Origin of the sequence: Paraburkholderia sp. WS6 (assembly GCF_030464835.1) — a bacterium.
GTDB lineage: Bacteria > Pseudomonadota > Gammaproteobacteria > Burkholderiales > Burkholderiaceae > Paraburkholderia > Paraburkholderia madseniana.
In genome coordinates, this window is record NZ_JALQCK010000027.1 from 1 (window position 1) to 57014 (window position 57014).

Genomic DNA, 57014 nt, shown 5'->3' on the forward strand with positions numbered 1-57014 from the left:
CAAAGAGAAGTAGGTGCCGCCCCGCACAGGGGCAACGCTAATAGACCACTAACAATGCAAGGAAAGGCACGAAAGCCAGAACAAGGAAAGGCACGAAAGCCAGAACAAGGAAAGGCCAAAGCCCTAAGAACACTGACAAAAAGCGCCGCGCGGACAAAAAACGCAAAAAACCAAAACCACTATCCACCACGAGGCGCCCGAGCCGCCTCATCAAACCGCCGATTAGCCTCAACAACCTCCGCCCTGAACTGCTGCAAAGCACTGACCTCCAAATCCGGCGGCATCAAAGCCGCCCATAAAACATCGATTAACTGACCCGCGGTAGCGTCAATATCGATATGCCGATTAGCCAGCGTAGCGTCCCACAGCACATGTTCCATCGGCCCAAACACCATCGACCGCAACAACCTCAACGGCATGTCAGCCCGAATCTGCCCAGTCTCCTGGCCCTGCGCCAACACCCGCATCAACGGCGCCGTATACCGCCGCTGCAATTCCGTCAGCGCCTCACTCAACTCATGATGCCGGGCCCGGCCCTCGGACAACACCAAAGCACACAGGTCGGTGCCATTGACCAGCATCAACCGCAAATGCGTCCGCACAATAAAAGCAAACTGCTGCCGCACGCTGCCATCCCGCGGCAGCCCCGACTCGATCGCTTCAATGATCTCGTCGTACCAGTCGCCAATCACCCGCGCGCATAACTCGCGCTTGCCGCGAAAATAACTGAACACCGTCGCCTCGGAAATCCCCAGGCGCTGCGCAATCTCCGCCGTCGTCGCGCGCTCGTAGCCCTTCTCGGAGAACACGTCGCGCCCCGCCTGCAAGATCTCCCTCACGCGCTGCTGAGACTTGCGCCCGGCCGGCTGGCGGCGCGAGGCAGGTAACTCAGCCTTCATGGCAACCGTCATATGAGTCCAGTTCAGATTTGTGAGGCCAATCGCCTCGGTGACACCCATCCCATCACTGTATAGCGGCTCCAGACGCATGCCAACCAGTTTCTGAGTGATACTCAAAAATACCACTTGACGCTTACGTAAATCTGGCGTGAAATGCGCCTTGAACGTTTCGCGCCTCGTGCGGGGTGGTAAAGGCGGCCCATAAGGCCGCCGCCGTCCGCTGAGCCGCACTCAGACGGGCCGGCACCCACCCAGGCTAAGCCGGTCCGCCAACGAACTCTGGAGACACTGCAATGAGCAACCTGCCCGGTTTGCAATTCCCGCTCGGCGAAGAAATCGAAATGCTGCGCGACAGCATCGCCGGATTCGCCGCCAAAGAAATCGCCCCGCGCGCCGCGGAAATCGATCGCACGGATCAGTTCCCCATGGACCTGTGGCGCAAATTCGGCGACCTGGGCGTGCTCGGCATGACGGTCTCGGAGGAGTACGGCGGCGCGAATATGGGCTACACGGCGCACATGGTCGCGATGGAAGAAATCTCGCGCGCGTCGGCATCGGTCGGTCTCTCATACGGGGCGCACTCGAATCTGTGCGTCAACCAGATTCATCGCAACGGCACGGCAGTGCAGAAGGAAAAATATCTGCCCAAGCTGGTCTCCGGCGAACACATCGGCGCGCTCGCCATGAGCGAACCGAACGCGGGTTCGGACGTCGTCAGCATGAAGCTGCGCGCGGACAAGAAGGGCGACCACTATGTGCTGAACGGCACGAAAATGTGGATCACCAATGGCCCGGATTGCGACACGCTGGTCGTCTATGCCAAAACCGATCCCGAAGCGAATTCGCGGGGCATTACCGCGTTTATCGTCGAGAAGGGCATGAAGGGTTTCTCGGTCGCGCAAAAACTCGACAAGCTCGGCATGCGCGGTTCGCATACCGGCGAACTGGTGTTCCAGGACGTCGAAGTGCCGGAAGAAAATATCCTTGGCCAGTTGAACGGCGGTGTGAAGGTGCTGATGAGCGGCCTCGATTACGAACGCGCCGTGCTTGCCGGTGGCCCGACCGGCATCATGGTCGCAGTCATGGACGCGGTCGTGCCGTATATCCACGACCGCAAGCAGTTCGGCCAGCCGATCGGCGAATTCCAGCTAATTCAAGGCAAGGTCGCCGATCTGTACACCACGCTGCAAGCGTGCCGCGCGTATCTCTACGCTGTGGGCCGTCAACTCGATACGCTCGGCAAGGAACACGTGCGCCAGGTGCGTAAGGACTGTGCGGGCGTGATTCTCTACACCGCTGAAAAAGCGACTTGGATGGCCGGCGAGGCGATCCAGATTCTCGGCGGCAATGGCTATATCAACGAGTATCCGGTCGGCCGTCTGTGGCGCGATGCGAAGCTCTATGAAATCGGCGCGGGCACGAGCGAAATCCGCCGCATGCTGATCGGCCGCGAACTGTTTGCCGAAACGGCTTGAGCCGCACTTTGCATGGGATCGGAGTAAGAGCTTTGCATCCAACTCCGATCGACATAGGAGAATCCACGCAATGCCGATCATCGAATCAAAGCTGAATCCGCGCTCGGACGACTTCCGCACCAATGCGGCGGCGCTCGAAGCGCTGGTCGCCGATCTTCGCGCGAAGGTCGAGAAACTCGCGCTGGGCGGCGGGCAAGCGGCGCGCGACAAACACACGGGCCGCGGCAAACTGCTGCCACGTGAGCGCATCGAGAAACTGCTCGATCCGGGCACGCCGTTTCTCGAGTTCTCGCAACTCGCGGCCTACGGCATGTATCACAACGATGCGCCGGGCGCTGGCGTCATCACGGGCATTGGCCGCATCGCGGGGCAGGAGTGCGTGATCGTCTGCAATGACGCGACGGTCAAGGGCGGCACGTACTATCCCGTCACCGTGAAAAAGCACGTGCGGGCGCAGGAAATCGCTGCTGAAAATCATTTGCCGTGTGTCTACCTGGTCGACTCGGGCGGGGCGAATCTGCCGAATCAGGACGACGTGTTTCCCGATCGCGATCACTTCGGCCGCATCTTCTTCAATCAGGCGAATCTGTCCGCGGCAGGCATCCCGCAGATCGCCGTCGTGATGGGTTCGTGCACGGCAGGCGGCGCCTACGTGCCGGCCATGAGCGACGAATCGATCATCGTCAAGAATCAGGGGACGATTTTTCTCGGCGGCCCGCCGCTCGTCAAAGCCGCAACCGGTGAAGTGGTGAGCGCGGAAGACCTCGGTGGCGGCGATGTGCATACGCGTCTGTCGGGCGTGGTCGATCATCTCGCGCAGAACGACGCACATGCACTGGGTATTGCGCGCAGCATCGTCGGTAATCTGAATCGCACGAAGCAGGTGCCGGTGGCATTGCAGGAGCCGAAGCCGCCGCGCTACGACGTGAAGAGCATGTACGGCGTGATTCCCGTCGATACGCGCAAGCCGTTCGATATCCGCGAGGTGATCGCGCGCATTGTCGACGATTCCGCTTTCGACGAATTCAAGGCCCGCTACGGCACCACGCTCGTGTGTGGCTTCGCGCATATCTGGGGGCACCCGGTCGGCATCATCGCGAACAACGGCATTCTGTTTTCGGAGTCGGCGCTCAAGGGCGCGCACTTCATCGAACTGTGCTGCCAGCGCAAGATTCCGCTCGTGTTCCTGCAGAACATCACGGGCTTCATGGTGGGCCGCAAGTACGAAAACGAAGGCATCGCGCGTAACGGCGCGAAGATGGTGACGGCCGTGGCCACGGCGAAGGTGCCGAAGTTCACGGTGATCATCGGCGGTTCGTTCGGGGCAGGCAACTATGGCATGTGCGGCCGCGCGTATTCGCCGCGCTTCCTGTGGATGTGGCCGAACGCGCGCATTTCGGTGATGGGCGGCGAGCAGGCGGCGTCGGTGCTGGCCACGGTCAAGCGCGATGGCATCGAAGGCAAGGGCGGTTCGTGGAGCGCCGAAGAAGAAGAGGCGTTCAAGCAACCTATCCGAGACCAATACGAGCATCAGGGTCACCCGTACTACGCAAGCGCTCGTCTGTGGGACGACGGCGTGATCGATCCGGCGCAAACGCGCGATGTGCTTGGCCTCGGCCTCTCGGCGACGATGAACGCACCGATCGAAGACACGCGTTTCGGCGTGTTCAGAATGTGACAGAGCGCAAAGCGCAGGAGCTGCAACGATGCAATACGAAACGCTGAATGTCGCTTTCGCCGGGCAGATCGCCACGGTCACGCTGAATCGGCCGGACGTGCGCAATGCGTTCAACGAAACGATGATCGCCGAAATCACCTCGGTCTTCACGGCCTTGAACGTGCGCGACGACGTGCGCGCAGTAGTGCTCGCCGCGAACGGCAAGGCATTCTGCGCAGGCGCCGACCTGAACTGGATGAAGAAGATGGCCGGCTACTCGGACGACGAGAACCGTGCCGACGCGATGCTGCTGGCGAACATGCTGTCGTCGATCTATCGCTGCAGCAAACCGGTGGTTGCACGGGTGAACGGCGACGCCTACGCGGGCGGCATGGGTCTGATCTCGGCGTGCGATATCGTCGTTGCGGTAGAGAGCGCGCGTTTTTGCCTGTCGGAAGCGCGTCTCGGCCTGATCCCGGCGACCATCGCGCCGTACGTGATCCGTGCGTTGGGGGAGCAGGCGTCGCGCCGCTACTTCACGACCGCTGAGCAGTTCGATTGCGCGACGGCATTCCGCCTCGGCCTGGTTAGCGAAGCAGTCAGTGCGGAACAACTCGACGCTACCGTGCAGCAGATCGCCGAGACGCTTTGCGCAAACGGTCCGCAAGCGGTGCGTGCCTGCAAGCAGCTAGTGCAGGACATCGCTGGCCATGAGTTGAACGAGGCCATGATCGAAGACACGGCGGCGCGCATCGCCCGCACGCGAGCCGGTGCGGAAGGCCGTGAAGGCGTCGCGTCGTTCCTCGAAAAGCGCACGCCGTCCTGGCGCGATTGACATGCCGTTGAAACGTAACTGAAGCGTAACTGAAGCGCACCTGAAGCGCACCTGAAGCGCGGGCAAGCCTCCACTCCAGGGCGCTGTCCGGCCTTCGCCAGAACAACACAGCCCCGAACGGGACACTTCACCGAGACACCTCATGTTCAACAAGATCCTGATTGCCAACCGCGGCGAGATTGCCTGCCGGGTCGCCGCGACCTGCAAGCGGCTCGGTATCGCGAGCGTGGCCGTGTATTCCGATGCGGACGCCAACGCGAAACACGTGGCCGCATGTGACGAGGCGGTACATATCGGCGGTTCGACCGCGGCGGAAAGCTATCTGCGGGTCGAGCGCATCATCGAAGCCGCGCGTGCGACCGGCGCACAGGCGGTGCATCCGGGCTACGGCTTCCTGTCGGAAAACGAAGACTTCGCGCACGCCTGCGAAGCGGCCGGCATCGTATTCATCGGACCGCCGGTCGAAGCGATCGCCGCCATGGGCTCGAAGGCGGCCGCGAAGGCGCTGATGCATGCGGCGGCCGTGCCGCTCGTGCCGGGTTATCACGGCGACGATCAGGATCCTGAGTTGCTGCATCGCGAAGCCGATGCGATCGGTTATCCGGTCTTGCTGAAAGCGAGCGCGGGTGGCGGCGGCAAAGGCATGCGCGTGGTCGAGCGCACTGAAGATTTCGCGGCGGCACTGGCGTCGTGCAAACGCGAAGCGGCCAGCAGTTTCGGCAACGACCGCGTGCTGATCGAAAAGTATCTGACGCGGCCGCGTCACGTGGAAGTACAGGTATTCGCGGACCGTCACGGCGGCGCGGTGTATCTGTTCGACCGCGATTGCTCGGTGCAACGCCGTCACCAGAAGGTGCTGGAAGAAGCGCCGGCACCGGGTTTGTCCGCGGAAGTCAAACGCGAGATGGGCGAAGCGGCCGTGGCCGCCGCGCGTGCGGTGAATTACGTGGGCGCGGGCACGGTCGAGTTCATCATGACCAGCACGGGCGACTTCTACTTCATGGAGATGAACACGCGCCTGCAGGTCGAGCATCCGGTCACGGAAATGGTGACGGGCCAGGATCTGGTGGAATGGCAACTGCGCGTCGCCGCCGACGAACCGCTGCCGCTTTCGCAAGAGCAACTGAAAATCGACGGCCACGCGATCGAAGCGCGTATTTACGCCGAGCATCCGGCCCGTGGCTTCCTGCCGTCGACGGGTACGCTCAAGCATTTGCGCATGCCCGAAGGCGTCGAATTCACCATCGGCGCGGCCGGCCTAGGCGAACCGGGTCGCAAGGCGCCGGTGCGTATCGACAGCGGCGTGCGCGAAGGCGACGCCATCACGCCGTTCTACGATCCGATGATTGCCAAGCTGATCGTCCACGGCGCGACGCGTGAAGAGGCGCTCGCGCGGATGAATCGTGCGCTGCGTGCCTGCGAAGTGGTCGGCCCGCACACCAACGTCGAGTTCCTGCAACGCATTGTCACGAGCGAACCGTTTGCGACTGGCGATCTCGATACGGGTTTGATCGAGCGTCATCACGATGCCTTGTTCGCGCCCGTGAAAAAGCCCTTCAAGGAAGCGCTGGCGCTCGCTTGCGCCGCATTGTTGACGCGTGAAGGCGGCACGGCGCACGGCGCGTCGCCGTGGGATGCACTATCGCACTGGCGTCTGAACAGTGGCTATACGCAGACGCTCGGCTGGCGTGACGTCGAAAACGAAAGCGTTTTCACGGCCACGTTCGCCCGCGACGGCGCCACGCAAACGCTCGAACACGACGGTGTGCGCGAAGGCTTCACCTGGTCGGAAGGCACCGGCCAGCACGAATACCGCGCGACGATCGGCGATGCGCGGGTCACCGGGCGTGTTTTCATCGACGGCGACACGTTCCACGTGTTCTGCCTCGGCGAGGCGCTGGCGTTCGAGTGGCAGAACCTGCTCGCCCATGCCGCGGATGCTGAAGGTGGCGAAGGCCGCTTGACCGCACCGATGCCGGGCAAGGTGATCGCGCTGCTGGTCGAACCGGGCACGGTGGTGGAGAAGGGCACGCCGCTGATCGTGATGGAGGCGATGAAGATGGAGCACACGATCGGCGCGCCGGCGGCAGGTACGGTAAAGGAATTCCTGTATGCGGTTGGCGATCAGGTTGCCGACGGGGCGCAGCTTCTGGTGCTGGATGTGGGCTAACGGCCGTGCTTAAGCGAGGCGCGCGTAGCCGGCGGCGCGCGCTTCGTTTTCGAGTTGCTCGATCCGTGCGTAGTCGGTGAGCGGCAACGCGGAAAAACCCTTCAAACGCAGGCGTTTGGCACGCTCGGGCTGGGCACGGTGCGCTTCGTTGAGTACCTCGCGCAGCGTCTCGATCGTCGCGGACGGCACGTTGTTGGACGCAATCAAAGGCAGACCCGGCGATGCTGCCGTCAAGCCGATTTGCCGAACCTTTTGCGCCAATTCCGGCAATTCATCGCAGACAAAGGCGAACGTCACGCAGTCGATTGCGGCGACGTCTGCGCGATTGTCGACCACCGCCCGCAACGATCCGAGATGCGAGCCGGTGCGCAGGACCGCGCTGAAAAACGCGCCGTCGCGCGCAAGCGGCGCCACCGCGTGGCGAAACACATTCATGCCGCTATTCGAATCGTCCTGATTGTAGGCGGCACGCGCGCCACGGCAAGCCGCAAGTGAATCGAACTGCGCATCCGCCCGCGTCACCAGGACGCTCGAATAATCCGCCCCTGCGCAGCCCGGCGCATCGAATTGCGGCGTGGCGATGACCTGAACCTGCTCGATCAATCCATGCATCAATGGATAACCGCAGGTTTGCGAGAGCAGTACGTTAGGGCGCCGCCAGAAACCATGGAGTTCCTCGTCGGGCTCGACGATGCGGCAGTCCGGGCTCACCATGCGCAAGACGTCGTCTAACCACTCGCGCCACACAGTGGCAAGCGCGGGCGTCACGTTGTACATCGGCAGGGCGGCGATCCAGGTCATGGACGCGATTCTGGCATACCTAATGTCTGACCATTCGAAATTCGTCGAGCCCGAGGCGCACGGGCTCGGTCTGTTTGAACGGCCACTTGCACTCCACCACCTTCAATATTTCCAGTTGGGCGTCTTCGAACGCGACGAGCAAATCCGTGCGCCGCTTGCTCGCGGCCCCGCAATAGGTCATCAACGCCTCGGCGCTGACCTCGAAGACCTGCACTCGATCGTCATAACAGACGCGGAAGGCGACGGTTGCGCATTCCGTGACGCACGGCCTGAATCCTTCATCGACATATACCGACATGACAACCTCCCGCCGCACGCCCGAGTCATCAGGATGACTGGCCGTAAGCTTTCGGTATGTGGGAAAACCGGCATTTGCTGTAAAAATGCCGGGCACCCGCTTGATCTTACCGATCGGAAACAGTAGGCACCTGCGTGGCCGCATGCGTAGTCCGATTTTGCCTCATGACGGCGGGCCCGTCATTCAGAGTTCCAGCGACAGTCCGTCTTTCGCGGCGACGTCGTCGGCAACCGGCCGCCCCATGCAGATGAGGGCGTGGCCTGCGTCGATGGGGGCGTCCGTGGGTTCTTCGTAGGCGACTCGCCCGTTTAACACGCGCGTGGAGCAGGTGCCGCATATCCCGGACCGGCAGCTCGAAGGCGCGGCGATCCCGCATGCTTCGGCGAGGTCGAGAAGCGTGCCGTTCTCCGGTAGCCATTGGACCGTGCGCTGCGATCGCGCGAACGTGACGGGTATGGCCGCCCCATCGCTTGCCGGCACGTGTGCGGGGCGCGAGCTTTGAGCGTTTTCCGCCACCGCCGGTGGGGTTGCCTGCGTACGTTTGATCGTTGCCGGTCCAAACGCCTCAAAGCGGATTCTGTTATCAGCGACGTTAAGCGCGCGCAATCCTTCATACAGTTCACGCATGAACGACTCGGGACCGCACAGATAGAAGTCGTAGTCGTCGAAGGGCAGTGCGCGCTTGATTTCAGCCAGGGTCACGCGACCGGGCAGGGTGCCGGAAGGCGCGTGGGTGGCTGGATCGGTGGCGCTGTCGAACAGGTGCATCGAGACCGCCGGATGGCGCGACGCGAGGTCCTGCAGGTGCGCACTGAACGGTCGATCGACGTCGCGTCGCGCGCCATGGAAGAAATGCAGCGGCCTGGGCGGACTAAGCGGCTCGCGCGCGGCAATGGCGTGATGCAGCATCGTGATCATCGGCGTGATGCCGATACCCGCCGAAATGAACACGGCGGGGCGCAGGCTGGCTGAATCGTAGGTGAATGCGCCACGCGGTGCCATCGCTTCGATCTGCATGCCGGCGGCGAAGCGGTCATGCAGCCAGGCTGAGCCGACCCCGTCGCGTTTCACGGTGATCCGGTACTGCCGCCGGTTGCTCCCGTCGGACAGCGTATAGGTGCGCGTCAGCGGTTTGTCCAAGCCGTCGATCGGCACGCGGATCGGCAAGTATTGCCCGGGCTCGTACGCCGGCAACGGTGAGCCGTCCGTCGATTCAAAATAGAACGAGCGGATCATGGGCGTTTCTTCGTGCACGGCGGAGATCCTGAGCTTCTTCCACGGCGATTCGAGCGTTGAAGCAGGCAGGAAATCGAGCGGTGAGGCCGACAGGGGATCGGGCAGCGAAGCAGGCAGTGGAGCGGGCACCGAAGCGGCCAGTGAAGCCGGCGTCACGAACTGCGGCGCATAGCCGACTTCCGACCAATGAAACGGTAACGCTTGGCGGCTGCGCCGCACTTCGGTAATACGAAAGCGCACCAGCCGCTCGGCCAATGGAAACTCAACCAGTTCCGGACCGTCCCAGACGATCTCGGCGAGGGCCGCGACGTACAGCATGTCACCGCTCGCAAAGTCTACGAACAACAAGCCGGCGCGCGGATCATGAAGCAGATTCCCCAGTGTGTTGAACAAGCGGTTGCCGCTGAAATCGGGCGTTGTCAGGGTGGTCGCGTCGTCAATACGCACGAAGCCCGGCATGCCGCCGCGATGCGAAACATCGGCGCCGCGAGCCGGGCCCGCATCCTCGCTGACGTTCGCGCTCGCGATAAAAAAAGTATCCGCGTTGGCCAGCAATGCGCGGTCCGCTGCGCTGAGTTGGGTCGACGTTTCAACGGGTGTCTGCGTGCCGGTTGCGCCGCGTGCAACGAACGTCGGCGTACGGCTTTGAATATATTTTGCGCAGTTGCCGAAGCTTTGCATGACCTCGAGCGTGACCGTATCGCCATCTACCGACGACACCACGCCGTTGACGCGATTGCGCCGGCGAGTCTGCGCTTGCAAGCCCAGGCCGCCAATCATCATGCCGGGCTGCCAGTACCCGGCCAGTGGATCGCCCGGTAAAACGCCGCCATCGATCCGCAACGTACGCGGGTCCGGCGACGATACAAAGCCCGGTTCGGCTGCGCGCAGGGTTGCCCACGGCTGGCCGTTTGCATCGAGCCCGCCGAACACCATGAATGGCTGTTCGGCGTAAAACTGCCGATGCTGATCCGGCATATGGCGACGGATGCCTCGACGGCCAATCGACTCCGCCTCTTCGTTTACTCCCACATGTTGCTGTACCAGGAGTTCGGCGGCGTGAAACGGCGACTCGGCGGCGTCCCAGCCGCGCGGCGTGCTGGAAGAATGCTGGGACATATCGGCCTCTGCCCGTCAGGGCTTACGCATTTCTCTGGTTACGCGGCGAGCAGTCCGGCCTTCGTTGCAGGCATCGCGATGAAGCGTGGCAGCGCTTCGACACGGCGGAGCCACGCCCGGATGTTCGGGTACGGTTCGAGCGAGACGCCGCCTTCCGGCGCATGGGCGATATACGTATGCGCGGCGATGTCGGCGATGCTCACATGGTCCCCCGCGGCGAAATTCTTGCCGGCAAGCTCGGCGTCGAGCACGTCGAATAGCTTGTGGGCGATCTTCTGCGCGGTGTCGAGATTGAGCGGCGCACCGAATACCGTCACCAGCCGCGCTGCGCACGGTCCGTAAGCGATCTGGCCGGCGGCGAGCGAGAGCCAGCGTTGCACGGCGGCGGCGCCAAGCGCGTCTTCCGGCAGCCATGACGGGTCGCCATAGCGTTTCGCCAGATAGACGAGGATTGCGTTCGAATCGAACAGCACCGTCTCGCCATCTTCGATTGTCGGCACCTGGCCGAACGGGTTGAGCTTCAGGTATTCCGGGCGACGATTGTCGCCGGCAGCCATGTTCAATTCGATCACTTCAAAAGGCAGATCGAGTAATGTCAGGAACAACTTGACGCGGTGCCCGTGCCCGGAGAGGAGCGTGGTGTGAAGGCGGATCGGCTGGGCGGGTTGGGCGGCTGACATTGAAAGCTCCTGGAGCGGGAAAAGCCGACAACCGTCGACTGGAATGGGGTAAGCGTACCGGCTCGCGGTGCCGCGCAGAAGACTGCTAAGCTAGAAAACATAATCAATCAAAGATGGACAATCGGCGAATGGCAGATCTAAAAGATGTCAATCTGAACCGCCTTGCGATTTTTGTTGCAGTGGTGGAAGCGGGCTCGTTCACCGCGGCGGCCGCGCGTCTCGGCCTCACGAAAACCATGGTCAGCACGCACCTGCAGCGGCTCGAGCGCGAAATCGGCGCGGGTCTGCTGGTCCGAACGACGCGGCGGCTCAGCGTGACCGAAAGCGGGCGCGCCTTCTACGAGGCAAGTTGCAAGATCTTGCAGGCGGCGGAGGAAGCGCTATCGGCCGTGTCGGGGGAATCGGCGCCGTTACGCGGCACGTTGCGCGTGAATGCGCCGATCGACTACGGGGCGTTGGTGGTGACGCCCGCGCTGGTGGAGATGCGCCGTACGTATCCGGAACTCGACATCGAACTGGTTTGCAACGACCACTATGTGGATCTGATCGCGGAAGGCATCGACGTGGCCATCCGTCTGGGGCAACTTGCCGACTCGGGCTATCGCGCCGTGAAGCTCGGTGGTTTCGTCAAATGGATCGTCGCGAGTCCGGAATTCATCGATACGTGGGGTAAGCCGAAGACGCCGGCTGCGCTCGCTGCCATGCCTCATGTCGCGCTATCTGTCTTGCCGCATCCGCTGACGCTTGAGTTGCAGCGGGCGAAAGGCACAAGACAAAGCGTGCGCTGCGAGAATGTTCTGCTGGTGAATACGGCCGATGCCGCCCGTGCGGCGACACTGGTGGGCGGTGGCTTCGGATTGCTGACTGATTTTTCGATCGCGGAAGACGTGGCGGCGGGTCGGCTGGTCCGCCTGTTGCCGGATTGGGCCGGCAAGCCCAAGGGCATCTACGCGGTGTTTCCGCCTACCCGTTATCCGACGGCAAAGGTACGCGCGTTGATCGACGTGATCAGGAGAAGGCTTGAGCCGCCTGTGGACGGCTAACGCCGGACAGAGCATGGAACGCGCACTGACTCTCAACGCAGTTTTTCGTCGTTATGCGTTAGCCTGCTAAGCATAGTTAAAACGCTCGCTTATCCATGCGATTCGGCGTTGTTACGATCGCGGTTTGATCGTATTGACCAGACCGGAATTTCGAGCCTTGACCTTTTCTATCTTTCGTTTGCTCGCTCGCGCGGCGCTGTCTTCGCTGCTCGTCGTGAGTGCCGCTCACGCGCAGACCGCCGCCAATTCTTCGCCACGGCTCACCCCGATGCGATCAGCATCCTGGTCGCGCAGTTGACGTCGGCGGGGGTGTGGGTTCGCAGCCATCCCGACGATGCGGCAAAGCTGCTCGCGGCGATCTGGGGCTTGAACGCGGCCCGCAGCGCGTTAAAGCATCGGGTTTATCACTCAAGCAGATAACCGTATCGGATTTGCTTCGTTGTCGCCGCGCGCATGCACCGGTAAATTCGTCTGACTTCGCCTTAGCCGGCGTCCTTCGAACAGATTCGACGAAGAGTTTCCTGTGACGACTGCCTTAACACCTACCGCCGCCAACGCCACTGGCCATATCAATCAAGCCCGGCACATCGAAATTCGCGCTTTCGACGGTCCCGTCGGCGCTGAAGTTCTGGGTCTCGATCTCAGCGAACCGTTGGGTCAGGACGATTTCGCGCGCATTCACCGTGCGCATCTGGACCATCACGTGCTGGTGTTTCGCGATCAACGCATCACGCCGGATCAGCAGATTGCCTTCAGCCGCCGCTTCGGCCCGTTGCAGATTCACGTGCTGCATCAATTCCAGTTGCCGGGCTATCCGGAGGTGCTGGTCGTCTCGAACATCGTCGAGAACGGCCAGCCGATCGGTCTCGGTGACGCCGGTCATTACTGGCATTCCGATCTGTCGTACAAGGAGAAGCCGAGCCTCGGCTCGCTGCTGCATGCGCAGGAACTGCCTTCGGAAGGCGGCGACACGCTGTTCGCCAACATGCACCTCGCGTGGGACACGTTGCCGGCGCACTTGCGCAACGCGGTGGAAGGGCGTTCGGCCGAGCACACATATCTCGCGAAATACGCGGAATTGCAGAAACGCAGCCCATGGCGGCCGAATCTGTCGGCGGAGCAGATCGCACAAGTGAAACCAGTCGTGCAGCCGATTGTGCGCACGCATCCTGAGACCGGGCGCCGCGCGCTCTTCGTCAGCGAGCATTTCACGACTCGCGTGATCGGCTTGCCGGAAGACGAGAGCAATTCATTACTCGAGGAAATTTTCGCGCATAGCGTGCGCCCCGAGCATCTGTACCGGCATCAATGGGCCGAACACGACATGGTGTTCTGGGACAACCGCTCGTTGATGCATCTTGCGGCCGGCACGCCAGATCATCTGCGCCGCAAACTGTATCGCACGACGATTGAAGGCGACGTGCCGTTCTGACGGCAACGCCGCCCGCCTCAACCATACCCACACGCCCACATGCTGACCGGAGTTCCGATGCTTGCCAGGTTTCGCCCGACCGCTATTCGGTCGTCTTTTTCCCGTCGTTTGACCGCAACGCTGCTTACTTTGTCGATCGGTGTCGCTGGTTTCGGCGCAGCCGTACCCGCGCACGCCGAAGGGCAGATCCGCATCGCCGAACAGTTCGGTATCGTCTATCTGCTGCTGAACGTAGCGCGCGACCAGCAATTTGTCGAGAAAGAAGGGCGTAAGCAGGGCCTCGACATCAGGGTCGACTGGGTGAAGCTCTCGGGTGGCGCCGCGGTCAACGATGCGCTGCTCTCCGGCGCGGTGGATATCGCCGGTGCGGGCGTCGGCCCTTTGCTGACGATCTGGGACCGCACGCATGGCAAGCAGAACGTGAAGGGCGTGGCGTCGCTCGGTAATCTGCCGTACTACCTCGTCAGCAACAATCCCAATGTCAAGACGATCGCCGACTTCACCGAGAAGGACCGTATCGCGCTGCCGGCGGTCAATGTGTCGGTGCAATCGCGCGTGCTGCAATACGCGGCGGCGAAACGCTGGGGCGACAAGGATTACAACCGTCTCGACAAGTTCACGCAGGCGCTGCCGCATCCCGACGCGGCCGCGGCGATCATCGCAGGCGGCACGGAAATCACCGGACACTTCGGCAATCCGCCGTTTCAGGAGCAGGAACTCGCCGGCAATCCGAAGGCGCACATCGTGCTGAATTCGTACGACGTGCTGGGTGGCCCGAGCTCGGCAACCGTCCTGTACGCAACAGAAAAATTCCGCGACACCAATCCGAAGACCTATCGCGCATTCGTCGATGCGCTGGCGGATGCCGCACGCTTTATCTCCGCGAACCCCGACGTCGCAGCCGATATCTACATCCGTACGAACCAGTCGAAAATCGACCGCAATCTGCTGCTGAAGGTCATCAAGGATCCGCAGGTGCAGTTCAAGGTCGCACCGCAGAACACGTTCGGACTCGCGCAGTTCATGTATCGCGTCGGCGTAATCAAAAACGAGCCCAAGTCATGGAAGGATTATTTCTTCGACGATCCGGCAACCGCGGCGGGAAGTTGAGCGTGATTTTCTTATCGAGCTTCGCCGGCTATTCATCGGCGCGTGCGGTCGGCTTACAGGGAGCGATCTGATGGTGGCCAATCCTACCTTGCTGTTTCCGAACGATGCTGAGCAGGCCACTCCGGCGACCAGCGAAAGACTGCTCGCGGTCGAACACGTCAACCTCGAATACCGCACGCGTGAACGGATCGTTCGCGCGACCCACGACGTGAGTTTCGACGTGTACGGGGGCGACCGCTTCGTCCTGCTTGGCCCCTCGGGTTGCGGCAAGTCGACGCTGCTCAAAGCCGTGGCCGGTTTCATCCAGCCGACGTCGGGCAGCATCTCGCTCGAAGGCGTTGCCGTGCGCGGCCCCGGCGCTGATCGTATTGTCGTGTTTCAGGAATTCGACCAGTTGCCGCCGTGGAAGACGGTTCTGCAGAACGTGGCTTTCCCGCTGCGGGTGGCGAAGAAACTTTCACGCACAGAAGCCAAAGAACACGCGCTGCACTATCTCGACAAGGTGGGGCTTGCTTCGTTTGCCAATGCCTATCCGCATACGTTGTCGGGCGGGATGAAGCAGCGCGTCGCGATTGCCCGCGCGCTGGCGATGCAACCGCGCGTGCTGCTGATGGATGAACCGTTTGCCGCGCTCGACGCGCTGACCCGCCGCAAGATGCAGGAGGAACTGCTGCGCCTGTGGGAAGAGGTGAACTTCACGCTACTGTTCGTCACGCATTCAATCGAAGAGGCGCTCGTGGTCGGTAACCGGATTCTGTTGCTGTCGCCGCATCCGGGTCGCGTGCGCGCCGAGCTGAACAGTCACCAGTATTCGCAGGATAGTTTCGGGCGCAGCGACTTTCAGCACAGTGTTGCGCGCATCCATCACCTGTTGTTCGAACAAACGGAGGCCGTTCAATGAGTACGCCCATCGTCCTGCTGCCGCCGGTTCGCGAAGAGTATGAGCGCCCACTCGAACCGCTCGGTGAACTTGTTCTCGAAGCGCCGCTACCTCTCGGCAAGCGCCTCTTTGCGCAAGGCTGGTTGCGCACGACGCTGATTGCGCTGGTGTTGATCGCGATATGGGAAATCGCAGCGCGCGCGGTCGACAACGATCTGCTGCTGCCGACTTTCGGCGCGACGTTCAGCGCCTTCGTACAAGGTGTCTGGTCGGGCGAACTGCTGCAGAAAACGGCGGTGTCGATGTCCGTGCTGCTGCGCGGCTATCTGCTTGGCGCCGCACTCGCCTTTGTTCTGACGTCGCTGGCCGTATCGACGCGTATAGGCCGCGATTTACTATCGATGCTGACCGCGATGTTCAACCCGTTGCCTTCCATCGCGCTGTTGCCGCTCGCTTTGCTCTGGTTCGGACTCGGCACCGGCAGCCTGCTGTTCGTCCTGGTGCACGCGGTGCTGTGGCCGCTTGCGCTCAACACGTACTCCGGTTTTCAATCGGTGCCGGCGACGCTGCGTATGACAGGGCGTAACTACGGCCTCACCGGTATCCGCCATGTGCTGCTGATCCTCGTGCCGGCGGCATTGCCGTCGATTCTTGCCGGCTTGCGTGTGGGCTGGGCCTTTGCTTGGCGCACGCTGATCGCCGCCGAACTCGTATTCGGCGCGAGTTCTGGCAGCGGTGGGCTTGGCTGGTATATCTTTCAGAATCGCAACGAGTTGTATACGGATCGCGTTTTCGCGGGGCTGGCTGCGGTCATCGTGATTGGCCTGCTGATCGAGCATCTGGTGTTCGATACGCTCGAGCGCGTGACCGTTCGGCGTTGGGGCGTGCAGCACTAACGGTCCGCCGGCGCGACAATGAGAGTGCAATAACGCGCTTAAGTATGACGAATTGCGAGGCGCGCTGAAGTTGGCGAAACAACCGGTCGCTCCCGCCGCTACCGGCCCCGAACCAGATCGACAGGAGGACCTCGTCATGGGAATGCGCCCAGATCCTACGTTCCACGCATCGCCGAAACTCGCCATGGATGCGCCAGCGGAAGACTTCGCTTACACGCTGATGCTCAGCCCCGATTTCTCGCAGCCCGATGCGCTCGCCGTCGTCGATGTGAAGCCCGGATCGCCGACCTACAGCCAGGTGGTTCACACGGTGCCGGTGCCGAACAAGGGGGACGAATTTCATCACTTTGGATGGAATGCCTGCTCATCGTCACTGTCGCCGCTGACCGGCCACGCCTTCCTCGAACGGCGTTATCTGATCATTCCGGGGATGCGCTCCTCGCGCATCTACATCGTGGACACCAAGCCCCATCCGACCCAGGCGAAAATCCACAAGATCATTGAACCCGAGGAAATCTTCCGCAAGACGGGCTACTCGCGTCCCCACACCGTTCATTGCGGACCGGAAGGAATCTACGTCAGCACGCTCGGCGGCGCTGGGAAGGATGGCACAGACGGCCCCCCAGGGATTTTCATCATGGACTGCGAGACTTTCGAGGTCCTCGGCCGCTGGGAAATCGACCGTGGGCCCCAGGAAAAACACTACGATTTCTGGTGGAACCTGCCGCGCGACTACATGGTGTCGAGCGAGTGGGCGTTGCCGCCGCAATTCGAGAATGGGATCGTCCCCGAAGATCTTCTCTCGAACAAGTACGGGCACCACATCCACTTCTGGGATTTGCGGGCGAGGCGCAACGTGCAGACGATCGACCTCGGCGCCAACCATCAGATGGCGCTCGAAGTGCGGCCTGCGCACGATCCTGGCCGCGAATACGGCTTCATCGGCGTAGTGGTGGATACGACGAACCTTGAAGGATCGATCTGGACCTGGTGGCGGGAGGGCGGAAAGTTTCACATCGAGAAGACCGCGACGATTCCGCCCGAGCCCGCGGCCGCGGAACTGCTTCCGCCCTTGCTTCAGGGATTCGGCGCGGTGCCGCCGCTCGTCACCGATATCGATCTCTCTATCGACGACAAATTCCTGTACGTCGCCTGTTGGGGAACCGGCGAAATGCGCCAGTACGATGTGACGGAACCGCGTAAGCCGAAGCTCACGGGATCGGTCCACATCGGCGGGATCGTACGGCGCACGCCACATCCGAATGGCAAAACCTTTGCGGGTGGTCCGCAGATGGTCGAGATCAGTCGTGACGGGAAACGTGTCTACTGGACCAACTCGCTCTACTCGACGTGGGACAACCAGTTCTATCCGGACGGTGTGCCGGCGGCCCAGGTCATGGCCCGGGCTGAACCTGGCGGCGGCCTTGCACTGGCCGACGACTACTGGGTCGCGTTTCCCGACGGATACCGGGCACACCAGATCCGGCTCGAAGGCGGCGACTGCTCGACCGATTCGTTTTGCTACCCGTCGGTGGGAACTTGATTGGCAGTGGCTGGCCGCAGATCGCCCTTTGGTTAGCCGTCGCGGCGAGTGGCCTCTATCACGGGCTCAACCCGGCGATGGGATGGCCGCTCGCCGTTTCGAGCGGGCTGATGGACAAACGTGCACGGGCGCTGTTCTCCGCACTCCTGTATCTCGCGGCGGGGCACCTGTTGGCCATGTTCGTGGTGATGGTGCCCTTCGCCATGCTTGCGATCCTGCTCACCTGGAAGCGCGAGATCCAGATCGGCGCGAGTCTGCTGGTCATCGGCTTTGGGGTCTGCCTTCTGATCTGGCGGCGCCATCCGCGTGTACTCGCGCGTATCCCGCCGTCGCGGCTTGCGCTCTGGTCCTTCGCCGTTGCCATCGCGCACGGCGCCGGACTGATGCTGGTACCGATCTACCTCGGCCTTTGCCGGTCCTACGACATGGATCGAGGGCATCAGGCCGCGCGGACTCTGATCGACGCCAATCTGGGCATGGCGCTGCTTGTCTCCGGCGTCCATGCGATCGCCATGATCGCGGTTGGCGGACTGCTGGCCTGGTTGGTCTACCGCTACCTGGGGCTGAAGTTCGTGTCACGGAGCTGGTTCAACCTGGACGCAGTCTGGGCATCGAGCCTCATTCTGGTGGGCACGCTCTCATTGGCGTTCAATGCCGCGCTGCCTGGCGGCGAGGGTTGATAGGGGCGGGCACGGCGATGCAAACGGCGAACCGGCGTGATTCAGGAGCCCTTCAGGAACCGCCGAACCAGTTGTAGCCCTGGTTCTCCCAGTAACCACCGGGATAGTCGTTCGTCACACTGATCGCGACGATATGCTTCGGATTCTTGTAGCCGAGCTTGGTCGGCATACGCAGCTTCATCGGGAAGCCGTATTTCGGCGGCAGCACCGCACCGTCATAGGTCAGCGTGAGCAGGGTCTGCGCATGCAACGCCGTCGGCATGTCGATGCTGGTCCAGTAGTTGTCCGCACAATGCAGCGACACATACTTCGCCGTCATGTCCATGCCCGCACGCTTCATGAACTCGGAGAAGCGCACGCCACCCCAGCGGCCAATCGCACTCCATCCTTCGATGCAGATATGCCGAGTAATCTGACTTTTCTGCGGCAAGGCGCGCAGTTCGTCGAGCGTCCAGACGCGTTTGCCATTCGCGAGGCCACTTACCTGGAGCTGGTAGGTCGCCGCGTCGACTTCGGGCACGTCGTCGATGCCGTAGAACGCGTTGAACGGAAACGGCCGTGTGATCATCGACTCCGGGTAGGTCGGGGCCATCTCTTTCGGATTGAACAGCAGGGCTTGCACGTCATCGTTGAAGAACGACATTTTGCGCAGCATGGTGTTCACCGACTTGTCATTGGACAAATCGCAACCTGACAGCAGCGCAATGCCGCCGAGCGTGAGAATTCGTTTTCCGAGCAGGCGGCGTGCCGGATCTTTCAGTTCTTTGCGTGCATCCTTGATGATGGATTCGGCGTGAGACGAAAGAAACGTGTCGAGCTTCACAGGCCGTTTTCGAAAAGTCATGACTACCGTCCACGAATCATCAGAAGCAGCGAGCGCGGCACCAGTGCGACCATGGCGACGTGCACGAAGAAGAACGCAACCAGCACGCTCATTGCAATGAAATGCACGACGCGCGCATTGTCGTACCCGCCCATCAGCGTGCGCAGGAGCGGAAACTGCACCGACTTCCATACGGCCAGCCCTGAGAGCACCAGTAGCGCGATATCGACGATTACCACCAGATAGGCGAGCTTCTGGATGGCGTTGTAGTGGCTGAGGTCCTCATGGCCGAGCTTGCCACGCAGCGCGGCGACGAGATCGGTTGTAAGTGACTTGAAGCTGAGCGGCAGCAGTTTGCGGCGCAGACGTCCGGACGCTAGATTCAGCCCGACGTAGACGAGGAAATTCGTCACCAGCAGCCACATGACCGCAAAGTGCCACAGTAGTGCGCCGCCAAGCCAGCTACCCAAGGTGATGGCGGCAGGAAAGCGCAAGGCTGGAAAGATCGGCGAGGCGTCATAGACTTGCCAGCCGCTCATTACCATCAGTACGACGGCGAGCGCGTTAATCCAGTGCGTGATGCGGACCCAGGCGGGTTGAATCGTTGCGTGGATCAAAGCGATCTCGTGATTGATGAGGTTGCCCGTCGTTGGAAACGCAAATCCGGCGCCTTGAGATTTGTTGTTGACTACGTGAGGCGGCTTGCGTTCGGATCGGCAGCATGCCCGTGACAGGAAGAGCGCCAACGCGCTGCCTTTCCAGTTACGGGCATACGTACCGCCTGGGGGAAGAGCAACGGCTTACTCGCCAGATTTCTGTGCAGCCTGTTCGATCATTGCGGCGACTTCCCGCGGATGGGATTCAAACACCGCATGGCTCGCGCCGTTGATTTCGACCGTGGTCGCGTGAGCACGCGATGCATACATGCGTTCGAGTTCCGGATTGATGATCTTGTCGGCTTTCGCGACCATGTACCAGCTCGGCTTTGTCTTCCACGCCGGATCGGAAACCTGCGCTGAGAACTCGGATGCCGCAAGCGGTATCTGCGCATTCGCTTCGAACTCGGCTTGCGCACGGGGCAGGTCGGGCGCGAACTGCAACGGATAGTCGGCCGGTTTCAGATAAACAAAATGATCCGACGTGCCGACGATGGACAGCGGACCACCCGGGTACTTCTTGCCGTTCTCACCGATGGTTTCACCGGCGTCGAGCGCATGCGCGGCGATGTAGACCAGCGACTTAACGTGCTCGTCGTTTCCGGCTTCACTAATGATCGCGCCGGCATAGCTGTGGCCGACAAGTACGCACGGACCGTCAAGGCTATCGAGCACGCGCTTCGTGGCGGTCACGTCGTCGTTAAACGACGTCAGCGGTTGTTGCACCAGTGTCACGTGGTAGCCGTCCTTCGTCAGAATGTTATAGACGGGACGCCAGCCCGCAGCATCGGCGAATGCGCCATGGACCACGACGATGTTCCTGACCGGTGCGGCAAAAGCGGGCGAAGCGGCAGTGGTAAGCAGGCAGAGTGCAGCCGCCGCTTGCGCGGCAGCGGATCGTAACGTCGGAAAACGCATGTGAGTCCTTGAGTAGTAGGAACTCAACAATCGGTTAGGATTGTTGAGTGAATGGAAAAGAAGACCGCAATGCACTTGCAGAAAATGGCGCCGCTCACCGCCATGACCGGCCGCTATGGGCCGGCATCAGGCCTTAGAACGCTGGCACCACGCCGTCTTTTTCGACGAACAGCACGTGCGCGTCATAAACGCCGCTCGCACCCGGTGTCACCACGGCGAAAACTTTCTTCCCCGCCGTCAGATCTGTCTTGCTCACCGGAACCGGCGTCACGACCGGCACGTTTTCCGGTACGGTTACCGTGCTGCTGCCGCCCTTGTATGACAGATTCAGTTCACGGCCGCTGGTGCCGGTGACAACCGACACCACGTTTGCATTCGTCATCGTGCTATTGGGACCGAAGTCATACGCGAAATGCCCTTCGGCCGTACCGCGTGCCGCTTCAGGAAAAACGATCATCGAAGTGGCCGTCAGTTTTCCATCGCTGCCCGTGATCGCCGGCGTCCCCACGTACGAACCGACTTTGGCGTCGGAAAGCTTGGCGGCCTTGAAAGCCGATACCCCGACGTCCGGCTTGACATCGATCGACACGGTGTCGCCGCTGTTCCGGTGCACGGTCAGAATCTCGCCTTTGAACGACACGATATCGCCACGAATCCGTTCCGGTTTGACGTCAGGCGCTTGCGCAAAAGACGCGCTCGAAAGCGCAAGGGTGGCGAATAATGCAGCTAGTTTGTAATGAATCGACACGAGTTACTCCATCTATGTGAATGCGATTGAATCGGAGCGCCAGACGCTGGCAGACGCCACGCTTGCCGGAAACAATCTTGCATGGGACCGGAGCGCTCTGCGTGGGACCGGAGTAAGTGCTGAAGCACTAACTCCGGTCGACATGCGCTGCCAAGGCGCAAACGACTCACGCCAGTTGATTCTTCATGCCCAGGACGTCGATCGATTCGATCGACGGGGGGCTTGCCAGCATCTCGTCGGCGTGTGCCAACAGGGCAGCGGCAATACTTCCATGCAGGTGCGCCTGGCGATCCTCTTCACTTGCAAAAGCGTCGAAGATGCCAAACGTTGTTGGCGATAGCTTGAGAGCGAACCAGATCGGCGTAGTCGCTTCCTGGCCCGCCATTTCAAGACCAGCGGCGAGGAAGTCTGCTACCGTCTGCTCCTTCCCCGGTTTGGCTTCAAGTCGGACAAACAAGGCATTCCTGATCATCTTCGTTCTCCAGTATTCGCATGAGGGGCTCTGCGGTGAACGACACTGTACAAACAGAGTGCGACGGGGAATACTGTCTGAATCGACAATATTGGTATCAATTCCGCCATGCGAATTTTTGTCCTCGCACTCGAAGGGGTGTTCGACACCGGCCTCACCACCGTGCTCGATGGCTTGACCATGGCCAACAGCCTTGCGCGGTCCACGGGAATGGCCACCGCGGGCTTCGACATCACCGTGATGGGAGTGCGTCCCGAGGTGCGTACCTCGCTTGGGATGCAAGTGCCTGTTCACGATGTGACCGACCTGCCTGCCCCGGATTGGGTCGTCGTACCGGCGCTCAACCGCACGACGGCTGAGGATCTCGTGCCTGCGCTCGGCCGGAACGACGTGATCGATGCGCTAGATACCTTGCGCTCGTGGCGCAGTGGCGGCGCCCGCATTGCAGCCGCCTGTACGGGTACCTTCGTGCTGGCTGAAAGCGGCTTGCTCGACGGTGGCGAAGCCACGACCACCTGGTGGCTCTCGCCGCTGTTCCGGCAGCGCTACCCGAAGGTGCACCTGGACGCGCATCGCATCGTCGTTCCCAGCGGCAACGTGCTAACGGCAGGGGCTGCGCTAAGCCATCTCGACCTTGCACTCTGGTTGATCCGCAACAATAGCCCTGAGCTTGCGGCACTCGTGGCCCGCTACCTCGTATTCGATTCGCGGCTGTCGCAGTCCGCCTATGCGATCTCCGATCACCTCTCTCATTCCGATCCACTCGTCGAGCGATTCGATCGCTGGGTGCGGGAACACCTCGACACGGCAATCGCGCTGGACGTCGTCGCCGATGCATTGGCGACCAGTACGCGGACCTTGACGCGACGTTTGAACGCCGTGCTCGGTAAAACGCCGGTCGAGTACATTCAGGACCTGCGGATCGAGCGCGCCGTCCAGTTGCTCAGAACCAGCAAGCTCACCGTTGATCGCATTGCCGAGCAGGTCGGCTATGCGGATGGCGTCACGTTGCGAACGTTGCTGCGGCGGCGGATAGGCAAGGGCGTACGTGAGTTGCGGGGGTCCTGAGCCGCCGTGGCCCGATTCGCTGCTACTTCGCCTGACGTGCGGCCGAGATGATCGCGGCAGCGACCTCCTGAGGTTTCGATAGCATCGGTACGTGACTTGCATCGACATCCACGGTCGTAGCGCCGATCTGTTTCGCGAGTTTCATCTGGAAGCTTGTAGGGACGATCTGGTCCTTCGTCGAGACAACATACCAGGACGGCTTGTCATGCCATGCCGCGTGACCAATCTTTTCGTCGAGACAGCCCGAATACCACGGCCCTTGCGTCGCAGCGAGCACAAGCGCCTGCGCGTGGGAAACATCGGGCGCGAAATTTTCGGCCATCGCCTTATCGGACAGCGTCAGGAAACCCGCAGCGTCCTTGTGCAGTTCGGGCAGCCATACAGGCGCCGGCAGCCCTTTCTGAATGTCGTTGGCCGATTGTCCATTGTCGGGCGCAAACGCTGCGACGTAGACGAGCGCTTTGACCTTATCGTTGTTACCCGCCGCCGTGATCACGGACCCGGCCCACGAATGGCCAACCAGCACCACCGGACCGTTTTGACGGTCAATCGCGCGGGTCGCAGCCGAAACGTCATCGCCCAGTGACGTCAGTGGGTTTTGCACGGACGTCACGTGCAGGCCTTTTGCTTCGAGGAGAGGTATCACCTTGTTCCAGCTCGATCCGTCCGCGAAAGCGCCATGTACCAGCACAACGTTCTTGCCCGCGAGATCAGGATCGGACGCGGCCTGTGCAGTGGCGGCGGATAGCAGACCACCGGCTATGGCGAGTGACAACAACCCTTTCTTGAGCAGCGTAGTCAAAATAGTGCCTCGTAAAAAAACAGGAATGGAGGCGGCGTCACGTGGTCGGGTATCACATTGATTCATGAAAAGTGATGCACCACGTGCGCCGCGCAATATTTCGTTTGCCGAATCAAATTGCCTGTGCGAGCGTCACTGCCTGCTCGCGTGCCGCCTGCCTTGCCGCGTGATCGAGTTCGGGGCCAAGGAGTGTTTTCTCGACCACAATCGATTTGACGTCGGTCACGCCGACGGATCGCAACCACGCTTCCATGAACGGCCGCTGAAAATCGAATGAATGGGCGGGCGTGCTCGAGCCCACTGAATAGTCGAGGCCACGTGCATAAATGACCACCGCTTTCTTCTCCTTCAGCAGGCCCTGCAGTCCACGCTCATCGAATGAGAATAGGATGCCGCGCTGTGACACGACGTCAATAAAATGCTTGAGCTTGTACGGAATGGAAAAATTCCACAGCGGCACTGAGAACAGCAACGTATCAGCGTCGTGCAGTCGCTGCGCGAGTTCCCGTATGCTGGTCCACGCCTGCTGCTGGCCTTCGCTGAGCGGTGCGCCGCTCAGGTCCGCATATTTGGCATCGAGCGCGTCGCCGTCGAACTCCGGCATCGCGACGGACCACAGATCGAGCGCGTCGATCCGATGATCCGGATGCGTGTCGCGGTAAGCGTCCATGTACGCGCGTGCGACGTCGAGCGAAGCAGACCGCTTCTTACGCGGCGACGATTCAATATGCAGCAGGGTAGGCATGGCAATACTCCGGGTGTGTTGAGAGCCGCCATCACAACATATTTCGATTCAAAATATAAACGAAGTATCATCGCTGCATTCAGTTGCATTCGCACTGTATCGGAAGGGGCTATTCCATGTTCGATACCGTCCTGCTGCGATCTTTCGTGGCCGTGGTCCAGGAAGGCGGCTTCACGGCTGCGGCCGCCCGTCTCAATCTGACGCAGTCTGCCGTCAGTGCGCATCTGCGGCGGCTGGAAAAACAGACCGGCCGCGAGCTGCTCGCACGCACCACGCGTTCGATCACGCTCACGGCGGACGGCGAGCTGCTGCTGGGTTACGCGCGTGCCATCCTCGCGCTCAACCGTGACGCACGGGCACAGATGCTTCGCGGACCCAGCGAGGGCGCAATCCGGGTCGGTATCTCCGACGACCTCGCCAACGTCAGGCTGATGAATGTCATGCATGCGTTCGCGGTTCGCTACCCGCGCATCGCGTTCACTGTCAGGGTCGGCATTCCTGCCGAACTGCTGCACGCGATGGATCAGGCCGAACTCGACATGGTGATCGGCGGCCGCTGCGAGGGTGGCCGTTCTGGACGGGTTCTCTGGCGCGAGCCACTCGTGTGGGCAGGCGCCGAGTGGGCGTCGCTCACGCCTGGCGTTCCAGTGCCGCTCGCGCTATTGCCGGAGCCGTGCCCGTATCGTGAAGTGGCATTGGCCGCACTCGCCCGGGCTGGCCGCGACTACCGGATCGCGCTGGTGTGCTCGAGCGGCGCCGGTCTGTGCGCCGCAGCGCAGGCCGGCTTTGCGGTGACGCCAGTCGTGCAGACGCAACTCGTGCACGGCTTGCGCGTGATTCCGCCGGATGCCGGCTTGCCTTCGCTGCCGGATGTCGAGTTCACGATTTTCACTGCGGCGGGTGGAGCCGCACCGGTCGCCGATGAACTGGGCAACGCCATCGTGCTCGCATTCGCGAACAGAGGGTGACGCAGGGCGAGCGGCGCGCGCAAGGCGCGCTGCCAAAGCCAGGAAATGAAACCGTCGTGCGGCCCGTGCCGGGCCATCCATCCCCGAACCTCGATTCGATTTGTTCCGCCCACGCAAAATAGTTTGTCCATAGCGGGTGTTTGCTCAGCGCGTGAATACACCTAGATTAGGCACCTATCGGAGCCACCGGCCCGGTGGGCAAGAAAGCCCAATCCAATATTCGAGGTATTCCATGAACACATCGCAAAAGGTCGTAGTTGTTACTGGCGCATCGCAAGGCATTGGTGCCGAGACCGTCAAAGCATTCCGCAAGCTTGATTACCGCATCGTCGCAACGGCACGCAGCATCAAGCCGTCCGAAGATCCCAACATCGTGACAGTGGCGGGTGACATCGCTGATCCGGCGACGGCGCGTCGCGTAATTGCCGAGGGCGTGGCACGCTTCGGCCGCATCGACACGCTGATCAACAACGCCGGTGTCTTCATCGCCAAGCCGTTCACCGGTTATACGTCTGAAGACTACGCTTCGGTGACGGGCGTGAATCTGAACGGTTTCTTCTACATCACGCAGTTGGCGATCGCCGAGATGGAGAAGAACAACAGCGGCCACGTGGTCAGCATCACGACGACCCTGGCCGAGCATGCCATCGACGGTGTGCCGTCGGTGCTGGCGTCGCTGACTAAAGGGGGTTTGAACGCAGCCACCAAGTCACTCGCAATCGAATATGCGAAGCGCGGTATCCGCGCGAACGCGGTTGCCCCCGGCATCATCAAGTCGCCGATGCACGCCCCCGAAACGCACGGGGCACTCGGCGCACTCCATCCGATGGGCCATATGGGCGAGATGAGCGACATCGTCAACGCGATCCTGTATCTGGACTCGGCGCTGTTCGTGACGGGCGAAATTCTGCACGTCGACGGCGGTCAGAGCGCCGGGCACTAAAGCAACACGGGGGCGCTACTGGTTGCGCCCGTTATCCGATCCATCAATAAGGAGTTGACTATGTCGATCGAAAACGTTCTGTACCGTGCACACGCCGAGGTGACCGGAGGCCGCGAAGGCCGCGCCGTGGCGCCGGAAGGCGGACTTGACCTGAAGCTGACAAGGCCGAAGGGATTGGGCGGGAAGGGCGAAAAAGGCACCAACCCTGAAGAGCTTTTTGCTGCCGGTTACAGCGCATGTTTTATCGGTGCAATGCAATTCGTTGCTGCGCGCGACAAAATCGCTATCCCTGCTGATGTGTCGATCAACGGAATCGTCGGTATCGGTCCCATTCCCAATGGCTTCGGCATCGAAGTCGAGTTGAAGATTTCGTTGCCGGGCATGACGCGCGAAGCGGCTCAGGACTTCATCAACAGGGCTCATGTTGTGTGTCCCTATTCGAACGCAACGCGCAACAACATCGACGTGACGCTGACGCTCGTCTAAGGCGCAATCCGGTTCGAGCGGTTGCAGGTCGCCATGTGATTGGCGACCTGCAGGACCGTTCCAGTCTCGTGAAAATCTCGCCTCACCGTTTCGTACGATGTGAGCGTTCTGGCGCGGACAGCAGGGCTTGTTCCACTGCGAGTTGCGCAATCTGTAACAACGCGGCACTTCATGTTGAATTTTGTAGACGGGCGGTCTAATATCGGCTGTATGGACATGCATAGAGTTCCGCGCCGTAGAGGGCGCCCACCGAAGGACCTTGCTGGTCATAGCGAAACCAGGGAAATTCTCGTGCGCGCGGGCGTTGCTGCGCTCACGGAAAAAGGTTTTTCTGCCACGGGTATCGACGAGATCTTGCGCAGCGTGAACGTGCCAAAGGGTTCGTTCTATCACTACTTCGGAAGCAAGGAAGAGTTTGGCCTCGAATTGATCGACCGCTACGCTGCCTATTTCGCGAGAAAGCTCAACTGGTTTTTCACGGACAAATCGAAATCACCGCTGCAGCGCTTCCACGATTTTGTCGCGGATGCGGAGGCAGGGATGAAACGCTACAACTTTCGACGTGGATGTCTGGTCGGCAATCTCGGGCAGGAAATGGCGGTTCTTCCGGAGAGTCATTGCGTACGGCTGCGCGAGGTTTTCGCCGATTGGGAAGCTCGCACGGCAAGGTGCCTGATGGACGCGAAGGCGGCGGGCGAGATCGCGGAAGGCGCCGATTGTTCGAAACTTGCGGCGTTCTTCTGGATCGGGTGGGAAGGCGCAGTATTGAGGGCAAGGCTCGAAGGCGGCCCTGAAGCATTGCACATTTTCGCGGACGGTTTTTTCGTTGGACTGGGTTAGCGTCATTTTTTTCTATTTTAATAGACGATCGGTCTAATTTATGCCGGCAGCGTTGGAAAACGCTCGCGTGGGTAAATGGGATGCAAATGGAAAGTACGACATTTGACTTTATTGTTATTGGCGCCGGTTCCGCCGGCAGCCTGCTCGCGAATCGTCTGAGTGCTGACAAGACCCGGAATGTTCTTCTGGTCGAAGCGGGCGGTAGCGACGACTACATGTGGATTCATATCCCCGTCGGCTATTTGTATTGCATCGACAATCCGCGCACGGACTGGCAATTCCGCACCGAGCCGGACAAAGGACTCAATGGCCGGCAGATTCTTTATCCGCGTGGCAAAACGTTGGGCGGGTGCTCCAGTATCAACGGGATGATCTACATGCGCGGCCAGGCTCGCGACTACGACCATTGGGCCGACCTGACTGACAACCCGGAATGGACGTGGAATAACTCATTGAAGGACTTCAAGGCTCACGAAGACTTCTACAAGCTCGATCCGAGCCAGCACGAACTGCTGAACGCCAATGCCGAAGCGATTGCAAAGACTCACGGAAGCGGCGGCGAGTGGCGTGTCGAAAAGCAGCGCCTCCGGTGGGAGATTCTTGATGCGTTTGCCGAAGCGGCGGAGCAGGCCGGCATTCCGATCATCGACGATTTCAACAAGGGTGACAATTTCGGCGTGAGCTACTTCAATGTCACGCAGAAAAACGGCTGGCGCTGGAATACGTCAAAGGCTTTCCTGCGTCCGATCAAACACCGCTCGAATCTCACGACGTGGACTAACGCCCACGTGAAGAAGCTCAACATCGAACGCGACACCAACGGTGCGCTGCGTTGCACCGGTGCGGAAATCGTTCGCAATGGCGAGCTTGTGTCGGTGAATGTCACCCGCGAAGTCGTGCTTAGCGCCGGCGCGATCGGATCGCCGCACATTCTGCAGCACTCGGGGATTGGTTCGGCATCCCTATTGAAAAAGCACGGCATCAATATTGTTCAACACACGCCTGGTGTCGGCGAAAACTTGCAGGATCACCTGCAGATTCGCGCGGTCTACAAGGTTGAAAACTGCGACACGTTGAACGTTCTTGCCTCGAATATGCTCGGCAAGGCGAAGATCGGCCTTGAATATGCGCTGCACCGATCCGGCCCGATGAGCATGGCGCCCTCCCAGCTCGGGGCCTTTGCCAGAAGCGATCCGTCAAGGAAGCACGCCAACATCGAGTATCACGTGCAGCCGTTGAGTCTCGACGCTTTCGGGCAGCCGCTGCACACGTTTCCGGCGTTCACTGCAAGTGTCGCCAATGTGAACCCCACGAGCCGGGGCACGGTGCACATCAAGAGCGGCAACTTTGAGGATGCACCGGCCATTGCTCCGAACTACCTCAGTACGGAAGACGATCGGAAAGTCGCAGTAGATGGCCTTCGCCTGACGCGACGCATCGCGAGCCAGGCGGCGCTCGCGAAATACCGGCCGCAGGAGTATAAGCCGGGCGCGCAATACGAGTCCGACGCCGAACTCATGAAGCTGGCCGGGGACATCGCCACCACGATCTTCCATCCCGTCGGTACGATTCGGATGGGCACGCTCGCGGATCCGAATGTTGTTGTCGACAGCCATCTGCGCGTGCGCGGCGTTGCGGGACTTCGTGTGGTGGACGCGAGCGTGATGCCCACGATCACCAGCGGCAATACGAGCTGCCCGACGATGATGATCGCCGAGAAAGCTTCGCACTGGATTCAGGAAGGCGTTTGACCTTATTCAACCAGGAACTGGCTATGGCTGAGAACAAACCCGGGGTGAAGAAGCGCTTGCCCCTCGAAGGAATAACGGTTGTCGATTTTTCGCGTGTGCTGTCCGGACCGTATTGCGCGATGACGCTGGCTGACCTCGGGGCACGCGTCATCAAGATCGAGCGTGTGGGCACGGGAGACGATACGCGCGCGTTCGGTCCGTTCGTCGACAACGAGTCGGCGTACTTCATGTGCTTCAACCGCGGAAAGGAAAGCATTGCGCTCGACTTCAAGTCTCCGCGTGATCGCGAACTTCTCGAGCGCCTGCTGGATAAGGCGGACGTGGTGGTCGAGAACTTCCGGCCCGGCGTGATGGAGCGGCTCGGCTACGGCCCCGAGCAATTGGCAAGGACGCATCCGCACATTGTCTATGCCTCGATTTCGGGCTTTGGCCACACCGGCCCGTTCAAGGATCTGCCGGGCTATGACACCGTCGTGCAGGCAATGGGCGGTGTCATGAGTCTGACGGGATGGCCCGACAATCAACCGGCACGTGTGGGTACGGCGTTCGGCGATCTCGGTGCCGCGCTATTTGCTGTGATAGGCATCCTGGCGGGGCTATACAAGCGCTCCAGGGACGCACAAGGCACGCACGTGGACATCGCGATGCTCGATTGCCAGGCCGCGCTGATGGAAACCGCGTTTGCCAGATTTGACGTCGAAGCAAAGGTGCCCACGAGAACTGGCGACGCGCATCCCTCGCTCGCACCGTTCGAAAGCTTTGCTGCCCAGGATGGCCGATTCATTATCGCCGCGGGCAACGATCAGCTTTTCCTGTTGATGGCAGATGCCTTGGGTGTGCCGGAAGTGGCGCTCGACCCGCTGTTCCTGACCAATGACCTCCGCGTGCAGAACCGGCCCGTCATGATCGAAACCGTTGAACGGGTGACCCGCTCCGCGCCGGTCAGTGTCTGGCTCGACAAGCTGAACGAGGCTGGCGTGCCCTGTGCGCCGATCAACACGATCGACAAGGTCATCGATCATCCGCAACTGCACGCGCGCAACATGTTCATTCATGTCCAGGGCAAGTCCGAGCGGAAAGTGAAAACAGCCGGCAATCCGGTCAAGATGAGCACCTCACCCGATGAGGATGTCACGGCAGTCAGAAAAGCGCCCGCGGTGGACGAGCATCGCGAAGCAATTCTGGCTGAGTTGATGGCTTCATCGGGTGCCTATGCGTCGCAGGCCGATGCTGAGTCAGACAAAGATCCTTTGAAGCGCTTGATAAGCCTTCCCGCATAACGCCTCACATTTGAACTGACAGGTGAATATATGTCGAACGACGTTTCAGCCGTGCGTGGCGCTTCCGCCAAACAAACCAGCGTGCAAGTGATCGACGCGAATGTCGATACTACCGGGGTCGCGTCGGAAACCGGTACGTACGAAACCATCAAGATCGATCGAAGGGAGCGCGTCGGTCTGATCACGCTCTATCGCCCGAAGAACCTGAACGCGCTCAATGTTCAGATGTCGCGCGAGGTGCTCGCAGCGCTTACAGCTTTTGACCAGGACGACGGAATTGGCGCCATCGTGATCACCGGCAATGGGCGCGCATTCGCAGCAGGGGCGGACATCGAGGAAATGGTCGATAAGTCCTTCGCCGACTGGCACGCGAAAGATCTTTTCGCCGAGTGGGACCGCATTGCGACGATTTCGAAGCCCATCATTGCGGCTGTGGGTGGTTATGCCCTCGGCGGCGGATGCGAACTTGCGATGGCGTGCGATTTCATCATTGCGGCCCATGATGCTCAATTCGGCCAGCCGGAAATCAAGCTCGGAATTCCGCCTGGCATTGGTGGTTCGCAGCGCTTGACGCGTGCGGTCGGAAAGTCGCTTGCAATGGACCTGATTCTTACCGGCAGGAATTTGCGTGCTGACGAGGCCCTCGCAGCCGGCCTCGTTGCGCGCGTAGTTCCCTCGACCGACTTGCTGCAAACTGCGCTCGAGACAGCGCACACCATTGCCGGTTACAACCTGCCTGCCGTACGGCTTGCCAAGGAGGCAGTCAATCGGGCATTCGAGACGCCGTTGAAAGAGGGTGTGCTGCACGAGCGCCGGCTTTTCCACGCCGCATTCGCGACGGAAGGCCAAAAGGAAGGCATGTACGCATTTCTTGCCAAGCGTGCTCCTGTATTCCGCCATCGATAGGCCATGCTTTTTCGTTAGTAACGAGGGAGGGCGCAAATGCCACTATGCGCCCAGTTTTTCCATCAGGAAGTCTACGAAACAGCGCACACGTGACGACAGATGCCGGCCGTGCGGATATAGCAGGATGAACGGTCGCGAACATCCGCCATACGGTTTGAGCATTTCCTTGAGCGTTCCGTCCGCCAGGTCTTTCTCTACGATGAACCGATAGGTATGGAATACGCCTGCCCCATGGCGTGCCAGGGTGACGCCGGCAAGCGCATCACCCGATGATCCATGACGTCCGTGCGTCGTGATCTCGTCGAGTTCGCCATCCCGATTGAATACCCACGGAAGGTTGCGGCCGGTGCTCGGCAACTCGAACTGGATGCAGTTGTGATTGATTAAATCGTCCGGCGTTTCCAGCTTGGCCGCTCTTCGCAGATAAGCCGGGGATGCCACGACTACCGTTTCCGCGTCCTCGAGCTTTCGGGCAATCAGACTGGAATCCCGTGGAGTACGGCCCCGGATCGCCAGATCGAAGGGGTCGTCCGCAAAGTCGATGTTGCGGTTGCTCAGGTGCGCTTCGACGGTGACCTCCGGGTAGCGCTCATGGAAGTCTGCCAACAGGGGAAGGACGCGATAGTGACCGTAGGGCGTTGGCATGCTGATTCGCAGTACACCCGCCGGCGTTGTCTGCTGCCCGGTAGCTTCCCGTTCTGCATCCACGAGATGACTTAGCGCCAGCCGACACTGCTCGAAGTACCGGCTTCCCACGTCGGTCAGCCGGATCTGCCGCGTTGTTCGGACAAACAGGCGTGCACCGAGTCGTTTCTCGAGGCGCGCCACGGCACGGCTGACGGCGGCTGGTGTGACGCTTGCCGCGTTCGCAGCTACAGTAAAACTACCCAATTCAGCCGCCAGACAGAACAGTTCGATACTGCCTACAAGGAGGTCATCAAATTGACGCTGCATGGTTTCTCTCGGAGATCGTTATCTGTCAAACAGATAGCCGTATATTTTCTCTTCGCTTGTCAGTCGCGCTAGACGGTGCGAGGGTGTGACGTTGATCATGCGACTGACTGCATGGACGACGTGATGGGTCTTCCCTGAAACATTGGGCAAGCGCGGATTGCCTTGGCGGTTAGCAGACTATGTATGCCTATCCCTAACGGAGAAGTGATGACGCTTACCACCAGACAGCAATCGATCAAGGACGAGTTCATTCGCGTGCGTAATACCTGGGCGCCGCAGTGGGAAAGTATTCTTCGCAACGATTGTGATTTCCTGCACGCCTATCTGAAACTCTCGGCGGTGCCACTGTCGCACAACCATCTTGAGGACAAGGTCAAGGAGTTCATCTACATTGCCGTCAATGCATCATCGACACACCTCTTCGCGCCCGGCGTCCAGATGCATCTGAAAGCGGCGCTGGATTTTGGCGCCACACGGGACGAACTGATGGAGGTACTCGAGCTGACCAGTACGGTCGGTATTCACGCTTCGAACGTGGCGATGCCCATCCTCGCCGAGGTGCTTCAGGAAGAAGGTCTGCGAAAGCCGGCGGGGTCTGACGATAGCCGTCGTCAAGCGTTGAAGCAGCGTTTCACCGAAGTACAGGGGTATTGGGATCCGATATGGGACGATGCGTTGGAACTCGCCCCGGATTTCTTTGAAGCGTACCTCGAGTTCTCCTCGGTTCCGTGGCAGACCGGTGTGCTCGAGCCGAAGGTCAAGGAGTTGGTGCTGTGTGCGCTCGATGTCGCCGCCACGCATCTGTACAAGCCGGGCATCAAGATCCATATGCGCAATGCATTTCGCCATGGGGCAACTGCGGAGGAAATCATCGAGACTGTCGAGATTGCCAGTGTTATCGGAATCCACGGCGCACTGATCGGGACTCCGATGCTGGACGACGCAATCGCGGCGGCGCGGGCTTCGTGAATTTGACGGAAGGTAGATCGTATTTCCTCCATCGCGGGCCGACAAATTCGGCGAAGGTCGAATGGCCGAAAAAAGGCGCACGTCCGAAAGCGTGCGCCGCGACAACAGAAGGGCAGGGTCAGGAGGAGACTCCCTTCATGCCGCAAAAGGAATAAACGCAAGCACCCGATGTGCCGTCTGCATCCTGCCGACGTTGTGCATCACGCTACCGATATGTCGTGCCACAGCTTGGCCACAATCATGAAGCACCCGTCGACATACGCCCAGTTCAGGTGATCGATGAAGACCTTGTCGTGAATGCGCAGGCGAACCTTGGTGACCGCAGTATCGGCTGACAGAAAATTTGCGGAGATCAAGGTGTCGTCACGTGCCTGGCCCTTGCTCATTGGCGACACGCGTTCCGCGATCACGCGGCGGTAGTCGGCAATCGGGACGACGGTCAGCTTTCCATCGTCTGTGTCAAACAGGCTGCAACTCGAGTGGAAGACCCGATCGAATTTTTCCAGATCGCACTCGTGCAGTGCCTGAAAGTACAGATCGACGGCTTCGACGAGCGCGGGCATTTTCTCGATAGACATACGGGCTTTCCTTTTGATTTCAGTGACTAAAAGTCCAATGCCTGGAACTGGAACGGACGCATTTCGCGAGCAAGAATATGCGACATGTGCGTCGCAAGCAACTCGTCGCCGGAATATCAGTTTTTCCAGGTGGGAAGAAGAGATCTGAAATCGGATGGGGGGCAGCTTGATGCATCGTGACCTGTGCTCACCGGGAAAGAGTGTTTGTCCACGGCGGGTATTCAAACGCGATGGCGGCGAGCCTAGGATTTGCCACACAGCAGCGCCGCTGGCCGGCGCTCCTTCGTCAATCACCGTCAAGAGTAAAAAAGCATGCCTATCGTTACGATTCAGATTACCCGCGAGGGCACCACACCCGGCGCAACTTCAGTCACGGCAGAAGAAAAGGCCCGATTGATCGAAGGCGCCAGTCATCTGCTGCTCGACGTACTAAACAAACCCCTCGACGCGACGTTTGTCGTCATCGAGGAAGTGGAAACGGAGAACTGGGGCTGGGGGGGACTGCCGGTGGCCGAGTATCGCAGGCAGCGGGGAATCAAACCGGACTGAGAGCCCGGCGAAATCTCATGATCGACTGGCTTAACCGCTTTATTCCATCACCCATTTCGGTAAGCTGGTCCGAACGCATTCGTTCGTGCGTAGGCGCGCTGATCGGCATTACGATCACCGGCATAACCATGCGCAGCTTCAATCAGAGCAGCGTATTGGTGCCATTCCTGGTCGCGCCTATGGGTGCGTCGGCAGTCCTGCTCTTCGCCGTGCCGGCAAGTCCGATTGCTCAGCCGTGGTCGTTCGTTGGCGGCAATCTGATTTCCGCCACGATTGGCGTGACCTGTTCCCACGTTATTTCTGACCCGGTGCTCGCGGCAGCTGCTGCAATCGCGTTTGCGCTATGCGCGATGTTCGCGTTTAGATGCGTGCATCCTCCGTCTGGCGCCGTCGCGCTCACGGCCGTATTGGGAGGGGCTAACGTTCACGCGCTCGGATATCGCTTCGTGCTCGCGCCGATCGCTGTGCAATCTTTGATCTTGCTAGTGTGTGCGATTGCCTACCACGCGCTCACCGGACACCGTTATCCTCATACCAGGCACGACAGCAATGCCATAAACGACCCCGGCGAGTCGCACGGAGGGATCTCCCACGTCGAGCTGGAGTCCGCCTTACGTCGCCGCGGAGAACTCCTCGATATCGGCACCGATGATCTTGCCTCGCTATTGCAGGAAGTGCAGATGCTGGCTTACGCTCGCAGTTTCAGCGAGCTGACATGTGGCGACGTCATGTCGCGTCCGGTCATCCACATACCAACCCGGACCTCGCTGAAAGCCGCGCGTGACATTTTACTTGGACATAGCATTAAAGCGCTGCCGGTAACCGATGAATCCGATCGGGTCATTGGGATTGTTACGCGGGCGGATGTTCGCGGATGTGAAGGAATCGCCAGCATTGCTGAAGCCTGCGATCGGTGTCTCGAGCACTGGACTGTTCGCAACGAGGAGACGTTAGTCGATAGTTTGATGACAACGGCGCCGGAGACTGTCGAAGCGGGGACATTATTGATAACGGTTGTGCCGATGTTTGCGAAGCACGGACATCACCACATACCCGTTGTTGACTCCCATGGCCGGCTCGTCGGGATGATGACCCAGGCCGATGTTGTTTCTGGTCTCTATCAGCACAGTCACGCGTTCGCTGACATTCAACGCGCGGCATGACCTGGGGCGACGTCTCATGGCTATCTACTTTTACGATACCCCTATCGCGACAAACCGCCTATGCGTTCTGGAAACATTGCTAAGCTGTTCTCCTACGTGATACGTCAACAACCTGAACGTACGAACGCCGCCATTGGGTCCGTCGGACTTTCGATGGGACCATCCGCGATGATGGCAGCCGCCGGATTTTTGCATCCGCGACAGTCCCGGTCACGGGGGATGTCCGCTTTGTGAATCTATCAGCGAGGTAGGAGATGGACCAGCTATACATGTTGCGGACGTTTGTTGCAGTCGTACAGCATCGAAGCTTTAGCAAGGCTGCCGCGTCATTGGGCGTGACCACCGGCTCGATCTCCAAGGCCATTACGAGACTCGAAGCGAGTATCCAGACGCGGGTCCTGTATAGAACAACCCGAACTGTCTCAGTGACAGACGCGGCACAGTCGTACTATCTGAGTTGCTGCCGTCTCCTCGAAGAACTTGACGAAGCAAATCGCCGCATTGCGAAGGAGCGTGAAATCGACAGCGGAAGATTGCGACTCGTCGTGCACCCGATGCTGGTGAGCAAAACCCTCTCGCGACTTGTGTTGGACTATCACACTATCGCCCCGAACGTGAACCTCATGATTTCCGTTCAGGAAGAAGCGGTGAATCTGTATGACGGCCATTTCGACATGGCGATTCTCCCACCTCATCTCGTCGAGCAGTCCGCGGTCATTCGCCGGACGTTATCCACGTCGCCGCACATATTCGTTGCCGCGCCGGCCTATCTCGATCAATGCGGTACACCCGAGACCGCTTCGCATTTGGCCACGCATTTCCTTCTGGTGGACCCCGCATCGAGGCAGAAGGGCACGAATTTCATCGATCTGCTGGAAAACGGGAAAAGTGTGAGTGTGCTTCCCTTGTCGTCCATGGACGGCAACGAAGTGCTGCTTCGGGCGGCGGCGCTGACGGGGACCGGCATCGCGAGCTTACCTGAAGCGATGGTTCGGGAAGACATTGCCACAGGACATCTCACGCACATCTTGCCCCAGTGCTCCACGTCGGAAAGTGGTGTCGAGATATGCCTTTTTTACTCGCACCGTGAACTGCTTCCTGCAAGACTCAGGAATTTCGTCAATTTCTGCACCGAGTTTTTTCGCTCGGTTTCCCGGAATATCCCCAATGAGATCGCGACGATTTCACAACCCCTGGGCCGCAATGCAGAGCGCACGCTAACAACGGTCTGAGATCAGCGCGCAGCCTGCCTTCAGGCGTGACTGTGACCATGAGTTCAAATTTAAACGATGACGAAAATGCTCCGTTGCCTCATCGCGAGCCCTCAACGGATGGCAAGGACACTCCCATGACATTGAAAGGCGGTGTATCAGAGGGCCGTGTCACGCCTGAAGACTACAAAACCGTCGAGGCAGCGCAGCGCACCCAGATTGAACGACGCCGGTATCAGATGTATCCCCGTTTGACGGAAGCGCGGATAGCCAAAGCGGCTCGCTTCGGGACGACGGAACATTGGAAGGCCGGCGACGTTATGTTTCGCGCTGGCGAGCAGAGCGAAGGCATGAGAATCCTGACGCGTGGAACGGTCCATCTGATCGTGCGAAACGGGTTCGGCCAGTCCCACCTTTTTCGGGAGGTTAGCGAGGGGCACTTTCTCGGCGAGACGGCAACGCTCAGCGGAAAACCCTATCTCGTCGATGCGATTGCCATCTCTGACGTCGACGCGTTCCTCATCTCGCCCGAGCAACTCCGGTCGCTTCTGATCGCCGAAGCTCAGCTCGGCTCGGAGATCATGCGCGCGTTCATTCTCCGACGCGTCGGATTGATTCAGGACGGTAGTGGTCCGATCCTGCTCGGATCTTCAACCGATCCGAGACTCATCGTCCTCGCGGATATGCTACGACGCACTAATCATCCGCATCGGATTCTTGATCCGGTCACGGAACGCGAGGCTCGCGATTTCCTTTCGAAAACGCAGTACGTAGAAGGGCAGATGCCGCTGGCCGTGCTGGTTGATGGCGCTATCCTGCACAATCCCGATGAAACGCTCCTCGCGTCAAAGCTGGGTCTCCTTTGCGGCTTCGATGAAGCTGACACATACGATGTCGTCATTGTTGGCGCCGGTCCAGCCGGACTTGCAGCAGCCGTATACGCCGCGTCAGAAGGACTATCCGTGCTGGTTTTCGATTCAAAGGGGTTTGGCGGACAGGCCGGTGCAAGCACAAGGATCGAAAATTATTTCGGGTTTCCAACCGGCATCTCCGGTCACGTTCTCGTGAGCCGCGCATTTGAGCAGGCCGTTAAATTCGGGGCGGAAATAGTCATACCTACTGAAGTGGCAAAACTGCACTGCGCTGAATCGCCCTTGAAGGTCGAACTCCGCGACGGGCGGTGCGCGCGAGCGAAGACGGTTGTTATAGCATCCGGCGCCGCCTATCGCCGCCCGCAGATCAAGGGTCTCGATCAGCGTGGGATTCATGGCGTCAACTATTGGGCGTCGTCGATCGAAGGGCGCCTCTGTCAAGGCTCGGAAATCGTGCTTGTGGGAGGGGGAAATTCCGCTGGACAGGCGATCGCCTTCCTGGCGAGCTATGCCGCACACGTACATGTACTCATTCGACGCGAGAGCTTGCGCGACACCATGTCGAGATATTTGATCGATCGCGTGAGTTCGATCGGCAACGTGACGATTCATAGCAATGCTGTCATCGAGTCTGTCGTGTCTGACGAGGACGGTCTGACGGAGGTTCATTTTTGCTCGGCTGGGAGTCGCACGCGAATCCCGACCCGCCACCTCTTCCTTTTTACCGGCGCTGAACCGGCCACTGGCTGGTTACGTGGCTGTGGCGTGGAGGTTGATGACAAAGGTTTCGTCATAACCGGACGCGCGGGTTCAACGGAGTCGGCGCTCGCCCGCTTCGCCTTCCAGACGAGTGTACCAGGTGTTTTTGCAGTCGGCGACGTGCGCTCGACGTCGATCAAACGCGTCGCCTCCGCCGTCGGGGAGGGGGCTGCCGTAGTGTCCGAAGTCCATGCGCTATTGGCGGCCGAATAGCAAACGCGAGCAATGGCTCGGCAATCTGGTGCAGGCGCGCTGCGTGACCGAAATAAAGTCATCCCGGACAGGATGCGTTTGATAATCTTCACTTGATCCCGGTCTGCGAATTCGAATTCAGGAGAGGCAACGTCGACCATCCCAATCCGGGCGAACGATCAGCCAACTTGTGGAGCGATTAAATGACATTGCGAGTACCCGACCTTTCCCGGTTTTCCAAAGCGCAATTGCGCGACGGACCTTCACCGATTCTGGCGCTTCCCAGATTGGGCCAGCACCTGGGCGGGGCAGAAATCTATGTCAAACGGGAGGACGTTGACGGTCTTGGAGGCGGAGGTAACAAGCTGCGCAAACTCGAGTTTCTGATCGGTGAGGCGCAGGCGGCCGGCGCTGATACGATCATCACGGTCGGCGGCCGGCAATCGAATCATGCCCGCTTGACGGCAGCGGCGGCCGCGCGTGTTGGAATGAAATGTGAACTGGTGCTCTCAAGGCTGGTTCCGATCGAAGACGACGACTACGTCGAAAATGGCAATGTGGTGCTGGACCGCCTCTTCGGAGCGCTCATTCATGACGTTCCAGGAAACGTTAGCGCACTGCAGGTTGCGGAAGAGCGAGCCGCAACGTTACGCGGCGAGGGACGAAAAGTTTATGTGTGTCCACTCGGTGGATCGAGCCCGGTGGGTTGTTTGGGCTACGTTTCCTGTGCACTTGAGATATTCGACCAGTCCACGAAAAGCGGCATTACGTTCGACCATATCGTTGTTGCAAATGGCAGCGGCGGCATGCAAGCGGGGCTTGTAGCCGGTGCGATCGCTGCTGGTGTGCCGCCGACAAAAGTGGTGGGATATACGGTTCTTGCACCGCTCGAAAAAGCTTATGCCACCACGTACGAGAAAGTGCAGCAAACCCTCGACCTGATCGATTCGGGCCTCACGGTTTCCGGCGCCGACGTTGTTCTCCATGGTGACCAGCTCGGGAGCGGTTACGGGTTGCCCACCAGTTCAATGCGCCGTGCGGTTACGCTTTTGGCCAGCCAGGAAGGTCTTCTGCTGGACCCGGTATATAGCGGCAAAGCGTTCGCTGGTCTGATCGAAAGCATCGAGAACGGAACATTCGGCGCGGGACAAAAAGTTCTGTTTCTCATGAGCGGAGGCACCCCTTCGTTGTTTGCCTATCGCACCACGTTCGAGCCTGCACGGCGCTGACGCATATGTGACACCCAGGAACAATTGAATTGCCACTGACTGCAATAATTTCGCGTCGAAGGTCGTCCAGAATACGAGGCATTCCGATCGCGAGCGAAACGTCATGGGCCGGCATCTGGAGGGCAGGCATTCGCGATTCGGCTAGCGCAGAAACAGACGCCTTTTTGACAGGACAGTGTTATGGATGTCGCCGATCTCAAGGCATTTGAAGCGGTCGCTCGCCACGGGAGCATGAACAGGGCGGCCGTCGAGTTGCATACTGTCCAGTCCAACGTAACGGCCAGGATCCGTTCGCTGGAAAGAGAAGTGGGTGTAGCGCTCTTTCAGCGGCATGTCCGGGGCGTGAGCATGACCCCGGCGGGTCAGCGCATGCTTCCCTACGCGGCGCGAATTGCCAAGCTCGTTGCCGACGCCCGCGTGGCGGCCATGGACGACGGGCCGCCGCGCGGTTCCCTGCTGCTGGGAACCATGGAAACCGCAGCAGCGCTGCGGCTCTCGCCGATAGTAAGCAACTTCGCGCGGATGTATCCGCAGGTCAGACTGTCGTTGACAACCGGAACCAGCCGCAGCCTCGCGGTGGATGTCGCGGAATGCCGTCTGGATGGGGCGTTCATAGCAGGTCCGCTCGACCACCCGGAGCTTCATAGCGAGACCATTTTCCGTGAAGAGCTGGTGCTGGTCACGCCTCGCACGATACTCTCGCTGGAGTCTTTGACATCGATCCCGCACCTGAAGACGATTGTGTTTCGCGTGGGGTGCTCGTATCGGCATCAGTTGGATGCGCTGCTTCTGGAGAGGGGGGTTCTCGTGACGGCGCTCGAGTTTGGCTCGCTGGACGCAATCATCGCGTGTGTCGCGGCCGGCATCGGAATCACGTTGCTGCCGCGGGGCGTAGTCGCGGCGGCGGCGCAGCAGGAAATCGTCGCGATCCATGAGATCTCGCCTGAGAAAGCAGGTGTCGAGACGCTTTTCATCCGACGGCATGACGCTTACATTTCGAGCGCCATGCGCGCTTTCGTCGAGGTCTCGCGCTCGGCGTTCGGGCCTTTGATGGCGGCGGCGTAATGGACAATGTGCGATTTTCGCAAACGCACTTCCTGCTTCCTTCGCGTGGTACATGTGAGGTTGTTTCAGAGCTAGCTAATATTGTCTGAGTTTAAAAGGAGAGATTGCGATGGCTGCTGCACCTCTAACACTTGGCATCGACCATGTCGGTTTGACGGTCCGAAATTTGAACGCCACTCGGGACTTTTTCGTCAACGCCCTGGGCTGGACGCAGGTTGGTGAAAGGCCGGCCTATCCGGCCGCTTTTGTGTCCGACGGGCACGTCATGCTGACACTGTGGGAGGTCAAGGATCTGGCGAATCGCGTGGAGTTCGACCGCAAGGCGAATGTCGGTCTACATCACCTCGCGCTGCGGGTTGGTAGTCAGGAGGCGCTCGACGCCATCTTCGCCCAGGTTTCCGCGTGGCCAGGTGTAGTGGTTGAGTTCGCACCGGAGAACCTGGGCGAAGGACCCAAGCGTCACACGATGGTGTACGAACCGGGCGGTATCAGACTCGAGTTCGACTTCGATCCACGAATTCAGCCTGCCTGAGTTGTGCTGAGCCGCGGATGAAGTGAATCCAGTAGTTCGAAGATTACCCAAAGCGAGGTTTCGATCGTGAGCAAAACCGCCCAGCGGATTTTTCTGATTACCGGCGCAAGTTCCGGTTTTGGCCGTGCTTTGGCGAAAGCAGCCTTGGCCGCCGGCAACATTGTGATTGGTACGGTAAGGAACGATCCCTCGAAAGTTGAGTTTGAGGGATTGCATGCGCATCACGCCCACGGCGTGCTCCTCGATGTGTCTGATTTCGATTCCATCGATGCCACGATCGATGAAGTCGCCCAGCGCGTCGGTGCGATCGACGTTCTCGTGAATAGTGCGGGATACGGTCATGAAGGAATCCTCGAGGAATCACCGCTCGAGGAACTGCGTCGACAGTTTGATGTGAACGTGTTCGGCGCAGTGGCCATGATCAAGGCCGTGCTTCCGTCAATGCGCAAACGACGCACGGGTCACATCATCAATATCACGTCGATGGCTGGGCACGTTACATTTCCCGGTATTTCATACTACTGCGGCAGCAAGTTCGCACTTGAAGGGATATCGGAAGCCCTGGAGCAGGAAGTGCGCAGTTTCGGCATCAAGGTGACGGCCGTTGCGCCGGGAGCGTTTCGAACAGATTGGGCGGGCAGATCGATGGTGCGCACGGAGCACAGCATCGACGACTACGATACGGTGTTTGCGCCGATCCGCCGTGCCCGTCTGGCGAAAGATGGGAAGCAGCCGGGGGACCCGGCGAAAGCGGCGAAGGTCCTGCTGGACCTGATTGACGAGGATGACCCGCCGGTCCACCTCGTGCTGGGGGATGACGCGTTAAAAGTGGTCCGGGACAAAATATCCGCATTGAGCCGCGAAATTGACGCCTGGGAATCCGTTTCGAAATCTACCGGGTTCTCGTGAAAACGCGGCGGGACATTATGAAGGAAATCCTGCGGCAAAAGTTTCCCGCAGATAGGTGACAAATAGTTCGACAGCGCGTGGTACGTGCGGGGTGTATGGCCGGACCACATAGAGTTGCTCGGCAAAGGTGCCTACTGGTCGCCAATCGGGCAGGAGAACAACAAATTTTCCCGATTGAATCGCCGCCTGTGCCGTGAAATCGGGTAGTAGCGCGATGCCCAGATCGTCAAGAGCGGCGTCCCTCAATGCTTCGCTATTGTTAGCGGAAAGAGGGCCGTTTACCGTGATCATCAGAGGAGTGGAGTGCGTGCGTCGCGCTGTTCTGCGTTCGAACGACCAGACTCCAGACCCTAACGCACGAGGGTAAAACAGGCAATCGTGAGCGGAAAGATCCGCGGGTGATTCAGGCAGGCCTCGACGCTTCAGGTAAGCGGCTGTCGCGACGATCACGGATTGCGTCTCGCACAGCTTCCACGCGACATGAGTCTCTGGAACCTGGGCGCTGTGTCTGATGGCGAGATCGAAGCCTTCGGTGGTGATCGAACTCAGACGGTCGGACGCTTCAAGTTGTACGCGTACTTCGGGATTTGCCCGTAGAAACGCAGACATTCTCGGTACCAACTGCTGCCGCGTGAACGCCACCGGCGCCGTTACCCGGATCAACCCGCGCGCAACGCCCGCCATCTCCCGTACCGTCGCAAAGCTTGTTGCAATGCGCTCGTACTCCAGACGCGTGTTGTCGACAAGCCGCTGCCCGGCTTCGGTGAGTCGTACGCTGCGGGTGGTACGTTGCACGAGTGCGACGCCCGCGGCTCGCTCCAGTTCTGCGATGCGCTGGCTCATTGCAGCTTTGCTCACACCAAGACGAGCGGCCGCTGCGGTGTAGGTGCCTTGTTCGGCAAGCACAGTCAGCCAGTGCAAATGCGTCCAAAGGCTTTCAACCTTTTGCGTGTCCATGTGCTTTTTGTTCACCATTGAAAACAATCATTTCAATCTTAGCGTCTTTGCATGGGCAATGGAGACTCCTAAACTTCATTCACCACCCATCAACCAAGGAATCGAGATGCAAGCGTTCAATGACACAGCCGACGTTACCCACTTTATTCATGGCGAGCGAGTACGTGGATCAGGCGTACGTACCCAGGCGATTTTCAACCCTGCCACGGGCGAACGGCCACGCAAACTTGTGCTAGGCGAGGTCGCAGATGTTGACGCCGCCGTGGCAAGCGCCAAGGCTGCATTTCCGAAGTGGAGCAACACGCCGCCGATTCGCCGGGCCCGCGTCATGCTGCGGTTTCTTGAGTTGATGAACAGGCATCGCGACGAGCTGGCCGCAATCATCACAGCCGAACACGGCAAGGTCTTCTCCGATGCTCAAGGCGAGGTCGCGCGCGGTATCGATGTCATCGAATTCGCCTGCGGCATTCCGCAACTGCTTAAGGGGGACTACACGGAGCAGGTTTCAACCGGCATGGACAACTGGACCGTGCGTCAGGCACTGGGCGTTGTCGCAGGCATCACACCGTTCAACTTTCCGTGCATGGTGCCTTGCTGGATGTTTCCTGTTGCGATTGCGGCGGGCAACGCATTCATCCTGAAGCCGAGTGAGCGAGACCCGTCGGCGTCGTTGTTCATGGCAAGGCTGATGAAGGAGGCTGGCCTGCCCGATGGCATTTTCAACGTGGTTCAGGGCGACAAAGTCGCTGTCGATGCATTGCTGGCACACCCCGATGTGAAGGCGGTGAGCTTTGTTGGATCGACGCCGATCGCCAATTACATCTACGAAACGGGCGCAAGGAACGGCAAGCGCGTGCAGGCGCTCGGCGGGGCCAAGAACCATATGGTAGTTATGCCCGATGCCGATATCGATCAAGCTGTCGATGCGCTGGTTGGCGCTGGGTATGGTTCCGCTGGCGAGCGTTGCATGGCCATTTCGGTTGCTGTTCTCGTTGGCGATGTTGCTGACAAGATCATTCCGAAGCTTGCTGAGCGGGCGCGCAGTCTCATTGTGAAGAACGGCATGGAGCCCGACGCGGAAATGGGGCCGATCGTTACGCAACAGGCGCTCGAACGCATCGAAGGGTACATCGCGATCGGTATCGACGAAGGCGCAAAGCTGGTCGTTGACGGTCGCGGCCTGAAGGTGGACGGCTTCGAGGGCGGTTTCTTCACGGGCGGCACGCTGTTCGACAACGTTACGCCAGAGATGCAGATCTATAAGGAAGAAATCTTTGGACCCGTGCTTGCCTGCGTCCGTGTGAAGGATTTCTCGGAGGCGGTTGATCTGATCAATGCTCATGAGTTTGGCAATGGTGTGGCGTGCTACACGCGGGACGGTCACATCGCTCGCGAATTCGGTCGGCGCATCGAAGTTGGGATGGTGGGAATCAACGTGCCTATTCCGGTTCCGATGGCCTGGCACGGTTTCGGTGGCTGGAAGCGCAGCCTGTTCGGCGACACGCATGCATACGGCGAAGAAGGTGTTCGCTTCTATACAAAGCAGAAGTCGATCATGCAACGCTGGCCGGAAAGCACGGAAAAGGGCGCTGAATTTGCAATGCCCACAGCGAAGTAGGTTAGCTGGGTCTGCAGATCATCGGGCGTCGCACGCAGCACGGTGCGGCGTCTGATTTTTATCTGTGAGGAGCTGTGGTCGGGCGATGAGTCAGACGCCCAATCCACAATCGGAACCTTGAATTTGGCACCTTGATGTAGATTCGCGCCACGGTGGAAAGAGAGTTTTGCCCGTCCACCGGTTGACGGCATGTCCAGCCGACCTGAACACTCGTATTGGTTGTATTCCAGAGCGAGAATCAGATTGGGGGCGAAATGAATTTCTCATCGTTAGAAATATTCTGTGCCGTCGCCACCGAGCAAAGCGTGACCCGGGCGGCTCGTCATCTGGCCCGTGTTCAGTCCAATGTAACGATGCGCGTGCAACAGCTTGAAGAGGAGTTACAGGTCCAGCTTTTTTCCAGAAGTGGAAAGCGGATGAGCTTGACGCCGAGTGGCCGAACAATGCTGGGCTATGCGCAACGGCTCCTGTACCTCGCAGAAGAAGCGAGACTTGCGATGAATCCGGAGCAGCAGCCCGGACGACTGAGCATTGGCGCGATGGAGAGTACCGCGGCAGCGCGCCTTCCGGCCCTGCTCTCGAAGTACCACAGCCGGTGGCCGCAGGTCGAACTGGAGATTTCGATCGGTACGTCGCGTTCACTCGTCGATGGTGTAGAGAGAGGCGATTTCGACTGCGTTTTTGTTGCGGATAGTAGTTTTCTGGGCACGCGTGATCCGCGGCCAAAGTTCGCCGCGCGCGGGCTACGCGCAACACGGGCATACCGGGAGGATCTGCTGCTTGTGCTGCCACCCAACCATCCAACGGTAACCCGGCCTGCGGATCTCAGGATCAAAACGCTGGCCGCTTTTTCCGATGGTTGTGCCTATCGGAACGTACTCGAGCAATGGTTGGGTATCACCAGTCTGGAGACGGGCAGTGACTGGAAGGTCACGGAGCTTGTTTCCTATCACGCCATTCTGGCCAGCGTCGCAGCGGGTTCGTGTTTCGCACTTTGCCCGAGATCGATTCTGGATTTGCAGCGTGTTCCGATGGATATTTGCGCGCAGAAATTCGCCACGATCGATACGTATCTAGTTGCGCAATCGAACTATGAGAGCAGCGCCTACAAGGAACTGCTTCAATTTCTTCAGACCGCGATGTACTCCGAGCCCGGAGGCATCAACAATTGACAGGCACGCGCGGCGAGCTTGTCTCGCCGCCAATGGCAGACATTCGTGCCCATTCACTGCACCCTATCTGTCGAGGAGATTGCTGGTATCAAAACAAATCGTTTCTGGTGTTGCGATCTGAGTAGCAGTATTACACCTGTGGTGGCAGGCGAGACGGATTCGTTGACGAAAAATCGAGGAGACGACAGTGTTTGAGCGATACGAGCAACTTAAATCGGTACTGGGTGTGGATCATCCGATACTGCTTGCGCCGATGGACCTGGTGGCCGGCGGCAGGCTTGCCGCAGCGGTTACTGACGCAGGCGGATTCGGAATAATAGGTGGTGGGTACGGCGACGAGGCGTGGCTGCGGCAGCAGTTTGCCGCGGCGCGTGGGGCGCGAATCGGGGTGGGGTTCATTACTTGGAGTCTATCCAGACAGCCACATCTTATCGATGTCTGCATTGAACATTCACCCGCTGCAATCATGTTCTCGTTCGGTGATGCAAGCAAACACATCGAGCGAACGAAGAAGGCAGGAATTCTCGCGATCTGCCAAGTTCAGACGGCTGCGATGGCACGTGAGGCGGTTAGCCAGGGCGCGGATATCATCGTCGCTCAAGGTGCGGAAGGCGGTGGACATGGCGTTGCCTGCGGCACGATCTCACTTGTTCCAGCGGTTGTGGACGCAGTGGGTGAGATGGTGCCGGTGGTTGCAGCCGGCGGCATCGCCGACGGCAGGGGTTTTGCAGCATCTCTTGCGCTTGGCGCCTCGGGCATCGTGCTGGGAACCCGCATGTATGCAAGCGAGGAGGCGATTGGGCACGACGATGCCAAACGGCGGATTGTCGACTGCACGGGCGGTGAGCAAACCATCCGTGGGATTCTGTTTGACATAGCGCGCGATAACGTTTGGCCGGCACCGTATACGGGCCGGGTGCTGCGAAACGAGTTCTCCGAAAAATGGGTTGGGCGTGAACGCGAACTGTTTCAGCAAATACATGAGGAACGGACGAGGTATTCAAGTGCTCGTGAGAATCACGACTACGACACCGCCGCTGTTATCGCAGGCGAATCTGCTGCCTTGATCCACGATGTGCTGCCGGCCAGATTGATAGTTGGAAACATCGTCAGGGAAATGGACGCGATACTTGGCTACTCGCTTTACGCAAAAAATCGGACGGTGACGTCATCAACGTAATCGCCGCCCGGCTGCTCGCGGTTAGCGTGGGTTCGAGTGCCCGATTGGATGCGGGGAGCACCTCGCAAGGGATGGTAGTTAACTCCGGAATACGCAAAATCCCTGTCAGCTCGCTTCACAAGCAGGCTTGCATCGAGGTTCGCAGGCTAGGCCTGGTCGGCGATGAGCAGGTGGACCTTAGTGTGCACGGAGGCCTTGAGAAGGCTGTGTATATGTATCCGGTCGAACATTACGAGTGGTGGCGGGAGCGCCGGCTGGAAGCAGGCGTTGCGGGTGCCGACGATCCGCTGCCGTTTGCCGCGGTGGGAGAGAACTTGACGACATGCGGGCTGCTCGAAACCCAGCTCTGGGTTGGGGACCGAATATTGATGGGTGACGTCGAATTTCGCGTCGAGTCACCCCGGAATCCCTGCTACAAGTTTAACGCCGTGATGGGATATGCACGCGCTGCCAAACATATGATGATGAGCGGTTACTCCGGTGTGTATTTAAGCGTATCGAAAACCGGATTTATTTCAGCAGGTTCGCCGATTCAAGTGATTCCCGGTCGTCGTCAGGAGTCGATAAGCGCAGTGCTGGACCTGCGACGCAGCCGTGCGCGGCGCGAACCATAAGGCGGACGTTGCGGCCGCGTCTGAAGCCATCAGAGTAGTGGCTGATTGTGATTGAGACCGAACCCGATCTTTCGATTCCGGCGACGAAATAGTCCGGGAAACTATTTGCCGTTGAGAAACAGCGCAAACCAGAGGGCGCGAGCGGGCGCTCCTGAGCGGCTCCGCTGGCGCAACGGACGCATTGACGAGGATTGTGGAGTGACGGGGTTATCTCCGGAATAGATAGCCGTATGTAATACCTTCGCTTGATATCCGGTTCAATCGGTGCGAGTTTGTATTACTGGATTGAGAACCGCCATGTCACTTCGGAACTCGACATCGGTGGGAAAGAACATTGGGTTGCCATTCGAGGCGATCCGGATTTTTCGGAGGGACAGACTTCAAATGCGTACACCTACCACTGCTCAGCGTATCGGCCGTTTTACATACGAAGCGCGCGCGGAGCATCTTACGCCTGGCACAAGGGCAGTCTTCAAGCGGAATATTCTCGACAGCCTGGGTTGCGCCATAGCAGCGCTGCCAGGTAAGCCGTTCAAAGCGCTTCGAGACCAGTTCGACGAGTACCGTGGCTCGGGGACGTGTTCAATGATTGGCGGCGGCAAGACTTCGCCCGATCAAGCCGCGTTGTACAACACCGGTTTGGTCAGGTATGTCGACCTATTGGATAGCTACATGTCTCCCGGCGGACTCTGTCATCCGAGCGATAACTTCGGGACCATTCTGGCCGCTGCTGAACATGTGTCCGCAAGTGGCGAGGAGTTCATGCTGGCATTGGCAACGTCCTACGAGATTGGCTGTCGCATTACGGCGATCGTTCCTGTTATGGCCAAGGGCTTCAATCACGCAATTCAGCTGGCAATGTCCGCCGCGGCGGGGTCGGGAAAGTTGTTCGGTCTCGATGCCGATCAGATCGCAAACGCGATTGCAATCGCGACGATCGACAACATTTCGCTTTCATGTGTGCATTCCGAACCGGTTTCGCAGTGGAAGGGCTTCTCTCCCGGTATCACGGGTATGAGAGCCGTCTATTCAGCGTCTCTCGCCAAGCGTGGTTTTACAGGTCCTCTCCGCCTTTTTGAGGGGCCCAATGGTCTGGTGCGAATGTTTGATCAACCGCTCGAAGTCGATTGGGAAGACCAGCGACTCGAGGTCGTTCATCAGACGGTCATGAAGAAATATTGCTCGCTCATTCACGGCCAGCCCGTTCTCGAGGCTACGTTCGCGTTAAAGCGCAAACATGGTTTGAAGAGCGGTGACGTGGATGAAGTCCAATGTGACATCTTTCAGACCGGATTTGAAATTGCCGGCGGCGGCAGCTTCGGCCCAAAGGATAGCCCTCAGACTAAAGAACAGGCGGACTACAACCTCAAGTACCTGATTGCGGCAGCGTTGCTCGACGATCAGGTTGGCCCGGCTCAGCTCGAACCCGAGCGTGTACAGGCTGCCGATGCGCAGGCATTGCTCAAAAGGGTGACTGTGAAGCCTGATGCCGAATTCTCGGCGCAATACCCACGAGAGCTAAACACACGCGTGACGATCAAATGCAAGGATGGTCGCGTGTTGGCCGAGGAGCATGTGGGCTTCGAAGGCGGATTGGACAACCCGTTCACATGGGAACGCACCGTCGAGAAATTCAACTGGTTGAGCGAACAATACGCGGACCAGTCGCTTCGAAACCAGATCATCGATCTGGTCTCAACGCTGGAGCAACACTCAATTGAAGAATTGATGAACCTTATGGTGAAGGTCAGTCCTGAACCACGATTCCCGGTGATGCATCCGGGGATTCAATAGTCCATAAAGATTTTTAGGAGATATATATGGCACTCATTTCTTGTGACATGCGTTTTGGCCGGACCGACGAACAGAAGCGGCTGCTTGCCGCAGGATTACTCCGGGTGGTCAGCGCCGCGACGGGTGAGACGAAGAACGACATTTTTCTTGTGATTCGCGAAGGACGTGGAATCAATTTCGTCGAGCATGGCGAGCACCTTCCCGAGTATGTCGAAGGTGCTGCGAACGACAAAGAACTAATTGGCCGTCTTAAATAGAACTTCCGGAGAGTCATCATGCCTTTCATCGAATGCCATATCAAGACCGGTCTCACGCATCAACGGCGTGAACAACTCATCAGGGACATCATCCAGGTCACGCACGACTCGATCGGGTCGGATCCGAAGATCATTAACGTGATCTTGCATGAACACCCGGCTGAAAATATCAGTATTTCCAGTCGGATCAATGGGGAGGACTTCAAGAAATCTGCGGGGTAGCTACGCGCAACTGTGTGTTGAGGGCTTCTTCTGCGTTCCGCCGGTGTGGCGCCCGGCGGCCAGCGTTTCATATCCACGCGACATTGATGGAACACATGACGAAACCTTAGGTTTGTCTATGTCAGGTTCGATGGGAAGCAGGTTATTCAACCTAAATAATACGTAGTACAAAAAAATATGGAGGAGATATGAGCGGAACAACGATGGAGGTCGACGGTGTCGGCACCGGACGTGAAAGGGTAGGGCTGGCAATATTCCTGACGCTCGTCGAAGTGTTGATGTTTTTTGGATTCATTACGCTTGCCGCCGTGTCGCCGGCAACGCTCGCTTCGCCGGTGGTAGATGGGTCAAGGATTACGGTTGCGTTTCTGTACGGAATAGTAATTCTGATCGCTGGCGTGCTGCTTATCGGGCTGTATGTACTGGTCGAAAACGCCGCAGACTCGCGAGATTTCGTATCGATTCAGCCGAAAGTTATCCGCTGATTACCTGGTGACCTGCTATGACTATGCTTCGGTGTGGCGTTTTGCCCGCGCTGTCAGTTTCCGCGTGCGTTGTGAGTACTGAATCCTTTGCCGCTGGAAGCGGCGTGGGTAGCGGGAACGGTGTGGCAATAGTGTTCTTTCTTGCCTTCGTTCTAGCGACACTGGCTATTACCTACTGGGCCGCGAAGCGAACCAAGTCGACTGACGATTTCTACGCGGCAGGCGGCGAGATAACCGCATTTCAGAATGGTCTTGCAATCGCGGGCGACTTCATGTCAGCCGGCGCGTTCCTTGGCCTGACAGCTTTGGTGTTCAGTAGCGGATTTGATGGTCTGGTCTATGCGGTTGGGTATTCGACAGGGATGCCGATTGTTGTTTTTCTGGTGGCAACAAGACTGCGAAAACTCGGTAAATATACGGTCGCAGACGCGGTTTCCGTGCGTCTTGGCGAGAAACCGATTCGTATCTTCTCGGCCTGCGCGTCGCTATGCATTGTTTCGCTATATCTGATCGCGCAGATGGTGGGGGCGGGGCAGTTGATCAAGCTACTGTTTGGCATTGACTACGTATACGCCGAAATTCTTGTGGGCACGCTCATGATGTTTTATGTGGCCTTCGGAGGCATGGTCGCCACAACTTGGGTGCAGCTTGTCAAGGCAGCGCTCCTGCTGACTGGCACAGTTGTGATGAGCTTTCTGGTTTTGCGACATTTCGACTTCAGCTTCTCCGAATTGTTGCGGCGCGCGGTGGAGATTCATCCAAAGGGCAATGCGATCCTTAGCCCTCAGTTTCTGGCCAGAGATCCTGTATCGGGATTCTCGTTGGGTCTCGCGGTGATGTTCGGTACCTCAGGCCTGCCGCATATTCTCATGCGCTTCTTCACGGTTCCTGACGCACGGGCTGCACGGGGTTCAGTATTTTGGGCGAGCGTCTTTATGAACATATTCTTTGCACTCGTGTTTGTCATCGGATTCGGATCTATCGCTCTGGTCGCCTCTAATCCGGACTTCCTGGATGCTGCAGGCAAGCCGCTGGGCGGGATAAACATGGTTGCCGTCCATCTTGCGAAGGCGGTAGGGGGAGACGCGTTGCTGGGGTTTATATCGGCAGTTGCATTTGCCACCATCCTTGCGGTTGTGTCGGGATTGACGCTCGCCGGTTCTTCGGCGGTTTCGCATGACCTTTACGCCTGTGTGTTCTGCAAAGGTACGGCAAGTCAGGCGAATGAAGTGCGCGTATCGAGGATATCGACTTTGGTACTTGGCGTGATCGCGGTGGTTTTGGGCATTGCATTCAGGACACAGAATGTGGCTTATATGCTTGGGCTCACGTTCTCGGTCGCCTGTAGCTCGACTTTTCCAGTGTTGCTACTTGCCCTTTACTGGAAACGATTGACCACGTTTGGAGCCGTTGCGGGAGGAACTGTCGGCCTGGTCTCCGCCGTATTGCTGACCATCGCGGGCCCAGCGGTCTGGGTGCATGTTATGGGGAATGCGAAGCCACTTTTCTCGATCGATCCGCCGACCATAGTGACTATGCCGCTCGCCTTTGTGACGTGCTGGCTGGTGTCTGTGCTGGACCGCAGCAAACAGGCAGATACGGATCGGGCGCGGAGTGCGGCTCCCCAAGAGCGTCGGGTATTCGCAAGGCCGGTTGGCCACTAGATTCAGGAACGGCGGCACGCGCAAGTGTGGTCGCCGCCAGGTGGTTGAGCCTGCGAGCCGGTCAACGCGGTGTTCCAGCGCGGGCAGAGCGGCATTGCGTCTGTTCGGTTCGAAGGCGGGTCCTCGAGATCCGCCTTCGCCGTTTACGCTGCGTCTTTGCGCCAGGTGCGAAACGTCTGATCTTTGATTGTCTCGAACCTCTCCGGTGCTCGCGAAGATATCCAATGGGAATTGTATCCGTTGGATGTTTAATTTCGCTTTGATGTAGGATGGAAGAGAAGCTTTACCAAGGTTGTGAACATTTCATACAGGTGTGAAGCATGGACGTTGCCGACCTCAAAGTCTTCGAAGCCGTAGCTCGTCATGGCAGTATGAACCGGGCAGCTACCGAGCTAAATACCGTTCAATCGAACGTGACAGCGCGCATTCGAGCGCTGGAGCGGGAGGTCGGCGTCGTTCTCTTTCAGCGTCATGTGCGTGGCGTGAGCTTGACCCCTGCGGGGCAGCGCTTGCTCCCGTATGCCGCGCGTATCGCGAAGCTCATTACGGATGCCAGGATAGCTGCGCTGGATGACGGCGCACCGGGCGGCGCTCTGACACTTGGAACGCTCGAGACGACGGCGGCGCTTAGGCTTTCCCCGATATTGAGTAATTTTGCTCGAATGTATCCGCAAGTTCGGCTGTCCCTGACGACCGGCACGAGTTGCGGTCTCACTGCCGATGTCGCGGAATGCCGGCTTGATGGGGCATTCATAGCTGGTCCGCTGGACCATCCGGACCTTCACACAGAGACAGTCTTTCATGAGGAGCTGGTTCTGGTCACGCCGCGCACCATGCGCTCGCTGGAAGTGATCAGATCGGTACCGGACCTTAAAACAATTGTCTTCCGTTTGGGTTGCTCCTACCGTCAGCGGCTCGACACATTGCTTACCGAAATGGGGGTGTTCACGGCTGCGCCCCTCGAGTTTGGTTCAATGGATGCGATCATTGCGTGCGTGGCTGCTGGGATTGGTATCACGCTCTTGCCGCGAGGCGTGGTTTCGGCGGCAGCGGAACAGGACCTCGTCAGTATCCACACGATATCGCCGGAAAAGGCGCACGTCGAAACGCTGTTTATCCGGCGGCATGATGCTTATGTCTCGAGTGCAATGCAGGCTTTCGTTGACGTGGCACGATCCCAGCTCGGGCCGATGATGGCCGCTGCATAGACGCGAGGCCCACAAGCAGTTCGCGATTCAGTCTGCCTGATTGAAGGCATGATGTGTCGATTTATGCCGAATTCCAGCCGATGGTTTTAATCTGGAGTTGACCTACCCGCAGACAGCGCAGCGCGTCCATTCCGACGTGAATAACGCTTCGCCTTCTGTTGTCTTTGACGCTCTCTTTCCTGTTGATTTTTCTTCGGCAGCTAACTCACTGTTAGCGACGATGGTGCTTTTCTGACCAGCGCCGGTGCCTGTTCGTCTCAGTGATTTGCCAGGCGACACTGTTGCGCAGACGGCAACAGAATACGTAACCTGTTCACTTGTCCTCGGCAAGTTACCTGGATACGATAACTGCGTGAACGTCGCCGATATGCTTGCCACGCCACGAACAAATTCGTTAGCGATCCTGACACAATTCAAACCGTTGCCGAACACATATGCCACACTCAAGGAGTCTGATTTGAACAAGCACCTGATCGCAGTCGGCGTTCTTGCCGTGATCGCCGGCTCAGCCATGGCGACCCCGACAACTTACAACCTTGACCCGAGGCACACCTATCCGAGCTTCGAAGCCGACCATTTTGGTGGTATTTCGGTGTGGCGGGGTAAGTTCACGAAAAGCAGCGGCGTCGTGACGCTTGATGTCGTGGCGAAGACTGGCACGGTCGACGTCTCGATTGACACCGCGTCGATCGACACCGGCAATGTGCCACTCGATACGCGCGTGAAGTCAGTTGATTTCCTCGACGCCAGCAAATACCCGAGCGCGACATTCAAGGGCAGTGCGCTCCGCTTTGACGGCGACACGCCGGTCGAAGTCTCAGGTGACTTTACGTTTCATGGAGTAACCAAGCCGCTGACGTTGAAGATTGATTCGTTCAAGTGCTTCATGAACCCGTTGACCAAGAAAGAAGTGTGCGGTGCAGAAGCCAGCGCGCAATTCGACCGCGCTGACTACGGCGTGGCTTGGGGCACCAATTACGGTTTCAAGACGCTGACCCGTTTGCAGATTCAGGTTGAAGGCGTGAAGGCGGATTAGTCTGTAGGCGGCATCGACAACTACCCGGTGCCGCCACCGCGAACGCGACTCTCCGTCCTCATTCACCACTTGCCTGAGTCGGTGTCCTTAGCAAAACGAAAAACGGCCGAACGACCCCGCTCAGCAGTTCGCGATCGGGATTGGCGCGGGCCAGGACCCGGAGGCCCAGGATAGTGCTCAGTGCGAGCCGCGCGATGTCGGCGGGAGGTTGCGAGGTAAGGATTGATCCTTCGCGCTGCCCAGCCGCGACGCAGTCGCGGACACATTTTTCGATTTCACCAAAGACTCCGGTTACAACATCTTTGAAGCCCTGGTCGTGCGGCGCCACCTCCAGCGCTGTGTTCACGACAAAACACCCCTTGTGAAGCGTGTCGGCGAGCGCTTCTTCAATCGTTGCATCGAAGTACCGCTCCAATGCGCGTAAGGGCGGCTCATCGCCTCCGAAAATCGCCGAGCAGGTTTCGAGCGCCAGACCGACGTACCGATCGAGCACGAGACGGTAGATGGCTCTCTTGTCACCGAACGCGTTGTAGAGGCTTGGCGTAGTCATTCCGGTGAGGTCGGCGAGGTCGCGCATCGATGTCGCCTCATAGCCGTTATTCCAGAAGCGTTGCATTGCGGCTTCGAGCACCGTGTCTTCGTCGAATTCCCTGGGCCTGGCCATCTGGATCCTTCGGTTAATGGTGAGAGTGAACAACTCAAGATTCCATTTTATCACGATCGTCACAAAAATCTGTTGCAGGTTTTCTGACGACCGTCATAAAATGCGTGAAGTCGATGCCGCACCCGGCCTCGACCGCCGAACTGCAGCGCATCTCAACCGATCCGCATTGCCCCAGGGCAAGGAAAATTCATCATGGCGAAAGCATTTGTTCTCCACGACTCCCCCCACGGACACACCGAAAAACTTGCACGAGTTGTGGCCGACGGCGCGCGTTCGGAGGGTGCAGACCTGACGGCAAAGCGTGACTGGCGTCACGGCATCCGGCGAACGTTCTCGAATCCGGCGTGCCCGTCCCTCCGTGCTAAGGAGGCGAGCATGTCCGCAGCCGTTTCGTCCACGCTCTCCCGCCGTTTCCGCCGAGTCGTGGCGGGCCTTGCCGCCAGCCTGGTGCTGGGCACCCTGTCGGCGTACGCCGCGCCCACGCCTTTTCCGGCCGACTTCCGCACCTCGCAGGTGGTGAACGACGACGCGACGATCAACGTCCGCGTCGGCGGCCACGGGCCCGCGGTCGTGCTGATTCACGGCTTCGGCGAGACCGGCGACATGTGGTCGTCGATGGCTGCCGCGCTCGAGAAGGACCACACCGTCATCGTGCCCGACCTGCGAGGCATGGGCCTGTCCTCGCACCCTGCCGGCGGCTACGACAAGTGGACTCAGGCCGGCGACATCCGTGCCGTGCTCGACAAGCTCGGCATCGATCGCGCCGACATCGTGGGCCACGACATCGGCGTGATGGTTGCGTATGCCTACGCGGCACGCTATCCGGACAAAACAAGCGGCCTCGTCGTGATCGATTCGCCGGTACCCGGCATCCCGCCGTGGAACCAGATCGTGCGCATGCCCGCGTTGTGGCACTTCAACTTCGGCGGCCGGGACGCAGAGCGCCTGGTCGCCGGCCGCGAGCGCATCTACTTGGACCGTTTCTGGGACGAGTTTGCCGG

Annotated in this window: 56 protein-coding genes (1 of these 56 running past the window's edge); 40 read left to right on the top strand and 16 right to left on the bottom strand. The window is 59.3% G+C overall.

Features of this window, described 5'->3' with window-relative positions:
* Nucleotides 1-179: 179 nt before the first annotated feature.
* Nucleotides 180-911 carry a TetR/AcrR family transcriptional regulator gene (locus M0D64_RS27700; RefSeq protein ID WP_154558448.1) on the bottom strand — a complete coding sequence of 244 codons (732 nt, stop codon included), beginning with the start codon at nt 909-911 and terminating at the stop codon, nt 180-182.
* Nucleotides 912-1192: 281 nt separating this feature from the next.
* Between M0D64_RS27700 and M0D64_RS27705 the strand changes: the two genes are divergently transcribed.
* The 4 genes from M0D64_RS27705 (at nt 1193) to M0D64_RS27720 (ending at nt 7036) form a co-directional block, all read left to right on the top strand.
* Nucleotides 1193-2374, top strand: coding sequence for an isovaleryl-CoA dehydrogenase (locus M0D64_RS27705; RefSeq protein ID WP_266260053.1), 1182 nt, complete (start codon nt 1193-1195; stop codon nt 2372-2374).
* Between the two features lie 70 nt (nt 2375-2444).
* Nucleotides 2445-4052 carry a carboxyl transferase domain-containing protein gene (locus M0D64_RS27710; RefSeq protein ID WP_266260055.1) on the top strand — a complete coding sequence of 536 codons (1608 nt, stop codon included), beginning with the start codon at nt 2445-2447 and terminating at the stop codon, nt 4050-4052.
* A gap of 28 nt (nt 4053-4080) precedes the next feature.
* A complete protein-coding gene (locus M0D64_RS27715) occupies nt 4081-4866 on the top strand; it encodes an enoyl-CoA hydratase/isomerase family protein (protein ID WP_171926176.1) in 786 nt (261 codons plus the stop codon).
* A 142-nt stretch (nt 4867-5008) separates the two neighbouring features.
* Nucleotides 5009-7036, top strand: a complete 2028-nt coding sequence (locus M0D64_RS27720; RefSeq protein ID WP_171926177.1) for an acetyl/propionyl/methylcrotonyl-CoA carboxylase subunit alpha — start codon at nt 5009-5011, stop codon at nt 7034-7036.
* Between the two features lie 9 nt (nt 7037-7045).
* Here M0D64_RS27720 and M0D64_RS27725 read toward each other — a convergent pair whose 3' ends face one another.
* The 4 genes from M0D64_RS27725 to M0D64_RS27740 all read right to left on the bottom strand — a co-directional run bounded on the left by M0D64_RS27725 (nt 7046) and on the right by M0D64_RS27740 (nt 11170).
* Nucleotides 7046-7837, bottom strand: a complete 792-nt coding sequence (locus tag M0D64_RS27725; RefSeq protein ID WP_266260056.1) for a phosphate/phosphite/phosphonate ABC transporter substrate-binding protein — start codon at nt 7835-7837, stop codon at nt 7046-7048.
* A gap of 19 nt (nt 7838-7856) precedes the next feature.
* Nucleotides 7857-8135: a DUF1488 family protein gene (locus tag M0D64_RS27730; RefSeq protein ID WP_154558316.1), complete on the bottom strand. Its 279-nt coding sequence runs from the start codon at nt 8133-8135 to the stop codon at nt 7857-7859.
* Between the two features lie 183 nt (nt 8136-8318).
* Nucleotides 8319-10490 (bottom strand): pyridoxamine 5'-phosphate oxidase family protein, encoded by a 2172-nt coding sequence (locus M0D64_RS27735; protein ID WP_266260058.1) that lies wholly within the window; start codon nt 10488-10490, stop codon nt 8319-8321.
* A gap of 38 nt (nt 10491-10528) precedes the next feature.
* Nucleotides 10529-11170 (bottom strand): glutathione S-transferase family protein, encoded by a 642-nt coding sequence (locus M0D64_RS27740; RefSeq protein WP_266260059.1) that lies wholly within the window; start codon nt 11168-11170, stop codon nt 10529-10531.
* A gap of 128 nt (nt 11171-11298) precedes the next feature.
* Between M0D64_RS27740 and M0D64_RS27745 the strand changes: the two genes are divergently transcribed.
* The 7 genes from M0D64_RS27745 (at nt 11299) to M0D64_RS27775 (ending at nt 18754) form a co-directional block, all read left to right on the top strand.
* Nucleotides 11299-12213 carry a LysR family transcriptional regulator gene (locus M0D64_RS27745; RefSeq protein ID WP_266260060.1) on the top strand — a complete coding sequence of 305 codons (915 nt, stop codon included), beginning with the start codon at nt 11299-11301 and terminating at the stop codon, nt 12211-12213.
* A 568-nt stretch (nt 12214-12781) separates the two neighbouring features.
* Entirely contained in the window at nt 12782-13645 is an 864-nt protein-coding gene (locus tag M0D64_RS27750; RefSeq protein WP_266260155.1) for a TauD/TfdA family dioxygenase, read from the top strand.
* A 57-nt stretch (nt 13646-13702) separates the two neighbouring features.
* Entirely contained in the window at nt 13703-14755 is a 1053-nt protein-coding gene (locus M0D64_RS27755; protein WP_266260061.1) for an ABC transporter substrate-binding protein, read from the top strand.
* 70 nt (nt 14756-14825) lie between these two features.
* Entirely contained in the window at nt 14826-15656 is an 831-nt protein-coding gene (locus tag M0D64_RS27760) for an ABC transporter ATP-binding protein (RefSeq protein WP_266260062.1), read from the top strand.
* Nucleotides 15653-16531, top strand: coding sequence for an ABC transporter permease (locus M0D64_RS27765; protein WP_266260063.1), 879 nt, complete (start codon nt 15653-15655; stop codon nt 16529-16531). Before M0D64_RS27760 ends, M0D64_RS27765 begins: the two co-directional genes overlap by 4 nt.
* A gap of 136 nt (nt 16532-16667) precedes the next feature.
* Entirely contained in the window at nt 16668-18074 is a 1407-nt protein-coding gene (locus M0D64_RS27770) for a selenium-binding protein SBP56-related protein (RefSeq protein ID WP_266260064.1), read from the top strand.
* A complete protein-coding gene (locus M0D64_RS27775) occupies nt 18071-18754 on the top strand; it encodes a hypothetical protein (protein WP_266260065.1) in 684 nt (227 codons plus the stop codon). The genes M0D64_RS27770 and M0D64_RS27775 overlap by 4 nt, the downstream gene beginning before the upstream one ends.
* A gap of 52 nt (nt 18755-18806) precedes the next feature.
* Here M0D64_RS27775 and M0D64_RS27780 read toward each other — a convergent pair whose 3' ends face one another.
* From M0D64_RS27780 to M0D64_RS27800, 5 genes are all read right to left on the bottom strand, one after another.
* The gene (locus tag M0D64_RS27780) at nt 18807-19598 is read right to left on the bottom strand and encodes a molybdopterin-dependent oxidoreductase (protein ID WP_266260066.1); all 792 of its coding nucleotides are present in this window, start codon (nt 19596-19598) and stop codon (nt 18807-18809) included.
* Nucleotides 19599-19600: 2 nt separating this feature from the next.
* The gene (locus M0D64_RS27785; RefSeq protein WP_266260067.1) at nt 19601-20194 is read right to left on the bottom strand and encodes a cytochrome b/b6 domain-containing protein; all 594 of its coding nucleotides are present in this window, start codon (nt 20192-20194) and stop codon (nt 19601-19603) included.
* A gap of 183 nt (nt 20195-20377) precedes the next feature.
* Nucleotides 20378-21151, bottom strand: a complete 774-nt coding sequence (locus M0D64_RS27790; protein ID WP_266260069.1) for an alpha/beta fold hydrolase — start codon at nt 21149-21151, stop codon at nt 20378-20380.
* A gap of 133 nt (nt 21152-21284) precedes the next feature.
* A complete protein-coding gene (locus M0D64_RS27795; protein ID WP_266260071.1) occupies nt 21285-21899 on the bottom strand; it encodes a hypothetical protein in 615 nt (204 codons plus the stop codon).
* 166 nt (nt 21900-22065) lie between these two features.
* The gene (locus M0D64_RS27800; protein WP_266260072.1) at nt 22066-22371 is read right to left on the bottom strand and encodes a putative quinol monooxygenase; all 306 of its coding nucleotides are present in this window, start codon (nt 22369-22371) and stop codon (nt 22066-22068) included.
* A gap of 108 nt (nt 22372-22479) precedes the next feature.
* On the opposite strand from M0D64_RS27800, the gene M0D64_RS27805 reads away from it, so the two are divergent.
* Nucleotides 22480-23439, top strand: coding sequence for a GlxA family transcriptional regulator (locus M0D64_RS27805; RefSeq protein WP_266260073.1), 960 nt, complete (start codon nt 22480-22482; stop codon nt 23437-23439).
* Between the two features lie 22 nt (nt 23440-23461).
* Here the strand turns inward: M0D64_RS27805 and M0D64_RS27810 are convergent, their stop codons facing one another.
* Nucleotides 23462-24241, bottom strand: a complete 780-nt coding sequence (locus tag M0D64_RS27810) for an alpha/beta fold hydrolase (protein ID WP_266260074.1) — start codon at nt 24239-24241, stop codon at nt 23462-23464.
* A 112-nt stretch (nt 24242-24353) separates the two neighbouring features.
* The gene (locus M0D64_RS27815) at nt 24354-24986 is read right to left on the bottom strand and encodes an FMN-dependent NADH-azoreductase (RefSeq protein ID WP_266260075.1); all 633 of its coding nucleotides are present in this window, start codon (nt 24984-24986) and stop codon (nt 24354-24356) included.
* 116 nt (nt 24987-25102) lie between these two features.
* On the opposite strand from M0D64_RS27815, the gene M0D64_RS27820 reads away from it, so the two are divergent.
* The 7 genes from M0D64_RS27820 to M0D64_RS27850 all read left to right on the top strand — a co-directional run bounded on the left by M0D64_RS27820 (nt 25103) and on the right by M0D64_RS27850 (nt 32160).
* Nucleotides 25103-25954 (top strand): LysR family transcriptional regulator, encoded by an 852-nt coding sequence (locus M0D64_RS27820; RefSeq protein WP_266260076.1) that lies wholly within the window; start codon nt 25103-25105, stop codon nt 25952-25954.
* A gap of 232 nt (nt 25955-26186) precedes the next feature.
* Entirely contained in the window at nt 26187-26897 is a 711-nt protein-coding gene (locus M0D64_RS27825; protein WP_266260077.1) for an SDR family NAD(P)-dependent oxidoreductase, read from the top strand.
* A 60-nt stretch (nt 26898-26957) separates the two neighbouring features.
* Entirely contained in the window at nt 26958-27383 is a 426-nt protein-coding gene (locus M0D64_RS27830; protein ID WP_266260078.1) for an organic hydroperoxide resistance protein, read from the top strand.
* Between the two features lie 210 nt (nt 27384-27593).
* Entirely contained in the window at nt 27594-28223 is a 630-nt protein-coding gene (locus M0D64_RS27835) for a TetR/AcrR family transcriptional regulator (protein WP_266260079.1), read from the top strand.
* Between the two features lie 86 nt (nt 28224-28309).
* Nucleotides 28310-29974: a GMC family oxidoreductase gene (locus tag M0D64_RS27840; RefSeq protein ID WP_266260080.1), complete on the top strand. Its 1665-nt coding sequence runs from the start codon at nt 28310-28312 to the stop codon at nt 29972-29974.
* Between the two features lie 23 nt (nt 29975-29997).
* A complete protein-coding gene (locus tag M0D64_RS27845) occupies nt 29998-31254 on the top strand; it encodes a CaiB/BaiF CoA-transferase family protein (protein ID WP_266260081.1) in 1257 nt (418 codons plus the stop codon).
* A 30-nt stretch (nt 31255-31284) separates the two neighbouring features.
* Nucleotides 31285-32160, top strand: coding sequence for an enoyl-CoA hydratase-related protein (locus tag M0D64_RS27850; protein ID WP_266260082.1), 876 nt, complete (start codon nt 31285-31287; stop codon nt 32158-32160).
* Between the two features lie 42 nt (nt 32161-32202).
* Here M0D64_RS27850 and M0D64_RS27855 read toward each other — a convergent pair whose 3' ends face one another.
* Nucleotides 32203-33114 carry a LysR family transcriptional regulator gene (locus M0D64_RS27855; protein WP_266260083.1) on the bottom strand — a complete coding sequence of 304 codons (912 nt, stop codon included), beginning with the start codon at nt 33112-33114 and terminating at the stop codon, nt 32203-32205.
* 207 nt (nt 33115-33321) lie between these two features.
* Between M0D64_RS27855 and M0D64_RS27860 the strand changes: the two genes are divergently transcribed.
* The gene (locus M0D64_RS27860; protein ID WP_266260085.1) at nt 33322-34083 is read left to right on the top strand and encodes a carboxymuconolactone decarboxylase family protein; all 762 of its coding nucleotides are present in this window, start codon (nt 33322-33324) and stop codon (nt 34081-34083) included.
* Between the two features lie 200 nt (nt 34084-34283).
* Here M0D64_RS27860 and M0D64_RS27865 read toward each other — a convergent pair whose 3' ends face one another.
* Nucleotides 34284-34661, bottom strand: a complete 378-nt coding sequence (locus tag M0D64_RS27865) for a nuclear transport factor 2 family protein (protein WP_266260087.1) — start codon at nt 34659-34661, stop codon at nt 34284-34286.
* Nucleotides 34662-34973: 312 nt separating this feature from the next.
* On the opposite strand from M0D64_RS27865, the gene M0D64_RS27870 reads away from it, so the two are divergent.
* From M0D64_RS27870 to M0D64_RS27905, 8 genes are all read left to right on the top strand, one after another.
* The gene (locus M0D64_RS27870) at nt 34974-35210 is read left to right on the top strand and encodes a 4-oxalocrotonate tautomerase family protein (protein WP_266260088.1); all 237 of its coding nucleotides are present in this window, start codon (nt 34974-34976) and stop codon (nt 35208-35210) included.
* Between the two features lie 17 nt (nt 35211-35227).
* Nucleotides 35228-36373 carry an HPP family protein gene (locus M0D64_RS27875; RefSeq protein ID WP_266260089.1) on the top strand — a complete coding sequence of 382 codons (1146 nt, stop codon included), beginning with the start codon at nt 35228-35230 and terminating at the stop codon, nt 36371-36373.
* A 269-nt stretch (nt 36374-36642) separates the two neighbouring features.
* Nucleotides 36643-37605: a LysR family transcriptional regulator gene (locus M0D64_RS27880; protein WP_266260156.1), complete on the top strand. Its 963-nt coding sequence runs from the start codon at nt 36643-36645 to the stop codon at nt 37603-37605.
* Between the two features lie 116 nt (nt 37606-37721).
* A complete protein-coding gene (locus M0D64_RS27885) occupies nt 37722-39428 on the top strand; it encodes an FAD-dependent oxidoreductase (protein WP_266260090.1) in 1707 nt (568 codons plus the stop codon).
* Between the two features lie 182 nt (nt 39429-39610).
* Entirely contained in the window at nt 39611-40636 is a 1026-nt protein-coding gene (locus M0D64_RS27890) for a D-cysteine desulfhydrase family protein (protein ID WP_266260091.1), read from the top strand.
* Between the two features lie 180 nt (nt 40637-40816).
* Nucleotides 40817-41701 carry a LysR substrate-binding domain-containing protein gene (locus tag M0D64_RS27895; protein WP_266260092.1) on the top strand — a complete coding sequence of 295 codons (885 nt, stop codon included), beginning with the start codon at nt 40817-40819 and terminating at the stop codon, nt 41699-41701.
* A gap of 109 nt (nt 41702-41810) precedes the next feature.
* Complete coding sequence (locus tag M0D64_RS27900) at nt 41811-42233, top strand: VOC family protein (protein ID WP_266260094.1); 423 nt, start codon at nt 41811-41813, stop codon at nt 42231-42233.
* A 66-nt stretch (nt 42234-42299) separates the two neighbouring features.
* Nucleotides 42300-43142, top strand: coding sequence for an oxidoreductase (locus M0D64_RS27905; protein WP_266260095.1), 843 nt, complete (start codon nt 42300-42302; stop codon nt 43140-43142).
* Nucleotides 43143-43157: 15 nt separating this feature from the next.
* Here M0D64_RS27905 and M0D64_RS27910 read toward each other — a convergent pair whose 3' ends face one another.
* Nucleotides 43158-44099, bottom strand: coding sequence for a LysR family transcriptional regulator (locus M0D64_RS27910; protein ID WP_266260096.1), 942 nt, complete (start codon nt 44097-44099; stop codon nt 43158-43160).
* Nucleotides 44100-44205: 106 nt separating this feature from the next.
* Here M0D64_RS27910 and M0D64_RS27915 point away from each other — a divergent pair, with 106 nt between their 5' ends.
* The 11 genes from M0D64_RS27915 to M0D64_RS27965 all read left to right on the top strand — a co-directional run bounded on the left by M0D64_RS27915 (nt 44206) and on the right by M0D64_RS27965 (nt 55349).
* A complete protein-coding gene (locus tag M0D64_RS27915) occupies nt 44206-45717 on the top strand; it encodes a CoA-acylating methylmalonate-semialdehyde dehydrogenase (RefSeq protein ID WP_266260157.1) in 1512 nt (503 codons plus the stop codon).
* Nucleotides 45718-45971: 254 nt separating this feature from the next.
* Nucleotides 45972-46889 carry a LysR family transcriptional regulator gene (locus M0D64_RS27920; protein ID WP_266260097.1) on the top strand — a complete coding sequence of 306 codons (918 nt, stop codon included), beginning with the start codon at nt 45972-45974 and terminating at the stop codon, nt 46887-46889.
* Nucleotides 46890-47076: 187 nt separating this feature from the next.
* Nucleotides 47077-48069: a nitronate monooxygenase family protein gene (locus M0D64_RS27925; RefSeq protein WP_266260098.1), complete on the top strand. Its 993-nt coding sequence runs from the start codon at nt 47077-47079 to the stop codon at nt 48067-48069.
* Nucleotides 48070-48140: 71 nt separating this feature from the next.
* On the top strand, nt 48141-48683 hold the full coding sequence (locus tag M0D64_RS27930) for an MOSC domain-containing protein (protein WP_266260158.1): 543 nt from the start codon (nt 48141-48143) through the stop codon (nt 48681-48683).
* A gap of 384 nt (nt 48684-49067) precedes the next feature.
* The gene (locus tag M0D64_RS27935) at nt 49068-50477 is read left to right on the top strand and encodes an MmgE/PrpD family protein (RefSeq protein WP_266260099.1); all 1410 of its coding nucleotides are present in this window, start codon (nt 49068-49070) and stop codon (nt 50475-50477) included.
* A 26-nt stretch (nt 50478-50503) separates the two neighbouring features.
* Nucleotides 50504-50734: a tautomerase family protein gene (locus M0D64_RS27940; RefSeq protein ID WP_266260100.1), complete on the top strand. Its 231-nt coding sequence runs from the start codon at nt 50504-50506 to the stop codon at nt 50732-50734.
* A gap of 18 nt (nt 50735-50752) precedes the next feature.
* On the top strand, nt 50753-50956 hold the full coding sequence (locus M0D64_RS27945) for a tautomerase family protein (protein ID WP_093645835.1): 204 nt from the start codon (nt 50753-50755) through the stop codon (nt 50954-50956).
* A 188-nt stretch (nt 50957-51144) separates the two neighbouring features.
* Complete coding sequence (locus tag M0D64_RS27950) at nt 51145-51441, top strand: DUF485 domain-containing protein (RefSeq protein WP_266260101.1); 297 nt, start codon at nt 51145-51147, stop codon at nt 51439-51441.
* Nucleotides 51442-51512: 71 nt separating this feature from the next.
* Nucleotides 51513-53105 (top strand): cation/acetate symporter ActP, encoded by a 1593-nt coding sequence (gene actP / locus M0D64_RS27955; RefSeq protein ID WP_266260102.1) that lies wholly within the window; start codon nt 51513-51515, stop codon nt 53103-53105.
* A gap of 320 nt (nt 53106-53425) precedes the next feature.
* Nucleotides 53426-54313, top strand: coding sequence for a LysR family transcriptional regulator (locus M0D64_RS27960; RefSeq protein WP_266260103.1), 888 nt, complete (start codon nt 53426-53428; stop codon nt 54311-54313).
* Between the two features lie 511 nt (nt 54314-54824).
* Complete coding sequence (locus M0D64_RS27965) at nt 54825-55349, top strand: YceI family protein (RefSeq protein WP_266260159.1); 525 nt, start codon at nt 54825-54827, stop codon at nt 55347-55349.
* Nucleotides 55350-55407: 58 nt separating this feature from the next.
* Here M0D64_RS27965 and M0D64_RS27970 read toward each other — a convergent pair whose 3' ends face one another.
* Entirely contained in the window at nt 55408-56046 is a 639-nt protein-coding gene (locus M0D64_RS27970) for a TetR/AcrR family transcriptional regulator (protein WP_266260104.1), read from the bottom strand.
* A gap of 159 nt (nt 56047-56205) precedes the next feature.
* Between M0D64_RS27970 and M0D64_RS27975 the strand changes: the two genes are divergently transcribed.
* A protein-coding gene (locus M0D64_RS27975) for an alpha/beta fold hydrolase (protein WP_266260105.1) crosses the window boundary here: on the top strand, nt 56206-57014 show its 5' portion. Its footprint extends 328 nt past the window's final position; 809 of the gene's 1137 nt are visible here — the first part of the coding sequence; its start codon is at nt 56206-56208; its stop codon lies beyond the right edge, outside the window.

Coding starts and splice junctions, on each gene's coding strand:
- M0D64_RS27960 (WP_266260103.1), top strand. CDS start 53,426: ATGGACGTTGCCGACCTCAAAGTCTTCGAAGCCGTAGCTCGTCATGGC.
- M0D64_RS27885 (WP_266260090.1), top strand. CDS start 37,722: ATGACATTGAAAGGCGGTGTATCAGAGGGCCGTGTCACGCCTGAAGAC.
- M0D64_RS27730 (WP_154558316.1), bottom strand. CDS start 8,135: ATGTCGGTATATGTCGATGAAGGATTCAGGCCGTGCGTCACGGAATGC.
- M0D64_RS27895 (WP_266260092.1), top strand. CDS start 40,817: ATGGATGTCGCCGATCTCAAGGCATTTGAAGCGGTCGCTCGCCACGGG.
- M0D64_RS27760 (WP_266260062.1), top strand. CDS start 14,826: ATGGTGGCCAATCCTACCTTGCTGTTTCCGAACGATGCTGAGCAGGCC.
- M0D64_RS27965 (WP_266260159.1), top strand. CDS start 54,825: ATGGCGACCCCGACAACTTACAACCTTGACCCGAGGCACACCTATCCG.
- M0D64_RS27825 (WP_266260077.1), top strand. CDS start 26,187: ATGAACACATCGCAAAAGGTCGTAGTTGTTACTGGCGCATCGCAAGGC.
- M0D64_RS27800 (WP_266260072.1), bottom strand. CDS start 22,371: ATGATCAGGAATGCCTTGTTTGTCCGACTTGAAGCCAAACCGGGGAAG.
- M0D64_RS27930 (WP_266260158.1), top strand. CDS start 48,141: ATGGTAGTTAACTCCGGAATACGCAAAATCCCTGTCAGCTCGCTTCAC.
- M0D64_RS27915 (WP_266260157.1), top strand. CDS start 44,206: ATGCAAGCGTTCAATGACACAGCCGACGTTACCCACTTTATTCATGGC.
- M0D64_RS27830 (WP_266260078.1), top strand. CDS start 26,958: ATGTCGATCGAAAACGTTCTGTACCGTGCACACGCCGAGGTGACCGGA.
- M0D64_RS27765 (WP_266260063.1), top strand. CDS start 15,653: ATGAGTACGCCCATCGTCCTGCTGCCGCCGGTTCGCGAAGAGTATGAG.
- M0D64_RS27780 (WP_266260066.1), bottom strand. CDS start 19,598: ATGACTTTTCGAAAACGGCCTGTGAAGCTCGACACGTTTCTTTCGTCT.
- M0D64_RS27725 (WP_266260056.1), bottom strand. CDS start 7,837: ATGACCTGGATCGCCGCCCTGCCGATGTACAACGTGACGCCCGCGCTT.
- M0D64_RS27745 (WP_266260060.1), top strand. CDS start 11,299: ATGGCAGATCTAAAAGATGTCAATCTGAACCGCCTTGCGATTTTTGTT.
- M0D64_RS27910 (WP_266260096.1), bottom strand. CDS start 44,099: ATGGACACGCAAAAGGTTGAAAGCCTTTGGACGCATTTGCACTGGCTG.
- M0D64_RS27940 (WP_266260100.1), top strand. CDS start 50,504: ATGGCACTCATTTCTTGTGACATGCGTTTTGGCCGGACCGACGAACAG.
- M0D64_RS27875 (WP_266260089.1), top strand. CDS start 35,228: ATGATCGACTGGCTTAACCGCTTTATTCCATCACCCATTTCGGTAAGC.
- M0D64_RS27735 (WP_266260058.1), bottom strand. CDS start 10,490: ATGTCCCAGCATTCTTCCAGCACGCCGCGCGGCTGGGACGCCGCCGAG.
- M0D64_RS27805 (WP_266260073.1), top strand. CDS start 22,480: ATGCGAATTTTTGTCCTCGCACTCGAAGGGGTGTTCGACACCGGCCTC.
- M0D64_RS27945 (WP_093645835.1), top strand. CDS start 50,753: ATGCCTTTCATCGAATGCCATATCAAGACCGGTCTCACGCATCAACGG.
- M0D64_RS27935 (WP_266260099.1), top strand. CDS start 49,068: ATGCGTACACCTACCACTGCTCAGCGTATCGGCCGTTTTACATACGAA.
- M0D64_RS27920 (WP_266260097.1), top strand. CDS start 45,972: ATGAATTTCTCATCGTTAGAAATATTCTGTGCCGTCGCCACCGAGCAA.
- M0D64_RS27900 (WP_266260094.1), top strand. CDS start 41,811: ATGGCTGCTGCACCTCTAACACTTGGCATCGACCATGTCGGTTTGACG.
- M0D64_RS27880 (WP_266260156.1), top strand. CDS start 36,643: ATGTTGCGGACGTTTGTTGCAGTCGTACAGCATCGAAGCTTTAGCAAG.
- M0D64_RS27845 (WP_266260081.1), top strand. CDS start 29,998: ATGGCTGAGAACAAACCCGGGGTGAAGAAGCGCTTGCCCCTCGAAGGA.
- M0D64_RS27770 (WP_266260064.1), top strand. CDS start 16,668: ATGGGAATGCGCCCAGATCCTACGTTCCACGCATCGCCGAAACTCGCC.
- M0D64_RS27950 (WP_266260101.1), top strand. CDS start 51,145: ATGAGCGGAACAACGATGGAGGTCGACGGTGTCGGCACCGGACGTGAA.
- M0D64_RS27850 (WP_266260082.1), top strand. CDS start 31,285: ATGTCGAACGACGTTTCAGCCGTGCGTGGCGCTTCCGCCAAACAAACC.
- M0D64_RS27820 (WP_266260076.1), top strand. CDS start 25,103: ATGTTCGATACCGTCCTGCTGCGATCTTTCGTGGCCGTGGTCCAGGAA.
- M0D64_RS27840 (WP_266260080.1), top strand. CDS start 28,310: ATGGAAAGTACGACATTTGACTTTATTGTTATTGGCGCCGGTTCCGCC.
- M0D64_RS27705 (WP_266260053.1), top strand. CDS start 1,193: ATGAGCAACCTGCCCGGTTTGCAATTCCCGCTCGGCGAAGAAATCGAA.
- M0D64_RS27865 (WP_266260087.1), bottom strand. CDS start 34,661: ATGTCTATCGAGAAAATGCCCGCGCTCGTCGAAGCCGTCGATCTGTAC.
- M0D64_RS27890 (WP_266260091.1), top strand. CDS start 39,611: ATGACATTGCGAGTACCCGACCTTTCCCGGTTTTCCAAAGCGCAATTG.
- M0D64_RS27790 (WP_266260069.1), bottom strand. CDS start 21,151: ATGCGTTTTCCGACGTTACGATCCGCTGCCGCGCAAGCGGCGGCTGCA.
- M0D64_RS27860 (WP_266260085.1), top strand. CDS start 33,322: ATGACGCTTACCACCAGACAGCAATCGATCAAGGACGAGTTCATTCGC.
- M0D64_RS27870 (WP_266260088.1), top strand. CDS start 34,974: ATGCCTATCGTTACGATTCAGATTACCCGCGAGGGCACCACACCCGGC.
- M0D64_RS27700 (WP_154558448.1), bottom strand. CDS start 911: ATGACGGTTGCCATGAAGGCTGAGTTACCTGCCTCGCGCCGCCAGCCG.
- M0D64_RS27740 (WP_266260059.1), bottom strand. CDS start 11,170: ATGTCAGCCGCCCAACCCGCCCAGCCGATCCGCCTTCACACCACGCTC.
- M0D64_RS27715 (WP_171926176.1), top strand. CDS start 4,081: ATGCAATACGAAACGCTGAATGTCGCTTTCGCCGGGCAGATCGCCACG.
- M0D64_RS27815 (WP_266260075.1), bottom strand. CDS start 24,986: ATGCCTACCCTGCTGCATATTGAATCGTCGCCGCGTAAGAAGCGGTCT.
- M0D64_RS27855 (WP_266260083.1), bottom strand. CDS start 33,114: ATGCAGCGTCAATTTGATGACCTCCTTGTAGGCAGTATCGAACTGTTC.
- M0D64_RS27710 (WP_266260055.1), top strand. CDS start 2,445: ATGCCGATCATCGAATCAAAGCTGAATCCGCGCTCGGACGACTTCCGC.
- M0D64_RS27720 (WP_171926177.1), top strand. CDS start 5,009: ATGTTCAACAAGATCCTGATTGCCAACCGCGGCGAGATTGCCTGCCGG.
- M0D64_RS27835 (WP_266260079.1), top strand. CDS start 27,594: ATGGACATGCATAGAGTTCCGCGCCGTAGAGGGCGCCCACCGAAGGAC.
- M0D64_RS27755 (WP_266260061.1), top strand. CDS start 13,703: ATGCTTGCCAGGTTTCGCCCGACCGCTATTCGGTCGTCTTTTTCCCGT.